Below are 56,102 nucleotides of genomic sequence, written 5' to 3' on the forward strand. Positions count from 1 at the left end.
TGGAACACGGCCAGCAGCACTATGGCGAAGCCATTACCCAGGCCGACCATGCCATCCAGGCCGCCACGCTGGCGCGCGACTGGGGCTGTGACGAAGAAATACAGCTGGCCGCCCTGCTGCACGATATCGGCCACCTGCTGGAACACGACGGTGCCGCCGCCATGGGCGAGTACGGCGTGCAGGCGCACGACCGGCTGGGGGCAGACTACCTGCTGGCACTGGGCTTCTCGGCGCGGGTGGCCCGGCTGGTGGGCATGCATGTGGCGGCCAAACGCTATCTGTGCGCCATCGATCCGGCCTATCTGCAACAGCTGTCCAGCGCCAGCACCGCCACCCTGGCTTATCAGGGCGGCCCGATGAGCGCCGCCGAGGTGGAGACCTTCGCCCGGCTGCCCGACCTGCAGGACATCCTGCTGCTGCGCCGGCTGGATGAAGCAGCCAAGGATGGCGGCTGGCAGCTGCAGCAAGTGGAATGGCTGTGGCCGGTGATGGCCGCACACCTGGCTGCGCAGCAGACCAGCAAGCGGCATTGACTGCAGCACATTAAAAAAACCGCTGCCCCGTAAGGGTTCAGCGGTTTTTTCTTTATGCGCAGCCAGGCTGGCGGGCGGGCAGCAGCGGCGCTTATTCAGCCAGCAGCTTTTGCACCACGTCGACATAGCCTTGCTTGGCGTCATCGCTGGACATGCCCTTGAGCTTGTCCCAGGCATCGTATTTGGCGCGGTTGATGAAGTCCATCATGCCCGGGCGCTCGCCGCTGACATCGCCTTCACTGGCCTGCTTGTACAGCGCATACAGCTGCAACAGGGTCTGGTTGTCCGGACGCTCGGACAGCGAGGTGACATCGGCCTGGGCCTGGGTAAACAGTGCATTCAGATCAGACATGCTTCTTCCTTCGTGATTGCTTCGTCATTGGGTAACAGGAGCGGTATGTTCCGCTGTACTGGCACGGGCGGCTGCCTGACGCTGCCGACCCGGCTCCCGGCTGTGCCGGGATGGCTGAATTTAGCACGAAACAGGCGCTGCTGCTTGCCCCGCGCGGGCGGCTTAGTTGCCCGGCAGCGCGCCATCACCGGGTGGACCGATGCGGATCAGCTTGAAACTCTTGACCGGATGACCTTGGCGGATGGCCGGATAAAAACGCGCCTGGCGGAACACTTCCAGCAGCGGCCCCTCGACCCCGGCCGGCCGCGCCGACACCAGCTGTACCGCATCCACCCCGCCTTGCTCGTTGATATATACCCGCAGGGTGACCTCGACCTCATCCATGCCCAGGCCATAGGGCTCGACCAGCTGGATAGGCAGCTGCTCCAGCGCCAGCACATCCAGCTGCCGTGCGGCATAGTAAAAATCCAGCCCCAGCTGCTGTGCGGTGGCCTCATCCTGCGCGGGCGCACTGGCCGGGCTGGCGGCCAGCGGCTGGCTGGCATCGGGCAACACTGGCGCGACTGCGGATGCCACCGGCTCTGGCAATACCGCCGGCGGCGGACTGGTCACGGCGGCCGCGCTGGCCGCCTGCGCCAGCCGCGTCTTGCTGGCAGGAGACAGCAGGAGCTTGGCCTGATGGTGTGGGAGAGACCTGGGCTGGACGGCCAGCCTGGCTGGCGTGGCAGGAGGGGCCGGCGGGCTGGCTTTTGCCGCTGGCGCAGCCTGGCGGGCGGGCGGCCCCAGCCGCACCGACATGGCTGATGGCTGGCCGTGCAGGCTGCCGTCCTGTGTCAGCCGCAGAAACAGCGGCAGGTGCAGCAGCAGCGACAGACTGAGCATCAGCAGCAGGCGGTCGCCTTCTGACAGAGCGGCCCAGCGCCACTGGGCCGGCATCCAGCGCAGGCCGGCGGGCAGCTTCATGAAACAGGCCACACTCCGCCAGCTGGTTTACTTGGCATCCAGCAGTTTTTCGATGTCGTCCTTGGCAATGGCACCCGGCACCAGGCGGCCATTGCCAAAGATCAGGCCAGGCGTACCGGTAATGCCCAGTTCGTCACCCATGGCTTCGATCTTGTCCAGTGCACTGGTATCGCACTTGTCGGTGCCGGTGAGTTCCTTGCCATCGCGCATGAAGGCGGTCCAGGTAGCCAGACGGTCCTTGGAACACCAGATCTGGCGGGCCTTGTGCGGCGCATCCGGATGCAGTTGGGCCAGCGGATAGAGGAAGGTGTAAATGGTGACATTGGTGATGTCGGGCAGGCTTTCACGCTCCAGCTGCTTGCAGTACGGGCAGTCCGGATCGGTGAACACCGCCAGCTTGCGCGCGCCGTTGCCACGTACTTCCTTGATGGCGTACTGGAAGGGCAGCTTGTTGAAGTTGACGCGATTCAGCTCGGCCATTTTCTTTTCGGTCAGGCTGGACTTGGCTTCGGTATCGATCAGATCACCGACAAACAGGTATTTGGCCTCGGCGTCGGTGTAGACAATCTGCTTGCCCTTCACCACCACCTCGTACACCCCCTTGACCGGGGTTTCGCTCACGCTCAGCACTTCACGGGTGGGGAAGCGGCTGGAAAAGGCCTTTTTCACCTGCTCGTTGCTGGAGGGGGTGGCATTGGCATTGCAGGCACTCAGGCTCAGCAGCATGGAGGCGGCCAGCGCCAGGGCTTTTACGGTGGTTTTCATTCAGATTCCTCGGGTTCAGAAGCCAATGGCATGACGGGCAAACTGCCGCTTGAGCGGTGTCAGCCGGTTGGTGAGTGTCAGGCCGGTATTGCGCAACCAGGACAATCCCGGCAGGTGCTCGGTGTGAAACAGCCGATACAGGCTGTCGCAGGTAAACTGCATGGTTTTCACTGCCTCGCGGCGCGAGCGCTCGTAGCGGCGCAGCAGCATCCAGTCGCCGGCATCGCTGGCGCTGGCCAGTAGCGCGGCCAGCTGGGCGGCATCCTGAAAGCCCAGGTTGACCCCCTGCCCCGCCAGCGGGTGCACGGTGTGGGCGGCATCCCCGACCAAAGCCAGGCGCTGGCTGACCACCGCTGCCGGCTGGATCAGCCGCAGCGGAAAGGCCGCGGCCGGTCCCAGCAGGCTCAGATGACCCAGCTGGTGATCTCCGGCAGCCGCCACACGGGCGCAGAGTTGCTCGGCAGACAATGCCAGCAGCGCATCCGCATCGGCAGTGGACCACACCATGGAAATGCGATTGCCCGCCATGGGCAGCCAGGCCAGAATGCTGTCGCCGGTAAACCACTGGCGTGCAATATCGCCATGCGGCTTTTCACAGGCAAAATTGGCCACTACCCCGCTCTGGCCATAGGGCTTGATGCTGGCGGCCAGGCCGGTTTGCTGGCGCACCCAGGAGTTGGCACCGTCCGCGCCCACCACCAGCCGGCTGCACAGCTCCCGGCCATCGTCCAGGCTCAGGCTGGCTGCCGTGGCCGTGGTCTCGAGTGCCAGCGGCCGCACGCCGGTAAAGCAGTCGACACTGCTGTGCCGCAGGCGCTGCCACAGGCTGGCCAGCAGCCAGCGGTTTTCCACGATCCAGGCCAGCGCACTGGCATCGGCATCGCTGGCGGCAAACTGGATGCGGCCACCGGCATCGCCACGCACATCCATGCTGGCAATGGTGCCGATGCGCGCCATGTCCGGCCAGGCTTGCAGCTGTTCCAGAAAACGGCGGTTGAGCGGGCTGACGGCATAGATGCGCGCATCCCAGCCCTGTTCCAGGTCGTCAAAGCGGGCGGCGGAACCTTCCAGCAGGGCAATTTTCTTGCCGCTGTCGGCCAGCGCCAGCGCCAGCGCCAGGCTGGCCCCCACCAGGCCACCACCCACGATGATCACGTCGTACTGTGTCATGTCTTGCTTTCCTAAAGCCCGAACACCAGATGGCGGGCAAAGGCGCGTCGCAGCGGCGGCACGCTGTCCAGCGCGCTCATGCCGGCGCCGCGCAGGGCGCTGACCAGCGCCGAATCACCATCGAACAACTTGATCAGCCCATGGGTAAAGCCGACCACGGCATGGCTGTCCAGCTTGCGGCTGGCGGCATACACCGCCAGTGCCGCGGCATCGCCCGGATCGCTGACTTCATTCAGGGCATCTGTCAGGCCAATGGCATCGCGCAGGCCCAGATTGAGGCCCTGCGCCGCCACCGGGTGCATGGTCTGCGCGGCATTGCCGATCAGCACCACCCGGCCGCTGCTGACGCGGTTGACCTGGCGCAGTGCCAGCGGAAAACTGCTACGCGGGCCGATGGCCAGCACCTTGCCCTGGCGCTCGCCAAACGCCTGCTGCAGTTCGGCCATCACCTGTTCGTCAGCGGCCTCCTGCAAGGCTTTGGCATCGGCCGGGGTGCGTGTCCACACCAGCATGTAGTGGTCGCCATGCGGCAGCAAGGCAAACGGCCCTTGCCTGGAGAAGCGTTCGTAGGCAATGCCGGCCGGCGGCTGTTCGGTGGTCACCTCGGCCAGTACCGCGCATTGCTGATAATCATGCACCAGCCGCTTGATGCCGGGCAGGCTGTCGGCCAGCGCGCCGCCCTCGGCCAGCACCACCAGCCGCGCCGTCAGGCTGATGTCGCCATGCACGCCGCTGGTTTTCACCGAGGCATAGCAGCCCAGGCTGTTTACCGCTTCGACACGGGTCTGCCACCAGACCTGCACCCCCGCCTGCTCCAGCTGGGCATTGATGGCCAGCGTCAGCGCCGGGTAATCCACCACCACGCCCAGGTGCGGCAGTTTCAGGTCGGCACAGTCCAGCCGGGTGCGGCCAAATGCCCCCTGCTGCGAGACATGGACGGTGTCGATGACGCTGGCCGGCAAATCATCCGGCCAGGCTGCAGCGGCAGCCAGTGCCGTGCGGCTGTGCCAGGACAGCGCCAGCGCACGGGCGTCGGTCAGCGGTGCATTCTTGGCTCTGGCCTCGACCAGCAGTACGCGGCGCCCCGCGGCGGCAAAGCGCAGTGCCGCCAGCGCGCCGACCGGCCCGCCACCCACGATGATGATGTCGGCATGTTCGCCGCCATCGTGACCGCCACCACAGCCAGCTGTGCGGCCGGTTTGCTTGTCTGTCGTTTTCATGTTCAGACGCCCTGCATCAGGATTTCAATTTCGTCGATTTCTTTGGGTACATCAGCGGTGTACACCTCGTGGCCGTCTTCGGTCACCAGCACATCGTCCTCGATGCGGATGCCGATATTGTGCAAGGCCAGCGGGACATTCGCGGCCGGACGGATATACAGTCCGGGCTCGATGGTGGTGCACATGCCGGGCTGGTAGCTGCGCCACTGGCCGCCAAGCTTGCGCTGGCCGACATCATGCACATCCAGACCGATCATGTGGCCGATGCCATGCATGTAGAACTGGCGGAAGGCGCCCGATTCGATCACGCCATCCACGCTGCCGCTCAGCAGCTTGAGGTCCAGCATGCCTTGCACCAGTATCCGCAGCGCCGCATCGCCCGGGGCATTCCACGGCGCATCAGGCTTGACCGCAGCGATGCCGGCCAGTTCCGCCGCCAGCACGATTTCATACACATCGCGCTGGGCAGCGCTGAACTTGCCATTCACCGGAATGGTACGGGTAATGTCGCCGGCGTAGCCGTTCAGCTCGCAACCGGCGTCGATCAGCAGCAAATCGCCATCGTTCAGACGGGCATTGTTGGCGGCGTAATGCAGGGTGCAGGCATTGGCACCGCCAGCCACGATGCTTTCATAGGCCGGATAGCGTGCCCCGTGGCGGATGAAGGTGTGCAGGATTTCCGCTTCCACCTGGTATTCCATCATGCCCGGTCGCGTGGTGCGCATGGCCTGCAGATGGCCCTCTGCGGATATCTGGCCGGCACGGCGCAGCATGGCGCGTTCACCGGCATCCTTGAGCATGCGCATCTCATCCAGCGGCCAGCGCAGGTCGTGATAGACCGCCGGCGGCTGCTCGCCGCTGCGGTAGCGCTGGCGCACGCTCTCCAGCCAGCCATTGACGCGCACGTCAAATGCCGCGTCCCGGCCGACATTCCACCACAAGGCTTTCTGACCGCTGAGCAAGTCGGGCAGGCGCAGGTCCAGCTCGGCCAGCGGATAGGCTTCGTCAAAGCCAAAGGCTTCGCGTGCGCCATCCGGCCCGAAACGGAAACCTTCCCACACTTCCCGCTCCATGTTTTTTTCACGGCAGAACAAGATGGACTTGCCCAGGGCGGCATCCAGCACCAGCACGGCTTCCGGCTCGGCAAAACCGGTCAGGTAGAGGAAATGGCTGTCAGCGCGATAGGGATAATGGTTGTCGGCATTGCGCACCACTTCGGGCGCGGTCGGCAGAATGGCAATGCCCTCCCCCATCTGCAGCATCAGGCGGCGGCGGCGCTCGGCATGGCTCTGGTACATGACTGATTCTTTCGCAGGATGGTGAGCCGGTGCACAAGGCCGGCATGGCTGAAGTTTACACTGTGGCGGCCCGGCTGCCGATGCCGATGCGCGGCAAACGGCAGGCATGAAAAAGGCTTGCCGGCAGGCAAGCCTTGCAGTACGGCCGACAGCCTGTCAGTCCAGCAGTGTGGCCGAGGTGTACACATCCTGTACGTCGTCCAGGTCTTCCAGCGCATCCAGCAGCTTTTGCATGCGCATGGCGTCTTCGCCGGCCAGTTCGGTTTCGTTCTGCGGCTTCATGGTGACTTCGCCCATTTCCGCCTTGAAGCCCTTGTCTTCCAGCGCCTGCTTCACATCGCTGAATTCGTAGGGGCCGGTAATGACTTCAATCGAGCCGTCTTCATTGGTCAGCACGTCTTCGGCACCGCACTCCAGCGCGGCTTCCATCAGCGCGTCTTCATCCACGCCCGGAGCAAACACCAGGAAACCGCAATGGCTGAACTGGAAGGCCACGCAGCCGTCGGTACCCATATTGCCGCCGTACTTGGAGAAGGCATGGCGCACATCGGCCACGGTACGGGTCTTGTTGTCGGTCAGGCAGTCCACCATCACCGCGGCGCCACCGATGCCATAGCCTTCGTAACGGCATTCGACATAGTCCACGCCTTCCAGCTGGCCGGTGCCACGCTTGATGGCGTTATCGATATTGTCCTTGGGCATGGATTCGGCCTTGGCCTTGTCCACTGCCAGCCGCAGACGCGGGTTCATGTTGACATCGCCGCCACCCATCTTGGCCGCAACGGTGATTTCCTTGATCAGACGGGTGAAGATCTTGCCGCGCTTGGCATCCTGACGACCCTTGCGGTGCTGGATGTTCGCCCATTTGCTATGACCTGCCATAATTGCCTCAATCTCGTATGGCCCCACCGGGCCGGTTTAATGCCAGAAAAGTTGGCGGCTATTCTAGCAGAAAGCTATTTCGCCTTCAGCATGGCCAGCATGAAGGTGAAGGCCTGGCCATAAATCTGTTCGATGGCGGGCACCATCAAGGGCAGCGTGAGATAGATGGTGATGAAACCGATCATCAGCGTCAGCGGGAAGCCGAAGGTGAAAATATTGAATTGCGGGGCCGCCCGCGTCATCACGCCGATGGCCAGGTTGGTCACCAGCAAGGCAGCAATCACCGGCATCGACAGCCACACGCCCCAGGAAATGATATGCCCTCCCCACAGCACCAGTGCCTTCATGCCCTGCGCCGGCATGCTCATGCCGATGGGCAGCACCTGGAAGCTCTCCACCAGGGTGGACAACACCACCTGGTGGCCATCGAAGGTGAGGAACAGCAGAAACACGAACATCGACAGCAGCTGTGACACCACCGGCACCTGGGCGGCATGCATGGGGTCGAAGAACATGGCAAAACCCAGGCCGGTCTGCGCCCCCATGATGAAGCCGGCCATTTCCACGGCAGTCATGGTCAGGCGCATGACAAAACCCATGGCCAGGCCGATGAGCAATTGCTGGAACAGGATGGCAATGCCGGCAGCGGAAATCACCGGCACCGCAGGGGTGGGCGGCAGCAGCGGCAGCACCAGCATGGTCAGCATCAGGGCAAAGCCGGCCTTGAAACGGCGCGGCACGCCACGGTAGGCATACAAGGGCTCGACCAGGAACAGGCCGATGATGCGGGCGAAGGGCCAGGCGAACATGGCGACCAGCGCATTGATCTGCGCATCAGAAATGCTGAACATGGCGCGCCGGTTCAGCCGATGACGGTGGGAATGCTCTGAAACAGCCGGGTGGTGTATTCCACCAGGGTGTTGAGCATCCACGGCCCGGCCAGCACCAGCACCAGGAACATGGCCAGCAGCTTGGGAATGAAGGTCAGCGTCATTTCATTGATCTGGGTGGCCGCCTGCAGCACGCTGACCAAGAGGCCCACCACCAGCGACACCAGCAGCACCGGGGCCGAGACGATGATCAGGATGTACAAGGCATTCTGTACGATATTGATGACGAGTTCCGGACTCATGTATCACTCCTTGCCGCGGCAGGCTCTTGCCAGCCGCCCTTGGCCATCAGCCAGTTTTCCAGCGGGATGCCGTCGCGCACGACACGATTGGGCCTGAGCATCACGTAGCCGGCCGCTTCCAGCACCGGCCTTGCCGCATGACTGGCCCAGGCATGCAGGGCTGTCACACCAGCCGCCGCCGCGGCACCCTCAAGCTGCTGAATCATTTGCCGGGCCAGCCCGCGCCCTTGCGCCCAGGGGGCGACATAGAGCATGTCCAGCTCACCGGCCTGCGTCAGCCAGGCAAAAGCCAGCAACTGGTCACCATCGCGCAGGCCCACGCTCCAGGCACCGGCCAACCGGGCTTCCCAGTTAACCCGGCCGTCTTCATCCCAGATGCCGGCCCAGGCCAGCCGCGCCGCCAGGGAATAAGCGTCATCCGGCAGGTTGGCCACGCAGTCTGCCAGCAGGGCATGGCAGTCGGGCAGATGTTCGGGCTGCAGGGTAAAGTTTTCCATGTCGGCTAGCCGGTATAAAAGCTTTGCACCAGCGAACCCATCAGCAGGGTCCAGCCGTCCACCAGCACAAACAGCATCAGCTTGAATGGCAGGGAAATGGTGACTGGCGATACCATCATCATCCCCATCGCCATCAGGATGCTGGCCACCACCAGGTCGATGATCATGAAGGGAATGAACACCATGAAGCCGATCTGGAAGGCGGTTTTCAACTCGCTGATGACATAGGCCGGGATCAGGGTTTTCATGGAGACATCCGCCTTGCTGGCCGGTTTTTCCGAACGGGAAATCTCGATGAAGAAGGCCAGATCCTTTTCGCGGGTCTGGCTGAGCATGAAAGCCTTCATCGGCTTGCTGGCTTCTTCCACCGCCTGGTTAAAGGTGATCTTGTCATCGGAAAACGGCGCCCAGGCCTTGCTGTATACCTGATCAAAGGTCGGCCCCATCACAAACAGGGTCAGAAACAACGACAGCCCCAGAATGACCTGATTGGGCGGCGACTGGGTCACCCCCATGGCCTGGCGCAGCAGCGACAGCACGATGACGATGCGGGTAAAGGCGGTGGTCATGAGCAGCATGGCCGGGATGAAGCCCAGCGCCGTCATGAACAGCAGCATCTGCAGCGACAGCGAATAATTCTGGCCGCCGCCGGCACCCGGAGTACTGGTCATCAAGGGCAGGCCACTGGCCTGGCTGCACAATGGCAGGACCAGCCACATCAGTGGCAATAGTCGGAAGAAAGGTTTCATTATTTGTTTACGACTTCGGATTGCTGACGCCCCTTGTCCATGGCGGCCTTCAGCCAGCGGGCAAAGGGTTCGCCCGGCGGCACCACATCGGCAGCGGCATCAGGCGGGCGGTCCAGCTTGGTCAGCAGATTGACGCTGTGACTGGTGACACCCAGTACCAGCCATTCCCCCTCCAGCTCGACGATGACCACTTTCTCGCGCTGGCCGACCAGCACGCCGCTGACCACGCGCAGGCGATTGGATCCCCCCAGCATGCCGCCGGACATGCGGCGGAACAGCCAGGCCAGGCCGACAATCGCCCCCAGCACCACGGCCAGCCCCAGAATTACCTGCAGCAGGCTGGAAAAGGGTGTCGGAGTGGCCGCCAGCACGACCGGGGCCGATGCGGCAGCGGCAGCCGGGCCAGCGGCCGGCAGCAGGCTGAGCGCCGCCAGCCAGCCTGACAGGCGGCAGGAGCGGCGCATTATTTCTGCAGGCGGCGGATGCGTTCCGCCGGGGTGATGATGTCGGTCAGACGGATACCGAACTTGTCGTTCACCACCACCACCTCGCCCTGGGCGATCAGGCAGCCGTTGACCAGCACATCCATCGGCTCGCCGGCCAGACCGTCCAGTTCCACCACCGAGCCCTGTGCCAGTTGCAGCAGGTTGCGGATGGCGATCTTGGTGCGGCCCAGTTCCACCGTCAGTTGCACCGGGATATCGAGAATCATGTCCAGATTGCTGGGCACATTCAGCGAGGACTCGCTGCCCGTACCCAGTTCCTGGAACAGATTGGTGGCCGGCTGCACATTGTCAGCCTGTGCGGCATCGGTGGTTTCCTGCTCCGCCATGGCGGCGGCCCAGTCATCCATGGATACTTCTTCGTCGGCCGCGCCCGCGCCCTGGCCTTCTTCTAGCTGCTCAGTCATTGCTTGTTGTCTCCTGCGGGCTCGGCGAACTCACCGGCCCCGGCCAATACCTTGTCTACCTTGAGGGCGTAGCGCCCCTGCACGGTGCCGTAATGGCACTCCAGTACCGGGATGCCGGACACGTCGACCACCACAGCCTCCGGCACATCCAGCATCACCACGTCACCGTTTTTCAAATTGAGAATCTGCCCCAGCGTGACCTTGGTTTCCGCCAGGGTGGCCACCAGTTCCACCTCCGCCGCCTGCACCTGGTGCGTCATCAGGCTGACCCAGCGGTTATCCACTTCGGTACGGTCGGCCTGCATGGTGCTGGACAGCACATCGCGAATCGGCTCGACCATGGAGTATGGCAGACAGATGTGAAAATCGCCGCCTCCGGCCCCCAGCTCGATGTGAAAGGTCATGGCCACCACCACTTCGGTGGGGGTGGCGATGTTGGCGAACTGGGTATTCATTTCCGAGCGCAGGTAAACGAATTCGATGGGGTGTACCGGCTCCCAGGCTTTCTGGCATTCGGTAAACACCACTTCGAGCAGGCGGCGGATGATGCGCTGCTCGGTCGGGGTGAAATCACGCCCTTCTACGCGCACATGGTAGCGCCCGTCGCTGCCGAACAGATTATCGACGATCAGGAAAACCAGATCCGGGTCGAAAATCAGCAGACCGGTACCGCGCAGCGGTTTGACATGTACCAGGTTGAGGTTGGTGGGAACCACCAGATTGCGAATGAATTCGCTGTACTTCTGCACCCGTACCGGGCCTACGGAAATTTCCGCATTGCGCCGGATGAAGTTGAACAGACCTATACGCAGGTTGCGGGCAAAACGTTCGTTGATGATTTCCAGCGTCGGCATGCGGCCGCGCACAATGCGCTCCTGCCGCCCGATATCATAGCCGCGGACACCTTGCGAGTCCTGCGCGCTGTCATCATCTTCGTCCTCGCCGGTGACGCCCCTGAGCAGGGCGTCCACCTCTTCCTGGGACAGGATATCGTCGCCCATCGCTTACTGCTTCTGAATGATGAAGGAAGTAAAGAGTACGCTTTGCACCAGCTCTTCTTCGCCGGAATCCATGGACTCGTTGATGATCTGCTTCACCTGCGCCTTCAGCTTGACCTTGCCATCCGGCGTGGCCAGCTCGGCAGCCGACTTGGACGACAGCAGCAGGATCAGCGCACTGCGGATCTTGGGCATGTAATCGGTGAATTTCTTCTTGGCTTCTTCATCGCCCAGCTCGGCCTGCATGTCCACTTGCAGCAAGCTGCCATCACCACCCGCCAGGTTGACGACAAAAGTATCCAGCTTATCAAAGATGGGTGGGCCTTCTTTTTTCTTCTTGGGTTTTTCCTTGGTCTGCTCGGTTTGGGCTGCACCCTGCGGCTTGTTCATATTGCTGAACATCACATAGGCCAAACCACCCATGCCTGCCAGCACCAATACCAGCAGGATAACCACCACCAGCATCAGCTTGTTGCCCCCGCCCGCTTTTTTCTCGCCCTTCTCCGCTTTTTCCGCTTTTTTGTCTTCTGCCATGGGTCATCAGTCCGTACGTTAGGTTTATAGGGAAAGCTTAAGCCATTTCCCTATTATATTTTCCAGATTTCCGCACGAACTGAATAGAGCCCCCTTTTGAGCAAAATCAGGCGAAGATACTGAGTATCCCGCGTGCGGACTGGATGGCTGCCAGCGTGTCGTCTTCATCGTTGCCAGCGGCATTCTGGCGGCGGCCATTCTGGTTCTGGTTGAATTGCTGTTGCCGATTTCCGGATTGTCCGCTGGAAACCTGTGCATCGGCAAGAGCTATACCACTGGAAGCCATCATGGAAACCAGTTTCGGCATGTTGTTTTCGATTATTTCACGGGTTGCCGGCACCGCCGAAGTAAAAATCACCTGCGCCTGGTCATTGCCATTCATTTTCAGTGTGACTTCCACCGGTCCCAATTGCGGAGGATTGACCTGAATGGTGGCCTTGTCCATTTTCATGCTGACCATGGACAGGACCTGGTCGCCCAGCGCCTTTGACCAATTCGGGTCGGTCATCGGCTGCGAGATGGTCAGTGTCTTGTTCTGGCTGGCCTGGGCCGCCTGTGCGGCCTGATTGGCACTCTGGCTGGCCGATGCCAGCTGATCGGCATTGGGCGGCAAGAATTGCTGCGCGCTGCCGTCATTGGCCGGCAATTCTTGCGCCGACCGCTTCAGCGCGGCGGCGCCCTGCAGCAGTGGATCGATACCCGCGTTCTTGATGCCGGCAGTCAAGGCGTCGCCGGTATTGGCCGCGACGACAGGCTTGTCCTGCACCGGCAGCACCGGCAGGGCGGCCTGCAGCATGGGCAAGGCCGCCAGCAGCATATTGGGGGAGGCATCGGCCGCCGCGGCATCGTCAGACGCTGCAGAATCCTTGCTCTGCTTGCCTTTGCCGTCGTCGCCACTGTCGGTCCCCTGCCCGGACAAGGCGTTGTTCAGGTTGCCGATCTGCGCCCCCAGCAAGCTGGCAAACAGGCCGCCACCATCTTGCGGACTGGCATCCGCCTGCCCCTGCGGCATGGCTGTTTTGGCGCTGGTCGCCGGAATTACGGTAATCGTCATGGCCGAAACCCCTTGGAAAGATGCAGGCATTGCAGCAATTTACATGCCAGCTTCTGACCGGCAGCCCAAGCTCCCGCATCAGCGGCAATTAATTTTATTAATGCGAATCATTATCTTTTGCATTACAATAAACCCATTCCCGTACCGCTGCCGGCGAAGCATCCCACACGCCCGCCGGCCCGGCCATTACTGTCAGTTTTCAGCAAGGAGCACCGTCCAGATGTCCAGCCCTTCCACCCGCTTTGCCAAAATCAGCCTGCTGCTCGCCACCCTGTTTGCCGGCAGCGCCCATGCCGCCCCCAGCGCCGAAGGCATCGTGGTGTACAACGCCCAGCATGAAAGCCTGACCAAATCCTGGGTGGAAGGCTTTACCAAGGAAACCGGCATCAAGGTGACGGTACGCAATGGCAGCGACAGCGAGATGGGCAACCAGATCGTGCAGGAAGGTGCCTCCTCGCCGGCCGATGTCTTTCTGACCGAAAACTCCCCGGCCATGGTGCTGGTGGACAATGCCAAGCTGCTGGCCCCGCTGTCCCCTGCCACGCTGGCCCAGGTTGACCCGGCCTACCGTCCGGCCCAGGGCAAATGGGTGGGCATTGCCGCCCGCTCCACCGTTTTTGTTTACAACAAGAACCGCCTGACGCCACAGGAGCTGCCCAAGTCACTGCTGGACCTGGCCAAGCCGGAATGGAAAGGCCGCTGGGGCGCCGCACCGGCCGGGGCGGACTTCCAGGCGATTGTGAGCGCCCTGCTGGAACAAAAGGGTGAAGCCGCCACGCTGGCCTGGCTGAAAGCCATGAAAACCAATGCCCTGCCCTACAAGGGCAACAGCGTGGTGATGAAGGCGGTGAATGCCAGCCAGATCGATGGCGGCGTGATCTATCACTATTACTATTTCGGCGACCAGAGCAAGACCGGCGAAAACAGCAAGAACACCGCGCTGCACTACTTCAAGCACCAGGATCCGGGTGCCTTTGTCAGCCTGTCCGGTGGCGGCGTGCTGGCTTCGAGCAAGCACAAGGAAGAAGCCCAGGCCTTTCTGAAATGGGTGACCGGCAAGGGTGGCCAGGACATTCTGCGTACCGAGAATTCTTTCGAGTACGCCGTGGGCCTGGGCGCGCAGTCCAACCCCAAGCTGGTGCCGCTGAAGAATCTGGATGCGCCCAAGATCGACGCATCCCGTCTGAACAGCCGCAAGACGGTTGAGCTGATGACCCAGGCCGGCCTGCTGTAACACCATGCCCAGCACGTCATCCAGCACATCGGCTGCCGCCGCGGCGGCCGATACTCTCCATCCCACTACCACCCCGGAGCTGCGGCTGCCGGGGCGGCGGCTGCCACTGTGGCTCAGCGGCAGCTCGCTGCTGGTATCGCTATTGGCCCTGCTACCGCTGGCCTTCATCATTGCCATTTCCATCCAGACCGGCTGGGAGACGGTGGTGCGGCTGGTCTTTCGACCGCGCGTGGGCGAATTGCTGTTCAATACCAGCCTGCTGGTCGTGCTGACGCTGCCACTGTGCGTGGCGCTGGGCATTGCCATGGCCTGGCTGACCGAACGCAGCAATCTGCCAGCGCGGCGCATCTGGTCGGCCCTGGCCATTGCGCCACTGGCCGTACCCGCTTTTGTACACAGTTATGCCTGGATCAGCCTGCTGCCGGCCTTTAACGGCCTGGCGGCGGCGGTGCTGCTGTCGGTCATCGCCTATTTCCCCTTCATTTATCTGCCGGCCGCCGCTGCGCTGCGGCGCATGGACCCGGCGCTGGAGGACAGTGCCGCGGCGCTGGGGCTGGCACCGTGGGCAGTATTCCGCCGCGTCACCCTGCCGCAACTGCGGCTGGCGATCTGGGGCGGCGGCCTGCTGGTCAGCCTGCACCTGCTGGCCGAATATGGCTTGTATGCCATGATCCGCTTCGACACCTTCACCACCGCGATTTTTGACCAGTTCCAGTCCAGCTTTAACGGCCCGGCAGCCAATATGCTGGCCGGCGTGCTGGCCCTGTGCTGTCTGCTGCTGCTCAGCGCCGAAGCTGCCAGCCGCGGTACCGCCCGCTACGCCCGTGTAGGCGCGGGTTCGGCACGCCAGGCTGTACCGGCGCGGCTGGGCTGGCGCTGGGGACTGCCGTCCCTGCTGCTGTGCCTGGCTACGGCGGCACTGACCCTGGGCGTGCCGCTGCTGACCCTGGGCCACTGGCTGTGGGAGGGTGGAAGCGAAGCATGGCACAACGCTGCGCTGTGGCCGGCATTGCGGCAGACCTTGCTGTTTGGCGCTGCCGGGGCGGTGCTGACGGTACTGGCAGCCGTGCCGCTGGCCTGGCTGTCGGTACGCGCGCCCAGCCGCCTGCAACGGCTGCAGGAGGGCTGCAATTACATTACCAGCGCCCTGCCCGGCATCGTCACCGCCCTGGCGCTGGTCACCATCACCATCAACTTTGCCCGGCCGCTATACCAGACGGTGCTCACCATTCTGCTGGCCTATTTGCTGATGTTCCTGCCACGTGCGCTGATCAGCCTGCGCGCCGGCATCGCCCAGGCACCGGCCGAGCTGGAAAATGCCGCCCGCAGCCTGGGCTGCACGCCCGGCAGGGCCTTGTGGCGGGTGACCCTGCGGCTGGCCGCGCCGGGTGCCGCTGCCGGGATGGCCATGGTCTTTCTGGCCATCAGCAACGAGCTGACCGCCACCCTGCTGCTGGCCCCCAATGGCACCCGCACCCTGGCCACCGGCTTCTGGGCCATGACCAGCGAAATCGACTACATCGCCGCGGCGCCCTATGCGCTGCTGATGGTGGTGCTGTCGCTGCCGCTGACCTGGCTGCTCCATTACCATTCCAAACGGACTGCTGGACGATGAGCTCCCTGCATCTGCACCAACTGTGCAAACACTATGGCAGCGTCAAGGCTGTCGATCATGTTTCCCTGCATGCCACCGCCGGCAGCCGGCTGGCCATTGTCGGTCCTTCCGGCTCCGGCAAGACCACCTTGCTGCGCATGATCGCCGGCTTCGAGTTTCCCGATAGCGGCAGCATCAGCCTGAATGGCCAGACCCTGGCCGCCGACGGCCGGGCCCTGCCCGCCCATCTGCGGCGCATCGGTTATGTGGCGCAGGATGGCGCGCTGTTTCCACACCTGACGGTGGCCGACAATATCGGCTTCGGCCTGACTGACAAGGGCCACGCCCGCCAGCAGCGCATTGCCGAGCTGGTAGAGATGGTGGCGCTGGATCAGCACATGCTGCAGCGCTGGCCGCATGAACTGTCCGGCGGCCAGCAGCAGCGCGTGGCGCTGGCGCGGGCGCTGGCCCAGCAGCCGCAGCTGATGTTGCTGGATGAACCCTTCTCGGCACTGGATACCGGCTTGCGCGCCGCCATGCGCCAGATGGTGGCGCAGCTGCTGGGCGAGGCCGGCATCAGCGCCATCCTGGTCACCCACGACCAGGCCGAGGCGCTGTCCTTTGCCGACCAGCTGGCGGTGATGCGTCAGGGAAGGCTGATTCAGTCCGGCACGCCACAGCAGCTATACAGCCAGCCGGCCGACGAGACCACCGCGCTGTTTCTGGGCGAGGCGCTTATCCTGCCGGCGCAGGTCAAGGCCGGCCAGGCACGGTGTGCCCTGGGGGAGATTGCCGTCAATGATGGACAGTTCTGCGGCGCGGGCCGCATCATGCTGCGCCCGGAACAACTGACGCTACAGGCCGAGGCTGGCGCTGCGTCAGCGGTGATGGCGCAAGTGGTGGAGTGTGATTTTGGCGGCCATTCCAGCCTGCTCAGCCTGCGCCTGCCCGAGCTGGCCAGCCCGCTGCAATTGCGCAGTGCCAGCTGGCCGCTGCCAGCGCGTGGCAGCATGGTGGCACTGACGGTGCAAGGCCGCGCCCATTTGCTGCCGGCCTGACCTTGCAGACCGGCGCGGCTCAGTCCTCGCCGTGGGTCTGGTCCCAGAAGCGACGGGTGGCAAACTCATCCGTCGCTTTTTGTTCGCGCCGCGCCTGTAGCAGCTGCTCGCGCTCGCGTTCACGCTCCAGCAGCTTTTCATAGGCCTTGAGCTTTTTATGCTCGTTGCGCCAGGCCTGGCGCTCCATGATGAAACGCTGCTTGGCGAATTCGGTATCGCCCTGCTGGATGCGCACGGCTTCGTCGAGCCGGCCAAGGAATTTCTGAAAGTCCTGCCACTGGGCGATGCTCATGCCCTTCATGCCGCCGGTGGTCAGCCGCTCGCGGTATTCATTGCGGAAATTTTCCAGCTGCTCCTGCCGGCTCATCGCCTCCAGCACCTTGGCCTGTGCCTGACGCATGCGTTCGGCGGCAGCGGCCTGCTTGTCCTCGGCCAGCTTGATCAGGAAGGTGTACTTGCTTTGCGCCATGGCTTAGCCGCTCACGCCAGCACACTGTCCAGCTGCAACTGACTGCTGGTGTAGTCCTGTGACTCATGCATGGGCTGGGTCAGAAAACTGGTCATTTGCAGCTGGCGGCGCATGGCTTCGTCCAGCACCGGGTCAGACCCCGGCACATAGGCACCGACGCTGATCAGGTCGCGGTTGCGCTGATAACGCGAATACAGCTGCTTGAAATAGCGCGCCTGATCCATCTGCTTGGGTGGCACCACGTCCACCATCACCCGGCTGATGGACTGTTCGATGTCGATGGCCGGATAGTGGCCGGCTTCGGCCAGTTCGCGCGACAACACGAAGTGACCGTCCAGAATCGCTCGCGCCGAGTCGGCAATCGGGTCTTGCTGGTCATCGCCTTCGGACAGCACGGTATAGAAGCCGGTAATGGAGCCACCACCGTTGGCGGCATTGCCGGCCCGCTCGATCAGCTGCGGCAGACGGGCAAACACCGAAGGCGGGTAGCCCTTGGTCACCGGCGGCTCGCCAATGGCCAGGGCGATTTCGCGCTGGGCCATGGCGTAACGGGTGACCGAATCCATCAGCAACAGCACATCCTTGCCCTGGGCACGGAAATATTCGGCCAGTGCCGTGGCATACGCGGCACCGTGCAGGCGCATCAGCGGCGGCATGTCGGCCGGGGCGGCCACCACAACGGCGCGGGCGATACCCTCCTCGCCCAGGATGTTTTCGATGAAGTCCTTGACCTCACGCCCCCGCTCACCGATCAGCCCCACCACCACCACATCGGCACGGGTAAAGCGCGCCATCATGCCCAGCAGTACCGATTTGCCGACACCGGAGCCGGCAAACAGGCCCAGCCGCTGGCCGCGCCCCACGGTCAGCAGACCGTTGATGGCGCGCACGCCCACATCCAGCACCTGCTTGACCGGCGAGCGGTCCAGCGGGTTCATCGGCTGGCTGTGCAGGGGGAAATAGGCTTCGGGATGGATGGGCCCCTTGCCGTCCAGCGGCCGGCCCAGCGAATCGAGAATGCGTCCCAGCAGGCCTTCCCCCACCGGCACCTGACGGCCGGCCGGGCCGTTGACGCGAGCCGACACCACATTCTGCCCATAGCAGGGCGGGTGCGATGGCACCAGCGGACGCACCGGGGTGCCGGGCAACAGGCCATGTACATTGGCCAGCGGCATCAGGTAGACGCGGTCGCCGGAGAAACCCACCACTTCGGCTTCCACCACATGCCGGTCGGCCAGTTCCACCTGACAGGCGCTGCCCACTGGCAGCTTGATACCGGTGGCCTCCATCACCATGCCGGTGACGCGCAACAGCCGGCCGCAGGGTTGCCATAGCGCGGCGTCCTGCGCGGCGCGGCCGCAATCGCTCAGAAAGGCGCGTTGTCGATCAATCAGCGAGGTCATCTTGTGCGGCATCCAGCCCCAGTGCACTGCTTAGCGCGGCCAGCCGTGATGCCAGCCGCAGATCCAGCTGCAGCGAGGAGGTATCGATGATGCAGCCACCGCGCTGGATGTGGGCATCTTCTATCCATTGCCATTGGGTTTCCGGTGTTTCCTGTTGCAGGAATTCACGGGCGGCGGCCAGATCGGCCGGATTGACCCGCAGCCGTGCCTGACTCAGGTTGGCAGGCAATTCGCCCAGCACCTGGCGCAGCTGGGCGACGATGGCAGTGTCGCTGTGGGCAATGTGTTCACCGGCCAGCCGCTCGGCCAATTGCAGGGCCAGTTGCAGCAGTGCGCCGGAAAGCTCTTCTTCCACCCTGGCCAGTTCGCGGGCGAAATTGCCGGACAGCTCCTGCAGCGGCGCCCACAGCTGGGCGAACTGTTCGCTGGCCTGATCGTGGCCTTGCTGCATGCCGCGCGCCAGTCCTTCGGCATGGCCGGCCTGCACGCCTTCGTCGTAGCCGGTTTGCCAGGCTTCCTGATGAATGGCTTCCAGTTCGGAGGCGGTGGGATAGCCGACCGCCTCTTCCTGCGCAGCAGCTTCTGCGGCGGCAGCAGCGGCCGCCTCGGCCTGCTCTTCGGCCATTTCAGCGGCAGCCGCCGTGGGAGCCTGCTCCAGATGACGGCGCAAGGCATCCAGCCCGGCCAGCTGGCTGGGGCTGAATTCGCCATCGTCCTGGCTCAGCTCGGCCGGCATCCAGCTGCTCCAGCCTTGCAGCTGCTCGCCCGGAATAATCGGATTATTCGACAAGGCCTTCGTCACCACCCTTGCTGCCTAGCACGATCTGGCCATCGTCGGCCAGCTTGCGTACGACTTTGAGGATTTCCTTCTGTTCGGCCTCGACTTCGGACAGCTTGACCGGTCCCTTGGATTCCAGGTCGTCACGCAGCATTTCGGCAGCACGTTGCGACATATTGCGGAAGATCTTGTCCTTGAGCTCGGCACTGGTGCCCTTGAGCGCCACCACCAGTGAATCGGACTGCACTTCGCGCAGAATGGTCTGGATGGAACGGTCGTCGATGTCGAGGATGTTTTCGAACACAAACATCTTGTCCTGGATGCGCTGTGCCAGTTCCGGGTCGTATTCGCGGATGTAGTTGAGCGCCGAGCCTTCCACATTGGAACCCATGAAGTTGAGGATTTCCGCGGTAAGGCTGATGCCGCCGGAAGCACTCTTCTTGATGCGGTCCGAACCGGACAAGAGCTGGGTGAGCACGTCGTTGAGCTCGCGCAGCGCCTGCGGCTGTACCCCTTCCAGGGTGGCGGTACGGATCAGCACCTCGTTGCGCAAGCGCTCGGGGAAGAAGGCCAGGATGGAGCTGGACAGGTCCGGCTCCAGGTGTACCAGGATGGTGGCGATGATCTGCGGGTGTTCGTGGCGGATCAGGTCGGCCGCCGAGGACGGGTCCATCCACTTCAGGCTTTCGATGCCGCTGTGGTCGTTGCCCTGCATGATCTTGTCCAGCAGGTTGGCCGCCTTGTCCGGCCCCAGCGCCTCGATCAGCACATTGCGCAGGTATTCGTCCGAGGCACCAATGCTGGCGCGGGCCGCACATTCTTCGCGGAATTTGCCGACGATGTCGTCGATCTGGTCGTAGCTCAGATTATTGATGGCCGCCATGGCCAGCGAAATCTTCTGCACTTCCTTGGGACCAAGATACTTGAATACCTCTACCGCCTCGGCCTGACCCAGGCTGAACAGCAGTACGGCACTGCGATGCACACCGTTATCACTCATCGGAGCTGATCCATTCCTTGATGATCTGGGCGGCCATGCGCGGATCAGACTTCACCAGCTCGCGCGCGGCTTCCAGATTAAGGTTGTACTGACGCATCTGGGCATCCTTGGGATTTTCCGGTGTGCCATCGGCATTGGTGCCGGCCGCGGCCTTGCCACCCGCAGCGGCCGCCGCACCGCCTTCATCATCCCCCGCCACCGCCAGCAATCGACCACCGGCATCGGTAAGCGGACGGCCATCGGCGCCCTTCTTGCCGGGCTCCACCGGTTTGACCAGATCCTTGACAATGGGCCGCACCACGCCAAACAGCAAATACAGCACGGCAATGGTGAGCAAGGCGTATTTGATCAGGCTGGAAGCGTTGTTGCTCAGGTAATCGGTCACCTTTTCCTGCATGGTGACCGGCACGGCAGCATCGGCAAAGGCCGCATTCACCACATTCAGCGTATCGCCGCGCTGGCTGTTATAGCCCATGGTCTCCTTGACCAGATTGTTGATCTGCTGGATTTCCTGGGCAGTCAGCGGCGTCGGTTTCACTTCGCCGTTCTTGTCCGGCATCTTGCGATAGTTGACCACCACGGCAGCGGACAGGCGCTTCACCACGCCTTGCGGCATCTTGGTGTGCTGGATGGTCTTGTCCACTTCGTAATTGGTGGTGATGTCGCGTTCCAGCGCGCCGGATTGGCCCATGGCCTGACCGGACAGGGTGGCGGTGCCCGGCGCAGCACCCGGCGGCAGGGTGATCGGTGCGGAAGCACCAGATGGTGGTTGATTGGACAGTGCACCGGGAACCCCGCCGGCATTGGCAGCACCACTACCCAGCCGCTCGACGATCTGCTGGCTGCGGGTGGCGGAGGGATTCGGCGTCGAATTGGGACGGTAGCTTTCCGAAGTCTGCTCTACCTCGGAGAAATCCACATTGGCCGTGACCTGGGCGTGGATATTGCCCTGGCCGAAAATGGGCTCAAGAATGCTTTCGATGCGCTTGACGTAGCCATCTTCCACCTGGCGCACATAGCCCAGCTGGGTCTGGTCCATGCCGGCAGTGTCCTTGTCGGACAGCTTGGACAGCATATTGCCGTCCTGATCCACCACGGTGACATTCTTCACCGGCAGATTGGGCACGGCACTGGACACCAGATGCACGATGCCGGCCACCTGCCCCTGGTCCATGGTGCGACCGCGGAACAGATTGAGCATGACCGATGCGGTGGGCTGCTGCTGGTCGCGCACAAAAACGCTTTGCTTGGGAATGGCAATATGGATGCGGGCAGACTCCACCGAGCCGATGGCTTCGATGGTGCGGGCCAGCTCACCCTCGATGGCACGCTGGTAATTGACCTGTTCGGCAAACTGGCTGATGCCGAATTTCTGGTTGTCCATCAGCTCGAAACCGACACCACCGGCCTTGGGCAGCCCCTGGGCGGCCAGCCGCAGCCGGGCATCGTAGACCTTGTCGGCCGGCACGGACACCGTACCGCCATCCCCCAATTGATAGGGAATGTTCATCTGCTGCAAGGCAGCCGTGACCTGACCGCCATCGCGGTCGGCAATATTGGAAAACAGGATTTTGTAGCTGGGCTGACGATTGAGCACCGCCGCGCCGACAATGACAGAGAAAAGGGCGGCCAAGGCCACCAGGAAGAGGATTTTTTTATTGTTGGGAAGCGACTTGAAACGATCAGACGCATCGTTAAGCCGGGTTCGCCAAACAGGAGTCGCGTTTTGTTCTGCCAGATCAGCCATACAGTGGTTTTAGTTTCAAGTGCAGCCACTGCCGGCAACATGGATATGTATGCGGCCAGGCTACACCTGGGTATTCATGATTTCCTGATAGGCGGACACCAGCTTGTTGCGCGCCTGGACCATGGTCTGGAACGACAGGCTGGCTTTCTGCAAGGAGACCATCACGTCCTGCAGGTTAACCCCCTCATCTCCCAACTCGAACTGCTTCTGCATTTCCTGCGAAGTTTGTTGAGCAGAATTCACCTGCTCAATCGTGGATTTGAGAACATCGGCAAAGTCAACTTGCGACGTGTCCTGCGACTGCGCAGCCGGCTTGCCGCCGGCCAGGGCCGACGCGGCCCGCAGCTCGCTCAACATCTGGTCTACATTATTAATCGACATGGCTACTCCGTACTGCGTACGTCCAGGTCATCCGGATCATCTTCCTGGCCATCTTCCTCGCGGTAGCGCTGCAATTTGTAGCGCAAGGTGCGTTCGCTGATGCCCAGTTTTTCGGCGGCGAGTTTCTTGACCCCTCCAACTGCTGCCAGTGTATCCAGAATATGACGTTTTTCCAGCGTTTTCATGTCGGACTCTGCAGACATGATAGGCGGAACGGTGGTTTCTGTCCGGGTAAGCGGTGTCGAACCGGAAACATCATCCAGCAACAGGTCGGCGGCAATTATTGCCGGTCCGGCGGCAAGAATCACCGCTCGCTGCATGACGTTTTCCAATTCGCGGATGTTACCTTCCCAACTATAGGCCGTCAAATGACGTTCGGCCTCCTCGGAGAGGCTTAATCCGGCACGCCCGGCGGCTTCAGCATATTTCTTAAGCACAAGCCGTGCCAGCGGCAGGATGTCCTCGCGCCGCTCGGCCAGTGCCGGGATGCGCAGCGGGAAAACATTCAGGCGGAAATACAGGTCTTCGCGAAAGCGCCCGGCCTCCACCTCGCCGGCCACATCGCGGTTGGAGGTGGCCAGCACGCGGATATCCAGCTTGATGGTGCGGGTGCTGCCCACCCGCTCCACTTCGCGCTCCTGCAGTACCCGCAGCAGCTTGGCCTGCAGCGACAGCGGCATTTCGGTGACTTCATCCAGCAGGATGGTGCCGCCCTGCGCCTGCTCGAATTTGCCGGGCAAGGCCTGGGCGGCGCCGGTAAACGCGCCCTTTTCGTGACCGAACAGGGTGGATTCCAGCAGATTGTCCGGAATGGCCGCGCAATTTACCGCCACAAAAGGGCCGTCGTGCCGTCTGGAATGCCGGTGGATGTAACGCGCCAACACTTCCTTGCCGGCGCCGCTGGGGCCGGTGATCATCACGCTGGCATCGCTGCCGGCCACGCGGCTGGCCAGTGCCAGCAGCTGGCGCATTTGCGGTGATTCCGCCACGGCTTCGTCGCGTTCGCTGTCCGGCAGCTTGAGAATGTGCTTTTCCACTTCGGCAATCAGGCTGGCCGGCTCGAAGGGCTTGAGCAGGTAGTGGGTGGCGCCGGCCCGCAGCAATTCGATGGCGCGCTCGATGATGCCGTAGGCAGTCATCAGGATGAAGGGCACGCCGGGATAACGTGTTTTTACTTCTTCAAACAGGCTATAACCATCCATCGGCGCCATTTGCGCATCGGAAATGATCAGCCCCACCGGGGTTTTCTTCAGCTGCTGCAGGGCGGCGCTGCCATCTCCGGCTTCCAGCGTGGGATAACCGGCCAGGCTGAGGGTATCGACAATGGCTTCACGCAGGTCGGCGTCGTCTTCGACTACAAGAATGGGCAACTTCATCGCGGATTTCTATACGGTAGGCTGGCGTTGGGCAACCAGCGTGACAAGACGGCTGGCAATGGCGGTGAGCGGCAGGATCTCGTGCTGGCTCTTGAGCGCGATGGCTTCCTTGGGCATGCCGAACACCACGCAACTGGCTTCGTCCTGGGCAATATTGTAGGCACCGGCTTCTTTCAGTTCCAGCATGCCTTGTGCACCATCCCGCCCCATGCCGGTGAGAATGACGCCGATACAGTTTTTGCCAGCCAGATTGGCCGCCGAGCGGAACAGGACATCGACCGAGGGCCGGTGACGATTGACCGGCGGACCTTGATGCAGCGCGGTGGCATAGCCGATGGTGGCGGCAGACTTGAGCAGCAGGTGGGAGTGGCCAGGGGCGATATACACCGTGCCGGCTTGCAGGCGCTCGCCATCCTCGGCTTCCTTTACCTGCAGCTGGCACAGCGAATCCAGCCTGGCGGCAAAGGATTTGGTAAACAGCTCGGGCATGTGCTGGGTGACCAGAATGGGCGGCATGGTGGCTGGCAGCGCGCTGAGCAGCACGCGCAAGGCTTCGGTGCCGCCGGTGGACGAACCGATCACGATGACGGTCTGGCGTGCCAGCGGGGTGCGTCCGGTCTGGCGTGGCAGGATGACATCTGCGTTATGGCTGGGTACCACTTCCATTGGTACAAATGGTTCCCGGGAGAACTGTCCCATTTATTTCCTTGCAAACATGCCGGTCATGCCGGCTTTATCCAGGTGTCTAGCTTAAAGCCCCACCCGTCTTATGCCAAGATAATCAGTCGGCCGCCGCACGCAGCGTTTGCCGCAGCTGATCCACCCACAGCGCACTCGCCTGTTCGATCAGGTCCAGCACCCGGTCAAAACCGCCGGGGCCGCCATAGTAGGGATCGGGGACTTCCAGGGTCGGCTGCTGCGCCAGTGGCGCCAGCATGAAATCCAGCCGGGCCTTGCTGCCGGGCGGACACAGTGCGCGCAAGGCGGCCATATTGGCGCGGTCGGCCGCCAGGATCAGATCAAAGCGTTGAAAATCGGCCGCTGTCACCTGCCGGGCACGCTGCGCCGACAGATCGTAACCACGTTGCAAGGCCGCCTTGCAGCTGCGCGGGTCTGGTGCTTCACCGATATGGTAGGCATGGGTGCCGGCCGAATCCACCGTCACCAGCCCGTCCAGCCCGGCCTGCTGCACATGGGCGCGCAGCACGCCTTCGGCGGTGGGTGAGCGGCAGATATTGCCCATGCAAACCATCAGGACTGCGTAGTGTTGTTTCATGTCGGGCTCTACTCCATGCGGGCTGCGTTGCCGCCACCTGCTTTCACCATAAACCAATCAGCGCTTGCCGGCTGCCGAAGTCTGGTCCGCCACGGGCCAGTAACGGGCCGCCCAGGCCTGCTGCCCGGCGGCATCCCAGAAGCTCCAGGCCAGCAGCCGGCTGCGTTTCTGCCCCTGTGCCATGTCCAGCACCCGGCTTTGCTTGACGCCGGCCTCACGCAGGACGTGGCGCAAGGCCGGCAGGCTGTCGGCGCTGGACAGCAGGCTGGTGAACCAGCAGCAGCGCCGGGCAAAGCGCACACTTTCGCCTATCATGCTGGCCACAAAAGCCTGTTCGCCACCGGGATAACATAATTCGTTTTCCTGCCCGCCAAAGTTCAGTAGCGGCTGGCGGCCCTCCGCTTGCCCGCCCTTGCCCAGATTGCGCCATTTGCGCTGGCTGCCGGCAGCGGCTGCCGCCCGCGAGGCATGAAAAGGCGGATTGCACATGGTGACATCGAAATGCTCGCCACTGGCGATGATGTGGCTGAACATGCGGTCAGCATGCGGCTGGTGACGCAATTCGATATGCGCGGCAAAGGCCGGATTGGCCGCCAGAATGGCCTGGCAATTGGCCAGCGCCACCTTGTCGATATCCGCACCCACGCAGCTCCAGCCATATTCGGCATGGGCCAGCAGGGGGTAGATGGCATTGGCGCCCACGCCGATGTCCAGCAGCCGGATGGCATGGCCTTGCGGCAGGCGGCCTTGCTGGCATTCGGCCAGCAGGTCGGCCAGGCAATGCACATAGTCGGCCCGCCCCGGAATGGGCGGGCACAGATAGGCGGCCGGGATGTCCCAGTCGTCAATGCCATACCAGTCGGCCAGCAGCGCGCGGTTGAGCAGCCTGACCGACTGCGGGTTGGCAAAGTCTATGCTGGGCAAGCCATGGGCATTGGGCCGCACATGGCTTTTGAGTGCGGGGCAGGCCTCAAGCAGCCGGGCAAAATCATATTGACCCCGGTGGCGGTTGCGCGGGTGCAGGCGCGGTGCTGGCGACCGCGCCTGGGCATGCGGTTTGGCTGGCATGCAGACTCCTTGATACGGCAATACGGCGAAAAGCCGGCATTGTGCCAGCAATCGGCAGCGGCGTCCGATCCGCGCCCGCCACGCTGTGGTTCAGGGCAGCTTGGGCGCCGGCTGCGTGTCGTAGCGGGCTTCGATCTCGCGATAGGCGCCGCTCTGGCGCAGCAGGGCCAGACCACGGTCGAAGTTGTCGCGCTGCCATGGGTAACGAAAAGCCATCTGGTAGGGAGTGGGGCCAAACAGCGGATAGGCGGTGACCGGTGGCAGCCGCCCCTGTTCGGCGCTGATCTCCTGGGTGAAATGGCTGATGATGCGCCAGTCCCCCACGATGACATCGACGCGGCCGGCATACAGCAGGCGGTTGCGGATGATCTGATCGCCCTCTTCGCGGTAGCGGGTATTGGCACTGGCCATGGCTTCGAATGCAGGGCCCAGCAGTTGGCGCGCACGCTGGAAGCTGCTGATGGAATAGCGCTGCAGATCATTGATGTCGCGAATCGTCAGCTGGCGCTGGGCCAGGGCCACCGCCACATTGTGGTATTCCAGGTAGGGCTGGGAAAAATAGGCATGCAGCCCGCTGTAGGGATTGGTGGTGGCGATGCCGTCCAGCCGCCCTTGCTGCAACATGCTTTGCAGGCGCTCCATGGGTGCAAAGAATGGTTTCACTTCCATGCCGGCGCGCCGGGCGGCCTCCACCACGATGTCCAGCTCCAGCCCACGACGCTCGGCCTCGAAGACATAGGGTGGCTTGTTGCTGCCAAAGCCGATCTGCAACACCACGCCATTGGCCGGCAAGGCCAGCACCGGCATGCCAAACACCATCCAGCAACATCCCAGCAATACTCTGCCCAGTCTTGTCATCAGCTGCACTGCCTTGCTCTGCGCCGGTCGCCGTCATCGTCAGATGACCGGTCCGTCGCCCAGTTGTCGCCACAGTCCCTGCAGTTGCCACTGCCGGCACCATCCTTCCAGTTCTGCTGCCGGCATGGGCCGGGCAATGCCATAGCCCTGCACCAGGCGGCAGCCCATCTGCAGCAGCACCGCGCCATGCGCCATGGTTTCCACGCCTTCGGCAATCACCTGCCGCTGGAACACATCCGCCAGCTGGATGACACTGGCGACGATGCCCAGATCGTCGACATCTTCCAGCATGCCGGATACAAAGCTCTGATCAATCTTCAGCGTATCCAGTGGCAGCTTGCGCAAGTATGTCAGCGAGGAATAGCCGGTGCCGAAGTCGTCCAGGGCGAAGTGCACGCCCAGTGCGCGGCATTGCTGCAGCACGGCCAGGGCCTGGTCCATGTCGGCCAGGGCCGCCGATTCCAGCACTTCCAGTTCCAGCCGTGCCGGTGGCAGCTGCGGGTAACGTTGCAATGCCTGCTGCAGATGCGGGTAAAAATCGGCATGCAACAAGTAATTGGCACTGACATTGATGCTGATTGCCATGTCCAGACCCTGCGCCTGCCAGCGGGCGGCTTGCGCCACGCCTTCATCCAGCACCCAGCGGCCAAAGGCGGTTTCCAGCTCGCTGCCCTGCAAGGTGGGCAGGAAGGCGGCCGGGGCCAGCAAGCCGCGCTCGGGATGCTGCCAGCGGATCAGCGCTTCCACCCCGATGATGCGGCCGCTGCCCAGGTCGACCTTGGGCTGGTAATACAGCAGGAATTGTTGCTGTTGCAGGGCCAGTTCCAGCGATTCCAGCGTGCGGCGGTGCAGCTGGGCCTTGCGGTCGCTTTCCGGGTCAAACAGCTGGTAGCGGTTCTTGCCGGAGGTCTTGGCCTGGTACATGGCCTGATCGGCGTGGCGCAGCAGGGTGTCGGCATCGGCATCATCCAGTGGGTAGAGGGTAACGCCGACGCTGGCACTGGTGCTGATGCTTGCCGCCGCCAGGCTGACTTCCTGGCGCACTGCGCTGAGTACGCGATCAAGCACCGGGATGCATTCATCATTACCTTCCAGCCCGCACAGCAGCAGGACAAATTCGTCACCACCCAGTCGCGCCAGCGTATCATCGGCGCGCAGCACCGATTTGAGCCGCTCGGTCACCGCAATCAGCAGCTGGTCGCCGGCTTCGTGGCCGTGCAGGTCGTTGACGGCCTTGAAGCCATCCAGATCCAGAAAACACACCGCGCAGGGCTTGCCGCTGCGCCGGCTGCGGATCAGCGCCTGCTCCAGCCGGTCGGACAGCAGGCGGCGATTGGGCACTCCGGTCAGCGGGTCAAAATTGGCGATGCGATTGAGCTCTGCTTCGTGCGCCTTCAACTGGGTGATATCGGAAAATATGCCGATATAGTGCTGGATCTGGCCAAACTGGTCGCGCACGACCGAGATCGACAGCAGCTCGGCGTACAGATCGCCACTCTTGCGCCGGTTCCAGATTTCACCACGCCAGAAATCATGCTGCCGCACCATGGACCACAATTCCTGATAGAAGGCCGGCCCGTGCTGGCCGGAGGACAGGATGGCCGGCGAGCGGCCGATGGCTTCCTCTTCGCTGTAGCCGGTGATGCGGGTAAACGCCGCATTGACCTTGGTCATCAGTCCGCTCGGCGACACCACCATGATGCCTTCGTAGCTGCTGTCGAACACGATGGCCGCTTCTTTCTGCGCCAGCGCGTAAATCTTGTGTTCGGTGATGTCGGTATGCGTGCCGGACATCATCAGCGGCCGGCCCTGGCCATCGAGCTCCACCACCCTGCCCCGCGACAGTATCCAGCGCCAGCCACCGGCCTGACTGCGGCAGCGCATTTCCATTTCATAAGCCGGGGTCTGCCCTGCCAGATGACGCTGCAAGGCCGCTTCCACCTGCGGATAATCTTCCGGATGGATAAGGCCCAGCCAGACCTGGCGGGTAATGTCACCGCTGTCCGGCGGATAGCCCAGCATTTCCTTCCAGCGCTGGCTGACCTGGAAATCGTCGGTCTGGATATTCCAGTCCCAGTACCCCTGGTCGGAGCCTTCCAGCACCCGCGCCAGCTGCTGCTCACGCCGCAGCAGCGTCTGCTCGGCCTGCTTGTTGTGGCTGATGTCGCGCGAAATGCCGAACAGGCCCACCACCTGCCCATCGGCATCGAATACCGGCCCCTTGCTCACCTGGAACACCAGCTCGGAGCCGTCCTGCAGCCGCAGGAACTCTTCGTGTGTGTGCAGCTTGCCGTCGCGCATGATGGCATCATCCAGCGTCATCAGCTCGGCGGCGGAGGCGGCATCAAACAATGCGCGGTCATCCTCGCCGATAATGGCGCTCACCGTACGCCCCACCATGCGGGCGGCAGCGGCATTCACCATCAGGTAGCGCCCCTGCCGGTCCTTGACGAAAATCGCGTCCGGGGTACCGGCCACCACCGCTTCCAGCAGATTGCGATGGGTTTCATTGCGCCTGGCCAGCTGGCGCAGCATGCCGCTGAACAAACTGACGGCCGCGCCGCACAAGGCGAGAAAACCCCATTGCAAGGTCGTGAACGGCTCGGCGGCGCTGCTGTGAAAATGCGGCCTGGCCAGCCAGTCCACCCCGGCCACCGTCAGCGCGGTCGCCAGCAGCCCCGGCCCCATGCCACCCAGCAAGGCACTGAGGATGATGGGGAACATGAACATGATGAGCATGGGCCGCTGGTACACGCTGATTGGCAGCTGCTGGCGCAGGCCCAGCACCGCCAGCGCCAGCAGCATGGCAAACAGATAGCCCAGCCAGGGGGCGATGCGGACATGGCCCACGCGCTCGGCCCAGTTTTCCAGCAAGCCCGCCGCTGGCGACGGTTCTGCCGCCGGCACGGCGCGCAGGGAAAAATACAGCATGACGGTGGTGATCAGGACGAACACGCCACCTTTGTAGGTGGACAGCAGACGCATGGTGTCCGCATCGGCCAGCAGGCTGAGCAGGCTGTCCGACAGCAGGATCCACAGCATGGCCAGCACGCCATAGGCGATGACAACCAGGCGGATATAACGATTACGCACAGACGCGACCATGCCAGCCATGACCTTGAACGGTGAAGGGACTGCCTCGAAAAGGCCGGCCCGACCCTGACGGCCTTGCAGTCAACAGGCGGGCGGACCATGCGGAAAATGCATGCCAGAAACCGCTGATTATTTATGTATTTTCATCAAAAAATCCATCTTTTGATAGAAAATCATTAAACCCGCTGGTTTTCCTGCTGATTTGCCGCAGTCAGCACCGCGTCAACGCAGCCGGAAGCGGGCCACGATGGCATGAATATGCTCGACCTGGCTGTCCAGCGCGCTCAGCGCCTGGTTGGTGGCATCCACCTCGCTGCGGGTTTCCGAGGCATTGCCGGCGATGCCGCTGACATCATTGGCCACCTCGGCGCAGCTTTGCTGCTGCACTGCCACTTTCTGGCTGACGCTGCCAACCAGCTGCACCACCTGATCCGATTGCAGGCTGATGCTTCTCACCGCCTCACCAGCCTGGCTGATATTGTCCACACTGGTACTGACACTGGCTTCGACCGCTTGCATGTCACGCACCGCCACCTGCACCTGGCTGCCGATGGATTTGACGATGATGTCGATTTCGCCGGTAGAACGGCTGGTGGAGTCCGCCAGCTTGCGCACCTCGTCTGCCACCACGGCAAAACCACGGCCCGATTCGCCAGCCCGCGCAGCTTCGATGGCCGCATTCAGCGCCAGCAGGTTGGTCTGGTCGGCCAGCGACTCGATCACCCCGACGATCTTGGTAATGGCGGCACTGGAGTCCTGCAACTGATGCAGGCAGGCTGCCGTCTGCCCCACGGCGGCTGATACCGAACGGATATCACCCAAGGCGGTCTGGATGGCTTCGTTGTTCTGTCTTGCCTGCACGGCGGACTCCGAACACAGCGCCGCTGCCTGGCCGGTCTTTTGCAGGATGTCCAGCATGCCGCCATTGAGCTGCTGCAACTCCTGGTCGATATGCTGCGAAGCACGCTCCCCGGCCTCGGCCACCGCACTCAGATGCTGCGAAGTACTGCCCATATTGCGATTGGCCGTCACCACCTGCTGCAAGCGCTGCTCCACTTCCAGCATGCTGTCCTGCAAGGCTTGCAGCAGATTGTTCAGCGCCTTGCCGGCCCGTTCGGCCTGCTTGCTGCACAAGCCTTCCACCCGGCAGGTCAGGTCGAAATTGTCAGCGACTGCAATCATGGTTTTCTCAATGCGCCGCAAATCGTAAATCTGCTTGAAAGTCAGATATTGCCGATAGACCACGAACAGACCGAATAACAGCAGCAAACCCAGAACCAGCGTCACGTTCAGCATGGTATTGCGCTGGCTGGCCTGCAACGGTGCCAGCTTTTGCGCCAGCTGCGCCGGCGTCAGATGGTAGTAAACCAGCCAGGGCTTGTCGCTGTGTATCTGCAAGGGCAGGCTGAGCAAGGCCCCGCCCTGGGCCTCGGCCTGGCTCTTGCCGGACAGCAGATCCGCCAGCACGGTGTTGCGCCGGTCGAAGATACGGATGCCGCGCTCGGCATTCACCAGCGCAAAGCTGGCCGCCTCGGCCGGCATTTTCAGCCCGGCCTTGGCCGCTTCTACCCGGTCTTTGTCGGTCAGCACCAGATAAGGCATGTCCAGCAGCGCGGCCTCGAAAACATTGGCACGGACAATGGCAGAGATCACCCCGATAAACGCGTGCTCGTTGCTGTAAACCGGCACCGAATACAGGAAACCGGAAGCGTCATACACATTGCACTTGGATTTGGAGTAGTACTGGGTATTGTCACAGGTGCGCATCAGCGGCGAGGTGGCTGCAGGAATATCATTCAGCACCTTGAAGTTGAAACGCGGATAGGCTGCTTTCAGCTCGGCCAGCTGGCGCGGGAAATAGCTGTACTCCTCGTCTTCCATCTCTTCGGGCTTGTCCGGGTCCTTGCTCTTGGCTTCGTCTTCTTCTTTCTTGCCGGCCTCCGGCTCCAGCCGCACGGTGTCAAACATGAAAAACGGCACCTGGCCTTTTTTGTAGTCCAGTCCATCCATCACCGCATACACCTCGGATACCCGGGTACGGCTGACCATATTGTTGAAAATCTGCTGGACCGTATTGAAAGCATCGGCAGTAAAGCGATGGCCGGCCACCACATCTTCTTTTTCGTCGCCACGGTTGCCGCCATGAATCTGCCGCACACTGGGCAACAGGCTGATGGTGCGACTGTTTTCATAGATGGTATTGAACATGTCCTGCAGCTGGCGGCGCTTGCCTTCCAGTTGCGGCATGGCCTCCTGCTGGATCACCTGCTGCCGGGCTTCCGCCAGTCGCTCGGCATACAGATGGCGCAACCACCACTGACTGGCGACAAACAAGATGGCAAACAGCAGCAGCAGCCAGAACAGCCGGTTGTAAAGGAATGCTCTCCAGGGAGACAAACGTGTTTTTGCCATGTCGACGCGTTTTCCGATGAAATATGACAAACAGAAAAATGCCATTACCTCTGTTATAGAAAATTTTTAGCCGACATCAGCCTGTTTTCACCTTAATCGCTGCCGCTACCCATTCCACCCTCACTATTTAGTGACTAAAAACAGCAAATGACATCGCATCCTGTTTAAAAACTACGGCCACGTCAGCGCCAGCCACGCTGGCGTTGACATCCGCACAGGCCACAGCAAACCGTCTTGGCAAACCTGCCTTGCGCTGGCGCAACATTTAAATGACATTCAAATATAAAATCAGCAGTGGTGCCAACATGCTATAGAGTAAGGGCGGGGTCGCCGCGCGGTCGGCTTGCCGGCAGGTCAGCCGGGCAGAGCCGGACGGGGCAAACAGGCGGCATGCCGCGCTCGGCAGCAAACACATGACAGGTCTGAAAGGGGAATAAATGAGCATCGCCAGAAAAATGCTGTTACTCAGTGCGATAACGATTCTGGGCTTTATCGCCATCGGCGTGGCAGTGTTCATCAGCCTTGGCAATCTGCAAAGCAACCAGAATGACCTGACCCGCCGCACGGAACATATCCAGCGCCTCTTGGAGGTGAAAGCCAGCGCCCTTTCCACCATCCAGCTGGACCCCACCACCGTGGAAACCGCCAAGATATTTTCCGATGCCGAAAAAAACATCGAGCTGCAACTGGGCCAGCTGGAAAAGCTGGCCCGCCGACCGGCCATCCAGGAGCAGGCCAGGCAGATCAGGGCGCAATGGCAACGCTATGACCAGGACTCGCATGCGCTGATGAACCAGGCCAGGACAGATGCCAAGGCAGCCAATGATCAGTTGATCCCCTTGTACAACAAGGAATTCCTGCCGCTGCAACACACCGTGGAAGCGGCCATCAGCAGCATGAGCAAGGATTGTGACAGCTCCAAGGCCAAGGTGGCCGAGCTGCTGGCCCTGCAGTTCTGGCTGGTGCTGACACCGCTGCTGGTACTGGCCTGCTGCTTGCTGCTGTTTGTCAGCAGCATTTCGCGCAGCCTGAAAACCAGCCTGCAACAGATGCTGCAGGCCTTGCAACAACTGAGTACCGGACAACTGGCAACCCGGCTGCCGGCTACCGGCAAGGACGAGCTGGCGGACATCGCCCGCGCGGTCAACCAGTTCATCGAACACACCCATGCCATGGTGCAGCAGTTCCAGCAGGGTTCGCAGCAGCTGTCCTCCTCTGCCGTGGTGCTGTATGGCACCGCCAAGGAAATTGTCAGCAGCGTGAACAGCCAGAACGAAGCGGCGGCCTCGATGGCCGCGGCTGTGGAGCAGATGTCGGTCAGCGTCAACCATGTGGCCAACAATGCCGGCACCGCGCTGCAGCTGTCACACAACGCGGGCGAGATTTCCCGTCAGGGCGGGCAGATCATTCACGACGCCGCCGCCGAGATGAGCCACATCGTCAATGCAGTGCACAACGCCAGCGATACGGTACAGGAGCTGAACCAGCACTCGCGCAATATTTCCGCCGTGGTGCAGGTGATCAAGGAAATCGCCGACCAGACCAATCTGCTGGCCTTGAACGCGTCCATCGAGGCGGCGCGCGCTGGCGAACAGGGGCGCGGCTTTGCCGTGGTGGCGGACGAAGTACGCTCGCTGGCGGAACGCACCAGCAGCTCGACCCAGGAAATCGGCAAGATGATCAGCCAGATCCAGGGCAGTACCGACACCGCCGCCCGGGAAATGGAGCAAGTGGTGCTGCGGGTAGGCAGTGGCGAACAGCTGGCCAAGCAGGCCGGCCAGCGCATGGGCGAAATCCAGAGCGGTACCGAACAAGTGATCAGTGCCATCAATGCCATCTCCACCGCCCTGCAGCAGCAAAGCGCCACCAGCCACGAGATTGCCGCCCAGGTGGAAAAAGTGGCCAGGATGACCGAGGACAATCATGGTGCGGCGCGGCACACCTCGGATTCGGCCGGCGAACTGGAGCAGCTGGCAAGCCAGATGCAGGGCGTGGTCAGCCGCTTTCGCACCTGAACGCCTCGGCAGCGGCCAGCGCCGGCAAGCCATGCCGCTGTCTGGCCTTGCGGCATTGCGCATCCCCCGCCCGTACTTCGCGACAGGGCGAGGGGCGCTGGGCATACAGGCTGCAGGACACGGACTGCCCCACTTCACCCTGCAAAGCATGGCAGCGCGGCGCCGGCTGGTTGGTGCCGCGCAAACAGGCATGCCAGGGGCTGGCTTGTTCCAGTGCGGTATCGGGCAGACCAAGGCTGACCGCCTCGGCCCAATAGAAGGAAACACGAAAACTGGCGCAACAGGCGCCACAATCCAGGCATGGATTGAAAGTGACAGTGGCAGGAGCGTTCATCATTCAGCGTGTCAGACAAAGTGATGGACCATCCGCTGGCCGCTAACAGCCGCAGCAGAGTAGCTGCACCGCGGCCACCTGTGGGTGGTTTCGCACACGGATACAGCCGGGCAGCACTATACCTGCCTGTCATCACTCGGAAAAGTCTGACTTATTTTGCAATGCAGCAAGACGTCAACGCACTGATATGCACATGCTCAAGCTGTCATGAAAAGCATCAAGCTGGCATGGGCAAAGCCATGTTCTGCCGAATCACTTTTCACCAGGGCAGGTCTGCGCCTGATTGTTCAAACCCTGCTTTTCCACCCGGAAGCGGGCGACGGTGCGGCCGTCCTGCTGCTGCAGAGTGACGACATACAGGCTGTCGAAATCGCTGTAATGCCAGGCAGGCACCTGGGCCGGGTCTGCCCCGTAGCGGCCAAGCAGTTGCGCCGCCATCTTTGCCACCAGCCGGTGCTCCCATGATACGAACACGGTGGCATCGCGGTAGGCCGGGCTGGTGATGGCGGCCTCCAGCGCGTCCAGTTCATCCAGGCCAAAGTCGGTATTCACCGGCAGGCCCAGGCGGATGGCAGTCGGTTCGATGGTGGCCAGCGGACGGATGTAGTTGTACTCCACCCCGCCGTCTTTCTTGCGGATGCCGGGATTGGGGGCAAACAAGGCTGCCGGACGGTCAAACTTGCGCTGCAGCACTGCCGGCAATGCCAGCGCCCGGTTCAGCCCCTGGCAGCTCAGCTGCCCCAGACCGGCCTCCGGTTTTTCGGCATGGCGAAACAGCACGATGGTTTCATCCGCCAGGCAGATGCCGGACAGCAACAGGCCGGCGCAGAAGGTCAGGGAGGTCAGTGGTTTTTTCATCAGGATGATCCGGAAAAGTCTGCTGGCAGAAAATGCTGGCAGGCTAGCAGAAAACTGGCAGTGCTGACCAATCTGCTCGGCAGGGGCTCAGGCCAGCACCCCGCCCACATGCTGGCTGGCCAGCGCCTGCAATTGCGGCCCCAACTGCAAGGCCAGCTGCCACAGGCGTTCGGCCACCGGTGACAAGGAGCGCTGGCGGCGGCGGATCAGCATGATGCTGCGGCGCTGTTCCGGCAACAGCGGGCGCACGGTCAGGCTGGCACCGGCAGGCAGCGGCAGCGCCAGACCGGGCGACACGCTGATGCCAATGCCGGCCTGCACCATCTGGAAAACCGAGCTGGAGTGCCCCAGTTGCTGGGCTACCGGGCAGTGCACGCCCTGGCTGGCCAGAATGCGGTCTATCACCGGCCGGCTGCCGGAACTGTAATCCAGCAACACCAGCGGCAGCCCGTCCAGTGCCTGCCACGGCACGGCGCTCAGGGCTGCCAGCGGATGGTCGTCGCGGCAGATCAGCCAGAAACCGTCATCCAGCAAGGGCTGGCATTCCAGATCGTCTACCACGCCCGGCTCCACCACGATGCCGAAATCCACCTCGCCGCTGCGCACGCTGTCCACATTCAGCCGCTGCACCTGGTCGTGCAATACCGGGCGGATATGCGGAAACTGGCGCGCACATTGCGCCAGCAAGCTAGGCAGCAAGCTGGCGGACAAGGTGGGGCTGCTGGCGATATGCACCGTGCCATGTGCCTGCTCGCCTTCCTTGCGCGCCTCTTCCAGCAAGAGCTGCAATTCATCCAGCAAGCGGCTCAGCTGGCCGGCAAAGCGCAGGCCGGCGGCGGTCAGCTCTACCTCGCGCGTGGTGCGGTCCAGCAAGCGCATGCCCAGCTCGGCTTCCAGCTCGCGCACGCAGCGGCTGACTGCGGGCTGGGTAAGGCCGATTTCGTCCCCGGCCCGGCTGAAACTGCGCAGGCGGGCTACCGCCCGGAACACCTGTAACTGGCGCAAACTGACATTCATGACTTTTTCTTATCTATTGATCTGATAAATCAATTTGTAGTCTGAATGTTTTCACGGTTCAATAGCAAGCTGATTTCCCGCTGCAATAGGGCATGCTCATGCTGAAAATGATTGATTCCTTCACCCTGGCGCTGATTGCCACGGTTACCCTGGCCAGCCTGCTGCCCTGTCAGGGTGAAATGGCACAGGCCATGAACCTGATCACCACCCTGGCCATCGGCCTGCTGTTTTTCCTGCATGGGGCCAAGCTGTCGCGCGAAGCCGTGATTGCCGGTGCCACCCACTGGAAGCTGCACCTGACGGTAATGGCCTGCACCTTTGTACTGTTTCCCGTGCTGGGGCTGGCGCTCAAGCCGCTGCTGGGCCCGCTGGTCACGCCGGAGCTGTACCTGGGCGTGCTCTACCTGTGCATGCTGCCATCCACCGTGCAATCGTCGATTGCCTTTACCTCGATGGCACAGGGCAATATCCCGGCGGCCATTTGCAGTGCCACCGCATCGAATATCTTCGGCATTTTCATCACGCCCTTGCTGGTGGGCATGCTGGTGATCAGCCATCACGGCAGCGATCAGGGCATGGGTTCCATCACCGACATCGTGTTGCAGCTGCTGCTGCCCTTTATTGCCGGCCAGATTGCCCGCCGCTGGATTGGCGGCTGGGTAGACAAGCACAAGCCGCTGCTGCGCTATGTCGACCAGGGTTCCATCCTGCTGGTGGTGTACACCGCGTTCAGTGCGGCGGTGATTACCGGCCTCTGGCAGCAAACCCCGCCGCAATCCTTGCTAGGTCTGCTGGTGGTATGCGGCCTGCTGCTGGCCATCCTGCTGGGGTTGACTGCTTACTCCAGCCGCAAGCTGGGCTTTGACCGTGCCGACCAGATCACCATTGTGTTTTGCGGCTCGAAAAAGAGCCTGGCCAGCGGGGTGCCCATGGCCAAGGTGCTGTTTGCCGGCCACCCCATCGGCTCCATCGTGCTGCCCTTGATGCTGTTTCACCAGATCCAGCTGATGACCTGCGCGGTGCTGGCCCAGCGCTATCGCAAGCAGCAACTGGCGGCCCAGACGGCCAGCCAGATAGCCTGACGCACACGAACTCCCAATAACAAAGCCCCACCAGCGTCCTGCTGGCGGGGCTTTCCGTTTGCATGCGTACTGCACTTACAAGTCGCTGATGAACATTTTTTCCTTCAGCGCCTTCAGCTCGTCGCGTACATGGGCGGCTTTTTCGAATTCCAGATTGCGCGCCGCTTCCATCATTTCCTTTTCCAGGCGCTTGATTTCCTTGGCCAGGGTCTTTTCGTCCATCATCGCCACCTTGGCCTCGTCCACCAGGCGCTTGCGCTGGTCTTCCACGCTGTACACGCCATCGATGATGTCCTTGATCTTCTTGTTGATGCCCTGCGGCACAATGCCATGCTCGGCATTGAAAGCCAGCTGCTTGGCGCGACGCCGTTCGGTTTCGTCCATGGCGCGGCGCATGGAGTCGGTGATGCGGTCGGCGTACAGCAGTGCCTTGCCGTTGAGGTTACGCGCGGCGCGGCCTATGGTCTGGATCAGCGAGCGGTCCGAGCGCAGGAAGCCTTCCTTGTCCGCATCCAGAATCGCCACCAGGCTGACCTCCGGAATATCCAGCCCCTCGCGCAGCAGGTTGATGCCGATCAGCACGTCGAACATGCCCAGGCGCAGGTCACGGATGATTTCCACCCGCTCCACGGTGTCGATGTCGCTGTGCAGATAGCGCACCTTGATGCCGTGTTCGGTGTAGTAATCGGCCAGTTGTTCGGCCATGCGCTTGGTCAGCGTGGTCACCAGCACCCGTTCGCCCAGCTCCATGCGCAGGCGGATTTCCGACAGCAAGTCATCCACCTGGGTCGCGACCGGGCGGATTTCAATCACCGGGTCGACCAGGCCGGTAGGACGCACCACCTGCTCCACCACCTGGCCGGCATGTTCTTTCTCATACGCTGCCGGGGTGGCCGAGACAAAGATGGTCTGCGGCATCAGCCGTTCGAATTCGTGGAACTTCAGCGGCCGGTTGTCCACGGCCGAAGGCAGGCGGAAGGCGTATTCCACCAGATTGCTCTTGCGCGCAGCATCACCCTTGTACATCGCCCCCACCTGCGGCACGGTGACGTGGGACTCGTCAATGAACATCAGCGCGTTCTTGGGCAGGTAGTCGATCAGCGTCGGTGGTGCATCGCCGGGCGCGCGGCCGGAAAAATGCCGCGAGTAGTTTTCGATGCCCTTGCAAAAGCCCATCTCATACAGCATTTCCAGGTCAAAGCGCGTGCGCTGTTCGATGCGCTGCGCCTCCACCAGCTTGCCTTCCTTCAGATACCACGCCACGCGCTCGGCCAGCTCCAGCTTGATCTTCTCGCAGGCCTTGAGCACGGTGTCGCGCGGCGTCACATAGTGGCTGGACGGAAACACGGTATAGCGGCCCACCCGCTGTTTGGTGACGCCTGTCAACGGATCGAACAGGGTCAGCGTTTCAACCTCATCGTCGAACAGGCTGACACGCAAGGCGGTATCGCTGCTTTCCGCCGGGAAGATGTCGATCACATCGCCACGCACGCGGAAGGTGCCACGGCCGAAGTCTACGTCATTGCGGTCGTACTGCATGGTGGTGAGACGGCTGATGATGCTGCGCTGGGGTGTGCTTTCGCCCTCTTTCAGATGCAGGATCATCTGGTGGTAGTCGGACGGGTCACCGATACCGTAAATGGCCGATACCGTGGCCACGATGATGCAGTCCGGCCGCTCCAGAATGGATTTGGTGGCGGACAGGCGCATCTGTTCGATGTGTTCGTTGATGCTGGAGTCTTTTTCAATGAACAGGTCGCGGCTGGGGACGTAGGCTTCCGGCTGGTAGTAGTCGTAGTAGGAAACGAAATACTCGACCGCGTTTTCCGGGAAAAACTCGCGCATCTCGCTGTACAGCTGCGCCGCCAGCGTCTTGTTGTGCGCCATGATGATGGCGGGCCGGCCGGTGCGGGCAATGACATTGGCCATGGTGAAGGTCTTGCCTGAGCCGGTCACCCCTAGCAGGGTCTGGTAAGACAGGCCATCATTCAGCCCTTCCACCAGCTGGGCGATAGCGGTGGGCTGGTCACCAGCCGGGGCAAAGGGCTGGTGCAGGCGAAACGGACTATCCGGAAATGTAAGCAGCATGGCTTTTCTGAGCGGGTTCAAGTCGGTCGATTTTACGCCGATAATGTTTTTAACTCACTCCTGCTGTGTAATTGATTTTTATCTGCAAAATTGCCTGCCAGAGAGGCAAAACATTGTTTAAAATGCAAGCAGCCCGATCACGAGGCGAGATGAAGAATCCTTGCGCATCAACATGATGCAAGCATGATTTCTGACAGGCTGTATCTCCAACGACAAGACACGGGAGTGTATCTCTTATGCTGAGAAAATTTGCCGCCCTGCTGGTTTCCGCCGCCCTGGCGATGCCGGCAGTGGCCGCGCCGCCACCGGGCGTCATGGTTGCCAGCCAGATGGCCGACCATGCCGTACCGCGCCTGAGTTCGCACTCGGTGCTGGTGCTCAATGGCGCCACTGGCGAGCCGCTGTATGAAAAGAACATCCATCAACGCATGCCGATTGCCTCCATCACCAAGCTGATGACGGCCATGGTGCTGCTGGACTCGGGGGTGTCGCTTGATCAGGAAGTCACGGTTTCCGATGCCGAAATCGACCGCCTGAAAAACACCACCTCGCGCCTGGCCGTGGGTACCACCCTGCCGCGCAAGGAAATGCTGCTGCTGGCGCTGATGTCCTCGGAAAACCGCGCCGCGGCCACGCTGGCCCGCACCGCCCTGCCCGGTGGTACCGCCGCCTTTGTCGAGCGCATGAACAAGAAGGCGCGCAGCCTGGGCATGAACGAAACCGTGTTCTACGACCCGACCGGCCTTGATCTGCGCAACACCTCCACCGCCGGCGACCTGGCGCGCATGGTGAAGGCCGCCCACGGTTATCCGCTGATCCGTGCCTTTACCACCACGCCGGAACACCAGATCGTCTCGGTACGCAACCGCGTGCTGCAGTATCGCAACAGCAATGCACTGGTGCGCGAGGGTAACTGGGACATCAGCATCCAGAAAACCGGCTACATCCAGGAAGCCGGCCGCTGCATGGTGATGCAGGCCACGGTAGGTTCGCAGCCGCTGATCATCGTGCTGCTGGCTGCCGGTGGCAGCTCGGCCCGCGTCAACGATGCCCGCAGCATCAAGACCTGGCTGGAGGCCCACCCGGGCAACTGGCTGGCCGGCTGATCGCCGCCCATCCCCGGACACGCAGGGCCGGGCCAAGCGCCCCGCAGGCTGCGGACAAAGTAATCTGTGAGATTCCACTCACTGACCGAGTCCGCAGCCTTCTCGTCTACTCCCCTGCCCCCTTACCCTGCAAGGGTGCCGCGCTTGCTGCCAAGCGCGTGTGGGTTTGTCAATAAACCATGGACAGAGCAAACCAGCCCGCTCATGGCACTTGCCATATTGAGCAGGCGGGCTAGCCCGCGCCAACCAGGAGTTGCTTGTGAGCATAGAAATTCGTCCGGCCACCCGAGCGGATGCCGCGCTGATCCTGCATTACATCCGTGAGCTGGCCATCTATGAAAAAGCCGAACACGAAGTGGTGGCCAGCGTGGCCGATATCGAACAGTCGCTGTTTGGTGACGCGGCCAGCGCCGAAAGCCTGATCTGTCTGCAGCATGGCCAGCCCATCGGCTACGCGGTGTATTTTTTCAGCTATTCCACCTGGCTGGGCAAATCCGGCCTGTATCTGGAAGATCTGTACATCACCCCGGCGGCACGCGGCAGCGGCGCCGGCAAGCGGCTGCTGCGCCATCTGGCGCAACTGGCGGTGGCCCGTGGCTGCGGGCGCTTCGAATGGAGCGTGCTGGACTGGAACCAGCCGGCCATCGATTTTTACGAATCCTTTGGCGCCGCTGCCCAGTCGGAATGGATACGCTACCGCCTGGCCGGCGATGCCCTGCTGCAATTTGCCGAACAGGCCTGAACCTGCACCAGCCAAAAGCCCCGCACTTGCGGGGCTTTTTTGTCAGGTCAACGCCGAGTCATGAAGCGCACGTAATCCCCCTCTTCCACCTTGAGCCGGGCACTTTGCACCTGGGCGATGGAGAAATTGGGCTGCACCTGGGTCAGGGTGATGGTGCCGGACAAATCCTCCGGCACACCCAGCTCGCGCACACCGCCACCGCTGCGCAGTATCTGATCCGAGCGCGGCTTGTACAGCAGCATCTGGTCGCCCACCTTCATGCCATCCAGTCCGCCCACATTGATGAACAGCTGCCGGCCATCCTCTACCTTCACCACCTTGGCCGACAAGGGAATGCAGCTGAGCAGATCAACCAGCTGGCGGCTAGCCTGATCAAGCAGGCCATCCACCACCTTGCCATAGTCGCCCTGCCAGAAAGCAGCGCTGGCAAAGGCGGCCGGCAATTGCTCCACCACCTTGCCCTGGGCGACCCGGCTGAAGCGCTGGTCGGCCAGCACCGCGCCGGTCAGCGCGTCATACACCCACAGTTCCATGTCGAACTGCCGTGCCGATGGCGCGTACTTGAGCGCACCGCCAAACAAGCCGGCCAGCGGTCCGGTGTAATACGCCCCCTGCTGGCTGGTATTGTTGGATTCATACATGGTGTGGCGCAGGGTCTTGCCCACCACCCCGGTAGACAGTACCCGCCCGGCGATGACGAACTGCACATCCTCGCGCCGCCCCAGCTCGCGCACGGTATCCCACCCGGCCACCGGCTCGTCGGCCGCCATATTGCTCAGCACGGTCAGGTGGCTGGCATTGCGCACGTCAAACGGTCCCTGCTGGCGCAGGCGGCGTGCCATCTCTCCTGGCAGGGCGGTGGCCAGATCCTGCAGGTCATTGGCCTCGGCCGGGTTGACCACATAAAAATAGGTGGTCAGCAGCTTGCGCCGCAGCACCCGCCCCGCCGGCATGCCGCAATTGGCATTCTGCGCCGGCTTGGGCGCACTGCCCACCGGGCCGGCGGCACTGGCTTGCGGGTCTATGCTCAGCCGCACGTGATACACGCCGTCACTGCTGTACTCCTGCAGTATCCTGACCTTGCCCTGCAGCGATGGCGCAGACAGCACGCTGCTTTCGCTGACATTGCCCGACTCCATCAGCTGCAGCGATTGCAGCTCGGCACCATTGCTGATGGCCGCCTGCTGCAAGGCATCACGAATCGCCATTTCACGCGCAGCCGGACTGCCGGCATCCATGGCGGCCATGCCTTCGGCGACAATCGGCGCGGCCCACACCGGGGCACACAAAGCAAAAGCCGCCACAAGGGCGGCAACTTGGCGGGTAAGCAAACGTATCGTCATCAGTGAGCTACGTAAAAATTGCTTTCGTAACGTGAGGCTCCGCAGTTGCCTTCGGCGCACTCGACCCCGGCAACACCGTTCTGCTGGGCTGCCTTCATCACACTACCAGTTTTTTCCAGCGCATTCTTGTATTGCTTGTAGAAATCCTGATCCAGGGTGATTTCGGCCACGGCCTCACTGGTGCCATCCGGCAGCATGCTGGTGGACACCATGCGCACGCCGCGCAGATAGGCATCGACATAGGTGCGGAAACCATCGCTGGTGGCCACCATATTGGCCACCGAGCTGTTACCCACCAGTTTCATGCCCTGCACCTGTTCGGCAATGGAGCGGAAAGCATCCAGCCGCGCGGCGCGCATCGACAGCAGCTTGCGCTGCGACGGGGTCAGCGCCGAGGTATAAGGTGCGGCACCATTGCCGGTGGCGCGGATGGTGACCGGGGCATAGGGATTCACTTCCTTCACCACCACTTTGGGGGCTTCCGGTTCGATACCGGCGCCGGCATAGCCCACACCGGTGTAACTGCCGCTGCTGGCAGGCGGCTCGGCCAGCGGGCGCATGGCTGACTCGGCAGTGGGCTGGCTGGCGGAGGCGCAGGCAGTCAGGCCCAGCAACAGGGATACGGCGGCCATACGGCGAGTGCAGGTGTTCATGGCGATTACCATTTCTACTTGTTCTGGATGCGGATTGCGGACGGTCCATGCCGCAGCGTCAGCATTATATCGGCTGACGGCGGGTAAACTTGAGTTAATTTTTGTCAGAGCGCCTGAGCCGACTGCACGGCGCGCTGCCACTGCCGGGCCGAGGAAAAACCCGCCGCCAGCGCCGCCTTTTCCTTGGACAGGCCGGCGGCACGCCATTGCCCGGCCAGCGCGGCGCGCAGTGCCAGATGATAATCGTGCACCGACACCCCGGCATGTTCGCGGAACAGCCGCGACAGATGGCGTGGACTGACATGCACCTGGCTGGCCAGGGCCGGCAGGCTCCAGTCATCCTGCGGCCTGGCGGCAATCAGGTCCTGCACCTTGTGCACCGCCGGATGCAGGTGATTGCGATGGGCCAGCCAGGGCGAAAGCTGGGCATCCTGCCCGGCGCGGCGGAAGTACACCACCATTTCCCGCGCCACATCGCGGGCAATGGCCGGCGACGCCAGCTGGCTGATCAGATACAGCGCCAGATCGATGCCGGCGGTGATGCCGGCACTGGTCCACAGCCGGCCATCCTGCACGAACACCCGGTTCTCCTGCACCCGGGCGCTGGCATCGCTGGCTTGCAGGCGCGCAATCAGGCTGTGATGGGTGGTGCACTGCCGCCCCGCCAGCAGGCCGGCCGAGCCAGCCAGCAAGGCCGCAGAGCAGATGGTGGCCAGCAGATGACGCTGCGGATCGACACAGGCAGCCAGCCAGCGCACGATCTGCCGCGCCTCGGGCATGACATATGCCTCGGCCGAGCAATCGGCACCGGGGACGATGATCAGGCTGTCATCCGGCAGTTGCTGTGGCAGTGCGGCCATGCCGCCCAGTGGCAAACCCAGCGAGCAGCGCACCTGCGGCTCCACCGCGGCGTAATGCAGATGGAAATCCGCGCCAAACTCGCTGGCAATGCGCATGGCCTCGGCTGGGCCGGCAAAGTCCAGCAGCATGAAACGCGGCGGCAGGACAAACCAGACCTCACGCGCCATGGGCCACCGTCCCGCGCCGCCAGCGCGCCAGCACCATGCCGCCAAACACGTTCACCACCAGCCCGGCCAGCAACATCACGCTGCCCGCCGCCTGCAACAGACTGAGCCGCTCGCCCAGCAATAGCGCGGAGGTGAGTACGCCCACCACCGGCACCAGCAGGGAGAACGGAGCCACCTTGTTGGCCGGATGGCGGCTGAGCAGGCGGCTCCACATGCCATAGCCCAGCAAGGTGGCCATGAAGGCGAGATAAGCCACCGCCAGGAAAGAACCGAGCGAAAAATGACGCAGCGCCAGCTCCATGCGCGCCGGCCCTTCCAGCCACCACGACATGGCCAGATAAGGCAGCGGCGGCACCAGGCTGGACCACACCACCAGGTTGAGCGGCTGCACCGTGTGCCCCGCCTTGCCCATCAGCCGCACGATGATGTTGGACGAGGCCCAGCAGACAGCCGCCGCCAGTGTCAGACCAAAACCGATGGCGGTCATGCTGCCGCCCTTGGCCAGGCCAATCAGCGCGAGGCCAGCACAGGCACACAACAGGCCCAGGATTTGCGCCGCCTGCCAGCGCTCATGCAGCAGCAGCCCGGCCAGAAGCAGGGTAAAGAAGGCTTGCGACTGCAACACCACCGAGGCAAGGCCGGCCGGCATGCCCAGCTTGATGGCAGAAAACAGGAAGGCAAACTGGCCAAAGCCCACGCACAAGCCATAGGCCACCACCCAGCCCCAGGGCAGGCTGGGCCGGCGCACCAGCAGCACGGCGGGAAAGGCTGCCAGCATGAAACGCAGCGCACCCAGCAGCAAGGGCGGCACATCGGCCACACCATACTTGATCACCACGAAATTGACGCCCCAGATCAGCACGATAGCCAGCGCCTGCAAAACATCCTTCAAGGGCATGAAACTTGCTCCGTAACGGCCGCCGGCCACCGTGGCCTGCCTGCCGGATAAATGGGTCATTTACAGCCGTGCCAGCGCCTGCTCCACCGTGACGATGTCGGCAAAGCGGCCGGCCAGCACCAGCTCGGTCTTTTCGCGGATTTCATCGGCACTGAACAGCCGGCCGCTCAGCGGGTGACGCATGGCAAAGGTGAGCGTGGCCTCGCTGACAAAATCAACGGCAAAGCCCAGATCGGATGCCACCCGCGTGGTGGTTTCGCAGCACTGCTCGGTACGGATGCCCGACACCAGCAACTTGCCGATGCCATGCTCGGCCAGCCAGGGCTGCAGGCCGGAATCCAGCAGGGCATTGTGCACGTGTTTGATGAAGATGGCATCCGGATTGGCCGGCAGCCAGTCCATGGGCCGCACAAAACCACTTGCCGCGGCAAACGGGCCGTCGCCATCTTCATGCAAGACATACAGCACCGGCACCCCGGCCGCCCGCGCGCCGGCAATCAAGGCCAACAGCCGGGCGCGAAATGGCGGCAAGGCTGCCTCGTCCCAGTAATCGCGCTGTAAAAACGAATCCTGTACATCGATGACCAGCAGGGCTGCCTGATGCATGATAGAAGTCCTCGGGAGAAATGTGGACACAGTCTATCGGCTGCCTGCTGCTGGCAGCAGGCCAGTCACGGACAAGACATGGTCAAATCCGGACAAGCTGGCAGGCGGTATCAGAGCGGCATGGCATGGCGCAGCTCGTCCAGCAGCAGATACAAGGCGGTAGCGGCCATCAGCAGCCCCATGCTCAGATTGAACAGCAACAGGCCGCGCGCCGCTGACAGCAGGTGGCGCAAGCGCTCACCCAGCCAGGCCCACAGGCTGATACATGGCAGGTTCACCACGGCAAAAATCACGGCCAGCAGCAAGGCCGCACCCAGCCGCTGGCTGCCATCGGCCGGCATGAACAGGATGGCGGCATTCAGCACCATCACCCAGGCCTTGGGATTCACCCACTGGAACAGCGCTGCCGCAATAAAGCTCATCGGCCGGCCTTCGGCCACGCCTTGCGGCGAACCGGAGCGGGCAATCTTCCACGACAGCCACAATAGATAGATACAGCCGGCCACCGCCAGTGGCAGTCGCGCCGCCTGCAGCCATTGCAAGGCCCAGGCCAGCAGGCTGGCGGTGATGAACACCTGCGCCGCACAGCCCAGGCTGATGCCCAGCATGTGCGGCAGGGTACGGCGAAAACCGTAATTGACGCCGGAACTGGCCAGCATCAGATTATTGGGACCGGGCGTGATCGACATCACGCCCACATAGGACAGCAAGGCGACTTCCAGCATGTCAGGGCTCCGGTGTGCAGGCGCCGGCCATGGTGCGGCGCTTCCCCATCATGCTAAGGCGGGTCTGCCCTATGGTGACAGCCGCAATAATCCACTATTGTCATGGTGACAGTGTCGGGTTTATCGTAACTGTCACCACAGACTATGCCGGGCACTGTCACTGTTGCGGCGACAGCGGCTGCGGCATTGTCTGCCTGTTACCTGTCTTGCCCGGATGCTTGCCATGCCCAGTTCCCCCCAGCCCCGCACCAGCGGCACCAGCGCCACGCTTTACCAGCAACTGGCCGAAGACCTGTCACTGGCGATTGCCCGTGGCACGCTGCCGCCTGGCTCGCGCCTGCCTTCGGTGCGGCGCACCTCGCAAAGCCGGCAACTGAGCCTGAATACCGTGGTGGCCGCCTACCGGGTGCTGGAAGACCGCGGGCTGATCGAGGCCAGGCCGCAGTCCGGCTATTATGTGCGCGCCCGCCTGCCCTCGCCGGCACGCCCGGCCATGATGCAAAGCAGTGCCGCCAAGCCGACCGAGAGCAAGGTGCTGGACCTGATCGGCGCGGTACTGGATGCCCAGCAAACTCCCGGCTTCATCGACCTGGCGCTGGCCTGCCCGCGTGGCAGCGACTTCTACCCCGGCAACAAGCTGGCCCGGCTGATGGGGCAGATACTGCGGCGCCAGCCCGGCATGGTCAGCACCTATGCCCTGCCCCCCGGCTCGGAGCGGCTGCGGGTACAGATTGCCCGGCGCAGCATGGAACTGGGCATGGCCTTGCAGGCGGAAAACATCATTCTCACCAATGGCTGCATGGAAGCGCTGCAGCTGGCGCTGCGCGCCGTCACCAAGCCGGGCGATGCCGTGGGGCTGGAGTCGCCCACCTATTTCAATCTGCTGCCACTGTTTGCCAGCCTGGGCCTGAAGGCGGTGGAGATCCCCACCGACCCGCAGCACGGGCTGTCGGTAGATGCAGTGGAGCTGTTGTTGTCGGAGGGCCGCATCAGCGCACTGGTGGCCATGCCCAACATTCACAATCCGCTGGGCTGCAGCATGCCGCTGGAGGCCAAGAAGCGGCTGGCGCGGCTGGTGAATCACTACCAGGTGCCGCTGATCGAGGATGGCCTGTATGCCGAGCTGCAGTTCAGCGACACCCAGGCACCGGCGGCCAAGGCCTTTGATGAAGACGGCTGGATCATCTTCTGCACCAGCTACACCAAAACGCTGGCCCCGGATTTCCGCATCGGCTGGATGGAGGGCGGCCGCTTTGGCGCGGCCTTGCGCAAGCTGAAATTTGCGTCTTCTGTCGCCCAGCCCATGGTGCTGTCCGAAACCCTGGGCGCGTTTCTGGAATCGGGCGGTTACGACCACCACCTGCGCGCGCTCAAGCGCCATTACGCCCAGCATGTGGAAAAGGTGCGCGGCCTGATTGCCCGCCACTTCCCGGCCGGCACCCGCGCCACCGACCCGGCCGGTGGATTTCTGATCTGGCTGGAACTGCCGGAAGCCTGCGACAGCGTGGCGCTGTTTCACGCCGCCATCGCCGAAAACATCAGCATCATGCCCGGCCCGCTGTATTCGCCGGGCGGCCGTTACCGCAATGCCATGCGCCTGTCCTGCTGCTATCCGCTGGACGAGCGCTATGTCGCCGCCCTCACCCGCGTCGGCATGCTGGCACAGCAGCAACTGGCCTGACAGGGCGAGCTGGCACCCGCTCAGCGCGGTGGTCGCTGCCGGGTCTGGCTGGGCGTTTCGCCAAACAGCCGGCGGTAGTCGTAGCTGAAATAGCTGGGCGTGGCAAAGCCCCAGTCCTCGGCCAGTTGCTGGATGCTGTCGGCCGCCCCCTGCGGTGAGCGCAGCAGGCGGCGCACCTGATTGAGCCTGAGCGCCCGCAAGAAAGGCAGCGGGCTCATGGCGGTGACTTCCTGAAAACCGTTTTGCAGCGTACGCCGGGTCACGTGCAGTTCGCGGCACAGATCTTCCACCGTCAGCGGCCGCGCCGCCGGCTGCAGCGCACGCTGCCTGGCCTGCTCCACCCATTGCCAGTGTCGCTGACTGCTGCTGTCGCGCCCGGCCACCGCCGCCGGCAAGGCTTGCGCCATGGCCAGCAGCAAGGCATCGGCCGAACAATCCAGCAACAGCTGCCGGCTTATGCGGTCTGGTGTCTGCCGTGCCAGCGCCAGCAGCTCGCCCAGTTGCCGGCACAGGGCCAGATGGCTGGCCTGCGGCAGCTGTACGGCGGCGGTTTGCAGCCAGCACGCCGGCATGTCCCGGCCAAACAATTGCAGATGACGCTGCTGCAGCACCGTCTGCTCCAGAACCACGCCATAGATGGTGAAGTCATCCGGGGTGCGCAAGGTGAAATCGCTGCCCCCCATGGCCACCAGCACGGCGGAGGGCGGCACGCTGCGGCCATGAAAGCGCAGGCGCTCGCCACTGCCCGGCGCCGGAATGCCGAACCAGATCGCCCCCGGCCATGGCTGGCACAGCTGAAAGGTTTCGCGGGCCGCGTATTCGCGAAACACCTGCAAACGCCCCAGGCACAGCTCATCCAGCCGGCCGGCAAAACGCCCGCAGGAGATCTGCGCGTAATCCTGCTGCCAGCCACTGATAAAGGCGGCCTGATCGGCGGCGTCTTCTGCCAGTCTGGTGACGAACTGCAGCGCTATTCCATGTCCCAGCGGCTCCATTGCCTGCTCCTGCATTACTGTTGCAGACAGGCGATGCAAGAAGCGCACCAGGCCATTCCCGGCCAGCAGCCGCTGATGGCTATCGTAAATCGGCAATTTCCCTGCTGCGGTGCAAACGCCAGCTCCGCATGCCTCATCCCGGTGCCAGAACCCAGCCGCAGCGCCCATTGCGTGCACCACGGCAAGACCAGCGGCAGGCACGGCTTTTGCACCAACTGTGGCGCTACCCGCCACGCCAGCCATCCGCCACAAATTGTTTTCCGATTTTCGATAACGCCGGCACCAGGGCAGTCCCTAGCATGCACAGCAGGAACCAGTTGCCGCGGCACTGGACAGGGAGCAGTGACAAAACAAGGGGAAATCTGATGAGCAGCAGCAATCATGGCCTGGCGCGCAAGCTGGGCGGCTGGCAACTATGGGGGATCGCCGTCGGGCTGGTGATCTCGGGCGAATATTTCGGCTGGAGCTATGGCTGGGCCCAGGCCGGCACACTGGGCTTTCTGCTCAGTTCCATCTTCGTCGCCATCATGTACACGGCCTTCATTTTCAGCTTTACCGAACTGACCACCGCCATCCCGCATGCCGGCGGACCGTTTGCCTATGCCCGCCGCGCCTATGGCCCGGTCGGCGGCTTTGTCGCCGGTTTTGCCACCTTGTGCGAATTCGTGTTTGCGCCGCCGGCCATCGCCCTGGCCATTGGTGCTTATCTAAACGTGCAGTTTCCCGAGCTGAGTGCCAAGTGGATTGCCTGTGGCGCCTACATCGTGTTCATGGCGCTGAATATCGTCGGCGTCAGCGTGGCGGCGGCCTTCGAGCTGGTGGTCACCCTGCTGGCCATTTTCGAGCTGCTACTGTTCATGGGCGTGGTGTCGCCGGGCTTTAGCTGGGACAACTTCACCCACCACGGCTGGGCCGGCAGCGACAGCTTCAGCCTGAGCGCCGTCGGTGGCATGTTTGCCGCCATTCCCTTTGCCATCTGGTTCTTCCTGGCCATCGAGGGCGCAGCCATGGCCGCCGAAGAAGCCAAGGACCCCAGCCGCACCATTCCGCGCGCCTATGTGGCCGGCATCCTCACCCTGGTGGCACTGGCCATGGGCGTGATGATCATGGCGGGTGGTGCCGGCGACTGGAGCAAGCTGGCCAATATCAACGACCCGCTGCCGCAGGCGATGAAGCTGATCGTCGGCAGCAACAGCGGCTGGCTGCACATGCTGGTATGGCTGGGCCTGCTGGGGCTGATTGCCAGCTTCCACGGCATCATCATGGGCTATTCGCGGCAGATTTTCGCGCTGGCCCGTGCCGGCTACCTGCCGCCGATGCTGGCGGTGATCCACCCGCGCTTCAAGACGCCGCATCGCGCCATCATCGTCGGCGGGATAATCGGCATCGCCGCCATCTTCAGTGACGACCTGATCCAGATCGCCGGCCAGCCGCTGACCGCCAACATCGTCACCCTGTCGGTATTCGGTGCCATCGTGATGTACATCGTGTCCATGCTGGCGCTGTTCAAACTGCGCCGTAGCGAACCCACCCTGGCCCGTCCGTTCAGCGCTCCGGCCTATCCGCTGCTGCCGGGCCTGGCCCTGGCCTGCGCCGTGATCTGCCTGATTGCCATGGTCTGGTACAACCAGCTGCTGGCGCTGATTTTTGCCGGCAGCCTGGCCGTGGCCTATGCCTACTACCTGCTGACCCACCGCCAGCGCGCTGCCGCCGCCAGCGATGTGCTGCTGGAAGGCAATGATGCCGCACGTCTGCAAGCGGCGGTCGCCCGCAGCAAATAATGAAAGGCGGGGTGTGTCCGGCACACCCCGGTAAACCATGAGCTACGCCATCACCATCGGTCCGCGCCGTTACCGCTTTGACGACCTGAAAACCCTGCTGGCCCGCGCCACGCCCTTGCGTTCCGGCGACCAGCTGGCCGGCATTGCTGCCAGCAGCGCCGAAGAACGGGTGGCGGCACAGATGTGCCTGGCCGATGTGCCGCTGCTGACCTTTCTCAACGAGCTGCTGATTCCCTACGAAGAGGACGAGGTCAGCCGCCTGATCATCGACAGCCACGACGCCCACGCCTTTGCTCCCATCCGTCACCTGACGGTGGGCGGCCTGCGCGACTGGCTGCTGTCCGATGCCGCCAGCAGCCACACGCTGGCAGCGGTGGCCCCCGGCCTGACCCCGGAAATGGTATCCGCCGTCAGCAAGCTGATGCGCAACCAGGACCTGGTGTGGGTGGCCAGCAAATGCCGGGTGATCACCCGTTTTCGCAATACCCAGGGCCTGCCCGGCCACATGGGCGTGCGCCTGCAGCCCAACCATCCCACCGATGACGCGCGCGGCATTGCCGCCGCCATGCTGGACGGCCTGTTGTATGGCGCTGGCGATGCCGTGATCGGCATCAACCCGGCCAGCGACAGCCCGGAAACCATCCATACCATGCTGGCGATGATGGACGAGGTGCGCCAGCGCTATGCCATTCCCACCCAAAGCTGCGTGCTGACCCACGTCACCAGCACGCTGGAGCTGATCCAGCGGGGTGCGCCGGTAGACCTGGTGTTCCAGTCGATTGCCGGTACCGAAAAAGCCAACAGCGGCTTCGGCATCAATCTGGCGGTGCTGGGCGAGGCGCAGCAGGCGGCGCAGCAACTCGGGCGCGGCACGGTGGGCGACAATGTGATGTATTTCGAAACCGGCCAGGGCAGCGCGCTATCGGCCAATGCCCACTGGGGGGTGGACCAGCAGACCTGCGAAGTACGCGCCTATGCGGTGGCGCGGCATTTTTCACCCTTGCTGGTGAATACCGTGGTGGGCTTTATCGGCCCGGAATACCTGTACAACGGCAAGCAGATCATCCGCGCCGGGCTGGAAGACCACTTTTGCGGCAAGCTGCTGGGCCTGCCCATGGGCTGCGACATCTGCTACACCAATCATGCCGAGGCCGACCAGGACGATATGGACAGCCTGCTCACCCTGCTGGGCACGGCCGGCATCCATTTCATCATCGGCGTACCGGGTGCCGACGACATCATGCTGGGCTACCAGAGCACCTCTTTTCACGATGCGCTCTACCTGCGCCAACTGCTGGGGCTGAAACGGGCACCCGAGTTTGAAGACTGGCTGGAAAGCATGGCCATCACCCGCGCCGGCAAGCTACAGGCGCAAGACCGCCAGCAAGCCCTGCTGCAATTGATGGAGACCTTCCGATGAATGCCCCCCTCCCGCACAGCGGCATCAGCCCGATTACCGAAGACAGCTGGCAGGAATTGGCCAGCCATACCGTGGCGCGTATTGCGCTGGGACGGGTGGGCTCCAGCCTGCCCACCCGCGAAACCTTGCGCTTTGCCCTGGCCCATGCCCAGGCACGCGATGCCGTGCACACCCCGCTGGACTTGTCTGCGCTGAGCGCAGCCCTGCAAGACCTGCAATTGCCCAGCCTGCAAGTGCGTAGCGCCGCCGCCAGCCGCGCGGCCTATCTGCAACGGCCGGACCAAGGCCGCCGCCTGCACCCGGACAGCCGCGCCAACCTGTTGGCTGCCGGGGTGGAGCCCTGTGATGTGCTGTTCGTGGTGGGAGATGGCTTGTCGGCCCGCGCCGTGGCCAGCCATGCCCTGCCACTGCTTGCCGCCACCCTGCCGCTATTGCAGCAGCAAGGTTTGCGCGTGGGGCCGGTGGTACTGGCGGCGGAAGCCAGGGTAGCGCTGGCCGATGAGGTGGGCGAATGCCTGCAGGCGGCCATGGTGGTGATGCTGATTGGCGAGCGCCCCGGCCTGAGCTCGCCGGACAGCCTGGGGGTGTATCTCACCAGCGCACCACGGGTCGGCTGCATGGATTCACAGCGCAATTGCATTTCCAATGTGCGCCCGCAAGGCCTGCCCTACCCGCTGGCCGCCTACAAGCTGGCCTGGCTGATCCGCGCCGGCCGCAGCAGCGGCACCGGGGTGGCACTCAAGGATGGCAGCGCGGCAGAACAAGGCTGGCTGGACCTGCAGAACCGGCTTGCGGCTGCAACCGCACAAGCGGGATGAGTCCATCCTGCACCCGCCAGCGCAGGCCATTTGGCTGGTCGAACATTCCGCTTGGGCGCTGATTTGCGGTAGTATGCACAATGCATCAGCCAGACTGCTGCCACCAGACCGTAAACCAGCCTGCCCTTGCGCAGCATTGCCACACCCCGGAGCACCATGCGGGCCATCTTCCTCCTCAGCAGCGTTGTTTGCCTCAGCGCCTGCAGCAATCTGCTGCAAAGCGGCCAGGATTTGCTGCAATCCCTGAACAAACCTGCCAGCGTCGCCCAGCACAATGATAGGGACTGCCTCATCCGCAAATACCTGATCGGCTGGGGTAAAGAATACAAAGAGGGTAATAGCAGCCCCTTTGTCAGCAGCTACGGCATCATGACCGACCAGGGCAAGTTGCATGTGGATGACGGTGCGGTGTTCCGCGACATCATGAGCCGGCAAGGACAGGAAGTGGCGCTGCTGATGTCCAGCGCAGCAGGAGACTGGATCGTCGATCTGCCAAACAACGACAAGCGCATGCGCCTGCGCGCCAGCGTCATGTGTCATCCGGGCTATCCGCAAGCCTTGTCGCCGGGGGAAAACAGGCCGTGAATGCAGCGCGGTGATGGCCAGGCCAGCGCGTGATTAATTGCAGGAAATGCGGTGCCAAGGCATGGATATGCCTCTCACTCTGGCCAGTAACAGCCATTTACCCGCTATTGCATCAGACAAAACCTTGCAGCGCTTGGCTGTTTTCAACAACAGTAGCTATAGTGTGGTTTATTAAGCGCGGCTCTGAGGCGCATAAAAGTTTAAAAACCATGCAATAAACTGCAAGCAGCCTGCCAGTGCTGTGGCCCTGTCCTTTGCGAGCCATCAGCCGCCACTGCGCCAGCAGAAGTGGCACATCCGCCAGAACCGGCGCTTGCGCTGCACCATTCCAAACATCACCTAGGATGCCTTAGTGTCAGACCTTCTTAAAAAAATCGATGCCAGAACAAAACTGGCGGGGACCAACAAGCTGGAAATCCTGCTGTTCTCCCTGGGTCACGACCAGCGTACGGGGAGAAAGGAAATTTTCGGTATCAACGTGTTCAAGGTGCGCGAAGTCATGCGTACCCCTGAAATCACCTCTGCCCCGGAAATGCCATCATCAGTAGAAGGCATGGTCAGCCTGCGCGGCTCGCTGGTGCCGGTGATCGATCTGGCCAAATACGCCGGCATCGTCACCAGCAACAAGCCGGAAATCATGATCGTCACCGAATACAACGGCAAGACGCAGGGCTTTCTGGTCGAGGCGGTGGACACCATCCTGCGCCTGGACTGGTCCGCCATGCGCGTGCCACCGGACATGATCACCAACCGCATGGCCGGCCTGGTGACCGCCGTCACCGAGCTGGAACAGGGCACGCTGGCCATGATGATGGACGTGGAAAAAGTGCTGGCCGAAACCTCGCTGGTGGACGACGCCCATCACTTCATCAATATCGAACCCATCGAAGAAGAACGCATGATCTTCTTCACCGACGACTCCGCCGTCGCCCGCAAGCAGGTACAGCAAACCCTGGATGCCATGCAGGTCAAGTACTCCTTCGCCATCAACGGCATGCGTGCCTGGGAAGAACTGCAAAAAATGGCCATGCAGGCCGAGCTGTCCGGCAAGCGCCTGTGCGAAAGCCTGCACCTGGTGCTGACCGACGTGGAAATGCCGGAAATGGACGGCTATATGCTGACCAAGCTGATCAAGAGCGACCCGCGCTTTGCCGGCATCCCGGTACTGATGCATTCCTCGCTGTCCGGCACCTCCAACCAGAAGCTGGGCCAGTCGGTTGGTGTCGATGCCTATGTATCCAAGTTCGAAGCCCAGAAGCTGTCGATGAAACTGCGCGAAATGCTCAGCCTGGCAAAAAACTAAACCAGACCGGCTCACCACCCGGGAGAGGGACCAACCATGTCAGCCACAGATGCATCCTTGCTTGCCAGTGTCGATGCCCGTACCAAACTGGCAGGCTCCAACAAGATGGAAATCCTGCTGTTTTCGCTGGGTACCCGCGAAACCTTCGGCATCAATGTATTCAAGGTGCGCGAGGTATCGCAGACGCCGGCCATCACCAAAACCCCCAACATGCCCTTTG

The 56,102-nt window shown here is 62.6% G+C and carries 55 protein-coding genes (1 of these 55 cut by a window edge); 15 read left to right on the forward strand and 40 right to left on the reverse strand.

The features are described 5' to 3' along the window. Positions 1-533 carry the 3' portion of a phosphonate degradation HD-domain oxygenase gene (locus JHD64_RS07330; RefSeq protein WP_199052795.1) on the forward strand. Its footprint begins 37 nt before the window's first position, so only the last 533 of its 570 coding nucleotides appear in the window; the start codon falls outside the window, past its left edge; it ends in the stop codon at positions 531-533. A 91-nt stretch (positions 534-624) separates the two neighbouring features. Here the strand turns inward: JHD64_RS07330 and JHD64_RS07335 are convergent, their stop codons facing one another. From JHD64_RS07335 to JHD64_RS07410, 16 genes are all read right to left on the reverse strand, one after another. Continuing rightward, on the reverse strand, positions 625-885 hold the full coding sequence (locus JHD64_RS07335; protein WP_059287656.1) for an acyl-CoA-binding protein: 261 nt from the start codon (positions 883-885) through the stop codon (positions 625-627). Between the two features lie 162 nt (positions 886-1,047). Next, complete coding sequence (locus tag JHD64_RS07340) at positions 1,048-1,848, reverse strand: hypothetical protein (protein ID WP_199052796.1); 801 nt, start codon at positions 1,846-1,848, stop codon at positions 1,048-1,050. 27 nt (positions 1,849-1,875) lie between these two features. Beyond that, positions 1,876-2,613 carry a DsbC family protein gene (locus JHD64_RS07345; RefSeq protein WP_110312992.1) on the reverse strand — a complete coding sequence of 246 codons (738 nt, stop codon included), beginning with the start codon at positions 2,611-2,613 and terminating at the stop codon, positions 1,876-1,878. Between the two features lie 15 nt (positions 2,614-2,628). Then, the gene (locus JHD64_RS07350; protein WP_199052797.1) at positions 2,629-3,783 is read right to left on the reverse strand and encodes a UbiH/UbiF family hydroxylase; all 1,155 of its coding nucleotides are present in this window, start codon (positions 3,781-3,783) and stop codon (positions 2,629-2,631) included. Positions 3,784-3,794: 11 nt separating this feature from the next. Further along, positions 3,795-5,003, reverse strand: a complete 1,209-nt coding sequence (locus JHD64_RS07355; RefSeq protein ID WP_110312994.1) for an FAD-dependent monooxygenase — start codon at positions 5,001-5,003, stop codon at positions 3,795-3,797. 2 nt (positions 5,004-5,005) lie between these two features. Next, positions 5,006-6,301: an aminopeptidase P N-terminal domain-containing protein gene (locus JHD64_RS07360; protein WP_059287399.1), complete on the reverse strand. Its 1,296-nt coding sequence runs from the start codon at positions 6,299-6,301 to the stop codon at positions 5,006-5,008. Between the two features lie 156 nt (positions 6,302-6,457). Further along, positions 6,458-7,183, reverse strand: a complete 726-nt coding sequence (locus tag JHD64_RS07365) for a YebC/PmpR family DNA-binding transcriptional regulator (protein WP_059287400.1) — start codon at positions 7,181-7,183, stop codon at positions 6,458-6,460. 74 nt (positions 7,184-7,257) lie between these two features. Beyond that, on the reverse strand, positions 7,258-8,034 hold the full coding sequence (fliR, locus tag JHD64_RS07370) for a flagellar biosynthetic protein FliR (protein ID WP_059287401.1): 777 nt from the start codon (positions 8,032-8,034) through the stop codon (positions 7,258-7,260). Between the two features lie 11 nt (positions 8,035-8,045). Further along, on the reverse strand, positions 8,046-8,315 hold the full coding sequence (gene fliQ, locus JHD64_RS07375; RefSeq protein ID WP_059287402.1) for a flagellar biosynthesis protein FliQ: 270 nt from the start codon (positions 8,313-8,315) through the stop codon (positions 8,046-8,048). Then, positions 8,312-8,812, reverse strand: coding sequence for a GNAT family N-acetyltransferase (locus JHD64_RS07380; protein WP_199052798.1), 501 nt, complete (start codon positions 8,810-8,812; stop codon positions 8,312-8,314). Before JHD64_RS07380 ends, fliQ begins: the two co-directional genes overlap by 4 nt. A 5-nt stretch (positions 8,813-8,817) precedes the next feature. Further along, positions 8,818-9,561 (reverse strand): flagellar type III secretion system pore protein FliP, encoded by a 744-nt coding sequence (fliP, locus tag JHD64_RS07385; protein ID WP_059287404.1) that lies wholly within the window; start codon positions 9,559-9,561, stop codon positions 8,818-8,820. After that, positions 9,561-10,025 (reverse strand): flagellar biosynthetic protein FliO, encoded by a 465-nt coding sequence (fliO, locus tag JHD64_RS07390; protein WP_110312995.1) that lies wholly within the window; start codon positions 10,023-10,025, stop codon positions 9,561-9,563. Before fliO ends, fliP begins: the two co-directional genes overlap by 1 nt. Continuing rightward, entirely contained in the window at positions 10,025-10,471 is a 447-nt protein-coding gene (gene fliN / locus JHD64_RS07395; protein ID WP_110312996.1) for a flagellar motor switch protein FliN, read from the reverse strand. Before fliN ends, fliO begins: the two co-directional genes overlap by 1 nt. After that, on the reverse strand, positions 10,468-11,472 hold the full coding sequence (gene fliM, locus JHD64_RS07400; protein ID WP_059287390.1) for a flagellar motor switch protein FliM: 1,005 nt from the start codon (positions 11,470-11,472) through the stop codon (positions 10,468-10,470). Before fliM ends, fliN begins: the two co-directional genes overlap by 4 nt. Before the next feature lie 3 nt (positions 11,473-11,475). Beyond that, the gene (locus tag JHD64_RS07405; protein WP_199052799.1) at positions 11,476-12,003 is read right to left on the reverse strand and encodes a flagellar basal body-associated FliL family protein; all 528 of its coding nucleotides are present in this window, start codon (positions 12,001-12,003) and stop codon (positions 11,476-11,478) included. Positions 12,004-12,109: 106 nt separating this feature from the next. Next, positions 12,110-13,057: a flagellar hook-length control protein FliK gene (locus tag JHD64_RS07410; RefSeq protein ID WP_199052800.1), complete on the reverse strand. Its 948-nt coding sequence runs from the start codon at positions 13,055-13,057 to the stop codon at positions 12,110-12,112. Between the two features lie 220 nt (positions 13,058-13,277). On the opposite strand from JHD64_RS07410, the gene JHD64_RS07415 reads away from it, so the two are divergent. The 3 genes from JHD64_RS07415 to JHD64_RS07425 are packed head-to-tail and all read left to right on the forward strand — an operon-like array spanning position 13,278 to position 16,943. Then, a complete protein-coding gene (locus JHD64_RS07415) occupies positions 13,278-14,291 on the forward strand; it encodes an iron ABC transporter substrate-binding protein (RefSeq protein ID WP_110312997.1) in 1,014 nt (337 codons plus the stop codon). Positions 14,292-14,295: 4 nt separating this feature from the next. Continuing rightward, complete coding sequence (locus tag JHD64_RS07420) at positions 14,296-15,906, forward strand: iron ABC transporter permease (protein WP_199052801.1); 1,611 nt, start codon at positions 14,296-14,298, stop codon at positions 15,904-15,906. Then, positions 15,903-16,943, forward strand: coding sequence for an ABC transporter ATP-binding protein (locus JHD64_RS07425; RefSeq protein ID WP_199052802.1), 1,041 nt, complete (start codon positions 15,903-15,905; stop codon positions 16,941-16,943). The genes JHD64_RS07420 and JHD64_RS07425 overlap by 4 nt, the downstream gene beginning before the upstream one ends. Before the next feature lie 19 nt (positions 16,944-16,962). On the opposite strand, the gene fliJ is transcribed toward JHD64_RS07425, so the two are convergent. The 13 genes from fliJ to JHD64_RS07490 form a co-directional block, all read right to left on the reverse strand. Continuing rightward, on the reverse strand, positions 16,963-17,412 hold the full coding sequence (gene fliJ, locus JHD64_RS07430) for a flagellar export protein FliJ (RefSeq protein ID WP_199052803.1): 450 nt from the start codon (positions 17,410-17,412) through the stop codon (positions 16,963-16,965). Positions 17,413-17,423: 11 nt separating this feature from the next. Further along, the gene (gene fliI, locus JHD64_RS07435) at positions 17,424-18,815 is read right to left on the reverse strand and encodes a flagellar protein export ATPase FliI (protein ID WP_199052804.1); all 1,392 of its coding nucleotides are present in this window, start codon (positions 18,813-18,815) and stop codon (positions 17,424-17,426) included. Beyond that, a complete protein-coding gene (locus tag JHD64_RS07440; protein ID WP_239688681.1) occupies positions 18,799-19,617 on the reverse strand; it encodes a FliH/SctL family protein in 819 nt (272 codons plus the stop codon). The genes fliI and JHD64_RS07440 overlap by 17 nt, the downstream gene beginning before the upstream one ends. Next, positions 19,595-20,593 (reverse strand): flagellar motor switch protein FliG, encoded by a 999-nt coding sequence (fliG, locus tag JHD64_RS07445; protein ID WP_059286226.1) that lies wholly within the window; start codon positions 20,591-20,593, stop codon positions 19,595-19,597. The genes JHD64_RS07440 and fliG overlap by 23 nt, the downstream gene beginning before the upstream one ends. Continuing rightward, on the reverse strand, positions 20,586-22,340 hold the full coding sequence (gene fliF, locus JHD64_RS07450) for a flagellar basal-body MS-ring/collar protein FliF (protein ID WP_059286227.1): 1,755 nt from the start codon (positions 22,338-22,340) through the stop codon (positions 20,586-20,588). The genes fliG and fliF overlap by 8 nt, the downstream gene beginning before the upstream one ends. A gap of 60 nt (positions 22,341-22,400) precedes the next feature. Beyond that, on the reverse strand, positions 22,401-22,721 hold the full coding sequence (fliE, locus tag JHD64_RS07455) for a flagellar hook-basal body complex protein FliE (RefSeq protein ID WP_059286228.1): 321 nt from the start codon (positions 22,719-22,721) through the stop codon (positions 22,401-22,403). A gap of 2 nt (positions 22,722-22,723) precedes the next feature. Then, positions 22,724-24,097: a sigma-54 dependent transcriptional regulator gene (locus JHD64_RS07460; protein ID WP_199052805.1), complete on the reverse strand. Its 1,374-nt coding sequence runs from the start codon at positions 24,095-24,097 to the stop codon at positions 22,724-22,726. 9 nt (positions 24,098-24,106) lie between these two features. Next, positions 24,107-24,796, reverse strand: coding sequence for a chemotaxis protein CheB (locus JHD64_RS07465; protein ID WP_199052806.1), 690 nt, complete (start codon positions 24,794-24,796; stop codon positions 24,107-24,109). Positions 24,797-24,878: 82 nt separating this feature from the next. Then, on the reverse strand, positions 24,879-25,373 hold the full coding sequence (locus tag JHD64_RS07470; protein ID WP_233170387.1) for a low molecular weight protein-tyrosine-phosphatase: 495 nt from the start codon (positions 25,371-25,373) through the stop codon (positions 24,879-24,881). A 57-nt stretch (positions 25,374-25,430) separates the two neighbouring features. Further along, the gene (gene rlmF, locus JHD64_RS07475) at positions 25,431-26,441 is read right to left on the reverse strand and encodes a 23S rRNA (adenine(1618)-N(6))-methyltransferase RlmF (protein WP_199052807.1); all 1,011 of its coding nucleotides are present in this window, start codon (positions 26,439-26,441) and stop codon (positions 25,431-25,433) included. Positions 26,442-26,531: 90 nt separating this feature from the next. Beyond that, positions 26,532-27,260, reverse strand: a complete 729-nt coding sequence (locus JHD64_RS07480) for an ABC transporter substrate-binding protein (RefSeq protein WP_199052808.1) — start codon at positions 27,258-27,260, stop codon at positions 26,532-26,534. 78 nt (positions 27,261-27,338) lie between these two features. Further along, positions 27,339-30,404, reverse strand: coding sequence for a bifunctional diguanylate cyclase/phosphodiesterase (locus JHD64_RS07485; protein ID WP_199052809.1), 3,066 nt, complete (start codon positions 30,402-30,404; stop codon positions 27,339-27,341). A gap of 210 nt (positions 30,405-30,614) precedes the next feature. Next, on the reverse strand, positions 30,615-32,804 hold the full coding sequence (locus JHD64_RS07490; RefSeq protein WP_199052810.1) for a methyl-accepting chemotaxis protein: 2,190 nt from the start codon (positions 32,802-32,804) through the stop codon (positions 30,615-30,617). A 437-nt stretch (positions 32,805-33,241) separates the two neighbouring features. On the opposite strand from JHD64_RS07490, the gene JHD64_RS07495 reads away from it, so the two are divergent. Further along, complete coding sequence (locus tag JHD64_RS07495; RefSeq protein ID WP_199052811.1) at positions 33,242-34,819, forward strand: methyl-accepting chemotaxis protein; 1,578 nt, start codon at positions 33,242-33,244, stop codon at positions 34,817-34,819. Here JHD64_RS07495 and JHD64_RS07500 read toward each other — a convergent pair. The 3 genes from JHD64_RS07500 to JHD64_RS07510 form a co-directional block, all read right to left on the reverse strand. Continuing rightward, on the reverse strand, positions 34,800-35,156 hold the full coding sequence (locus JHD64_RS07500; protein ID WP_233170388.1) for a YkgJ family cysteine cluster protein: 357 nt from the start codon (positions 35,154-35,156) through the stop codon (positions 34,800-34,802). The genes JHD64_RS07495 and JHD64_RS07500 overlap by 20 nt on opposite strands. Positions 35,157-35,405: 249 nt before the next feature. Beyond that, positions 35,406-36,011, reverse strand: coding sequence for a hypothetical protein (locus JHD64_RS07505; protein WP_233170389.1), 606 nt, complete (start codon positions 36,009-36,011; stop codon positions 35,406-35,408). 87 nt (positions 36,012-36,098) lie between these two features. Continuing rightward, the gene (locus JHD64_RS07510) at positions 36,099-37,028 is read right to left on the reverse strand and encodes a LysR family transcriptional regulator (protein WP_199052812.1); all 930 of its coding nucleotides are present in this window, start codon (positions 37,026-37,028) and stop codon (positions 36,099-36,101) included. Positions 37,029-37,126: 98 nt separating this feature from the next. Here JHD64_RS07510 and JHD64_RS07515 point away from each other — a divergent pair, with 98 nt between their 5' ends. Further along, positions 37,127-38,110, forward strand: coding sequence for a bile acid:sodium symporter family protein (locus JHD64_RS07515; RefSeq protein WP_233170390.1), 984 nt, complete (start codon positions 37,127-37,129; stop codon positions 38,108-38,110). A gap of 75 nt (positions 38,111-38,185) precedes the next feature. Here JHD64_RS07515 and uvrB read toward each other — a convergent pair whose 3' ends face one another. Next, on the reverse strand, positions 38,186-40,198 hold the full coding sequence (gene uvrB / locus JHD64_RS07520; protein ID WP_199052814.1) for an excinuclease ABC subunit UvrB: 2,013 nt from the start codon (positions 40,196-40,198) through the stop codon (positions 38,186-38,188). A 236-nt stretch (positions 40,199-40,434) separates the two neighbouring features. Here uvrB and JHD64_RS07525 point away from each other — a divergent pair, with 236 nt between their 5' ends. Both JHD64_RS07525 and JHD64_RS07530 read left to right on the forward strand, forming a co-directional pair. After that, positions 40,435-41,304 carry a serine hydrolase gene (locus tag JHD64_RS07525; RefSeq protein WP_110313004.1) on the forward strand — a complete coding sequence of 290 codons (870 nt, stop codon included), beginning with the start codon at positions 40,435-40,437 and terminating at the stop codon, positions 41,302-41,304. Positions 41,305-41,563: 259 nt separating this feature from the next. Then, entirely contained in the window at positions 41,564-42,046 is a 483-nt protein-coding gene (locus JHD64_RS07530; protein ID WP_199052815.1) for a GNAT family N-acetyltransferase, read from the forward strand. Between the two features lie 47 nt (positions 42,047-42,093). Here JHD64_RS07530 and JHD64_RS07535 read toward each other — a convergent pair whose 3' ends face one another. The 6 genes from JHD64_RS07535 to JHD64_RS07560 form a co-directional block, all read right to left on the reverse strand. Next, positions 42,094-43,389, reverse strand: coding sequence for a flagellar assembly protein T N-terminal domain-containing protein (locus JHD64_RS07535; protein WP_199052816.1), 1,296 nt, complete (start codon positions 43,387-43,389; stop codon positions 42,094-42,096). Beyond that, positions 43,389-44,042, reverse strand: coding sequence for an LPP20 family lipoprotein (locus tag JHD64_RS07540; protein ID WP_110313021.1), 654 nt, complete (start codon positions 44,040-44,042; stop codon positions 43,389-43,391). The genes JHD64_RS07535 and JHD64_RS07540 overlap by 1 nt, the downstream gene beginning before the upstream one ends. Positions 44,043-44,146: 104 nt before the next feature. Further along, positions 44,147-45,070, reverse strand: coding sequence for a GlxA family transcriptional regulator (locus tag JHD64_RS07545; RefSeq protein WP_110313005.1), 924 nt, complete (start codon positions 45,068-45,070; stop codon positions 44,147-44,149). Continuing rightward, the gene (locus tag JHD64_RS07550) at positions 45,060-46,028 is read right to left on the reverse strand and encodes an EamA family transporter (protein ID WP_233170391.1); all 969 of its coding nucleotides are present in this window, start codon (positions 46,026-46,028) and stop codon (positions 45,060-45,062) included. Before JHD64_RS07550 ends, JHD64_RS07545 begins: the two co-directional genes overlap by 11 nt. Continuing rightward, positions 46,029-46,574 (reverse strand): isochorismatase family protein, encoded by a 546-nt coding sequence (locus tag JHD64_RS07555; protein WP_199052818.1) that lies wholly within the window; start codon positions 46,572-46,574, stop codon positions 46,029-46,031. A 110-nt stretch (positions 46,575-46,684) separates the two neighbouring features. Then, complete coding sequence (locus JHD64_RS07560) at positions 46,685-47,299, reverse strand: LysE family translocator (protein ID WP_059286905.1); 615 nt, start codon at positions 47,297-47,299, stop codon at positions 46,685-46,687. Positions 47,300-47,522: 223 nt separating this feature from the next. On the opposite strand from JHD64_RS07560, the gene JHD64_RS07565 reads away from it, so the two are divergent. Then, positions 47,523-48,980 (forward strand): PLP-dependent aminotransferase family protein, encoded by a 1,458-nt coding sequence (locus JHD64_RS07565; RefSeq protein WP_059286912.1) that lies wholly within the window; start codon positions 47,523-47,525, stop codon positions 48,978-48,980. Between the two features lie 20 nt (positions 48,981-49,000). On the opposite strand, the gene JHD64_RS07570 is transcribed toward JHD64_RS07565, so the two are convergent. After that, entirely contained in the window at positions 49,001-49,975 is a 975-nt protein-coding gene (locus JHD64_RS07570) for a helix-turn-helix domain-containing protein (protein WP_199052819.1), read from the reverse strand. A gap of 365 nt (positions 49,976-50,340) precedes the next feature. On the opposite strand from JHD64_RS07570, the gene eat reads away from it, so the two are divergent. The 6 genes from eat to JHD64_RS07600 all read left to right on the forward strand — a co-directional run. Then, positions 50,341-51,756 (forward strand): ethanolamine permease, encoded by a 1,416-nt coding sequence (eat, locus tag JHD64_RS07575; RefSeq protein ID WP_199052820.1) that lies wholly within the window; start codon positions 50,341-50,343, stop codon positions 51,754-51,756. A 37-nt stretch (positions 51,757-51,793) separates the two neighbouring features. Next, entirely contained in the window at positions 51,794-53,176 is a 1,383-nt protein-coding gene (locus JHD64_RS07580) for an ethanolamine ammonia-lyase subunit EutB (protein WP_199052821.1), read from the forward strand. Then, complete coding sequence (gene eutC, locus JHD64_RS07585) at positions 53,173-53,994, forward strand: ethanolamine ammonia-lyase subunit EutC (RefSeq protein WP_199052822.1); 822 nt, start codon at positions 53,173-53,175, stop codon at positions 53,992-53,994. Before JHD64_RS07580 ends, eutC begins: the two co-directional genes overlap by 4 nt. 156 nt (positions 53,995-54,150) lie before the next feature. Next, positions 54,151-54,579 (forward strand): hypothetical protein, encoded by a 429-nt coding sequence (locus tag JHD64_RS07590; protein ID WP_199052823.1) that lies wholly within the window; start codon positions 54,151-54,153, stop codon positions 54,577-54,579. A gap of 352 nt (positions 54,580-54,931) precedes the next feature. Then, a complete protein-coding gene (locus JHD64_RS07595) occupies positions 54,932-55,882 on the forward strand; it encodes a chemotaxis protein (RefSeq protein WP_199052824.1) in 951 nt (316 codons plus the stop codon). 36 nt (positions 55,883-55,918) lie between these two features. After that, on the forward strand, positions 55,919-56,102 hold a 184-nt coding region (locus JHD64_RS07600; RefSeq protein ID WP_199052825.1), incomplete at its 3' end, for a chemotaxis protein CheW.

It is taken from the genome of Aquitalea sp. ASV15, from assembly GCF_016429115.1.
Taxonomy (GTDB): Bacteria; Pseudomonadota; Gammaproteobacteria; order Burkholderiales; family Chromobacteriaceae; genus Aquitalea; species Aquitalea magnusonii.

What these genes read in the sequence shown, in the direction of transcription:
- fliF (WP_059286227.1), bottom strand. Translation starts at nt 22,340, where the DNA reads ATGGCTGATCTGGCAGAACAAAACGCGACTCCTGTTTGGCGAACCCGG.
- JHD64_RS07470 (WP_233170387.1), bottom strand. Translation starts at nt 25,373, where the DNA reads ATGAAACAACACTACGCAGTCCTGATGGTTTGCATGGGCAATATCTGC.
- JHD64_RS07495 (WP_199052811.1), top strand. Translation starts at nt 33,242, where the DNA reads ATGAGCATCGCCAGAAAAATGCTGTTACTCAGTGCGATAACGATTCTG.
- fliN (WP_110312996.1), bottom strand. Translation starts at nt 10,471, where the DNA reads ATGACTGAGCAGCTAGAAGAAGGCCAGGGCGCGGGCGCGGCCGACGAA.
- JHD64_RS07460 (WP_199052805.1), bottom strand. Translation starts at nt 24,097, where the DNA reads ATGAAGTTGCCCATTCTTGTAGTCGAAGACGACGCCGACCTGCGTGAA.
- JHD64_RS07345 (WP_110312992.1), bottom strand. Translation starts at nt 2,613, where the DNA reads ATGAAAACCACCGTAAAAGCCCTGGCGCTGGCCGCCTCCATGCTGCTG.
- JHD64_RS07350 (WP_199052797.1), bottom strand. Translation starts at nt 3,783, where the DNA reads ATGACACAGTACGACGTGATCATCGTGGGTGGTGGCCTGGTGGGGGCC.
- JHD64_RS07550 (WP_233170391.1), bottom strand. Translation starts at nt 46,028, where the DNA reads ATGACCCATTTATCCGGCAGGCAGGCCACGGTGGCCGGCGGCCGTTAC.
- JHD64_RS07365 (WP_059287400.1), bottom strand. Translation starts at nt 7,183, where the DNA reads ATGGCAGGTCATAGCAAATGGGCGAACATCCAGCACCGCAAGGGTCGT.
- eat (WP_199052820.1), top strand. Translation starts at nt 50,341, where the DNA reads ATGAGCAGCAGCAATCATGGCCTGGCGCGCAAGCTGGGCGGCTGGCAA.
- fliJ (WP_199052803.1), bottom strand. Translation starts at nt 17,412, where the DNA reads ATGGCGCAAAGCAAGTACACCTTCCTGATCAAGCTGGCCGAGGACAAG.
- eutC (WP_199052822.1), top strand. Translation starts at nt 53,173, where the DNA reads ATGAATGCCCCCCTCCCGCACAGCGGCATCAGCCCGATTACCGAAGAC.
- JHD64_RS07535 (WP_199052816.1), bottom strand. Translation starts at nt 43,389, where the DNA reads ATGACGATACGTTTGCTTACCCGCCAAGTTGCCGCCCTTGTGGCGGCT.
- JHD64_RS07405 (WP_199052799.1), bottom strand. Translation starts at nt 12,003, where the DNA reads ATGGCAGAAGACAAAAAAGCGGAAAAAGCGGAGAAGGGCGAGAAAAAA.
- JHD64_RS07340 (WP_199052796.1), bottom strand. Translation starts at nt 1,848, where the DNA reads ATGAAGCTGCCCGCCGGCCTGCGCTGGATGCCGGCCCAGTGGCGCTGG.
- JHD64_RS07485 (WP_199052809.1), bottom strand. Translation starts at nt 30,404, where the DNA reads ATGGTCGCGTCTGTGCGTAATCGTTATATCCGCCTGGTTGTCATCGCC.
- JHD64_RS07540 (WP_110313021.1), bottom strand. Translation starts at nt 44,042, where the DNA reads ATGAACACCTGCACTCGCCGTATGGCCGCCGTATCCCTGTTGCTGGGC.
- JHD64_RS07545 (WP_110313005.1), bottom strand. Translation starts at nt 45,070, where the DNA reads ATGGCGCGTGAGGTCTGGTTTGTCCTGCCGCCGCGTTTCATGCTGCTG.
- fliI (WP_199052804.1), bottom strand. Translation starts at nt 18,815, where the DNA reads ATGACCTCGCTGATTGATCGACAACGCGCCTTTCTGAGCGATTGCGGC.
- fliE (WP_059286228.1), bottom strand. Translation starts at nt 22,721, where the DNA reads ATGTCGATTAATAATGTAGACCAGATGTTGAGCGAGCTGCGGGCCGCG.
- JHD64_RS07355 (WP_110312994.1), bottom strand. Translation starts at nt 5,003, where the DNA reads ATGAAAACGACAGACAAGCAAACCGGCCGCACAGCTGGCTGTGGTGGC.
- JHD64_RS07415 (WP_110312997.1), top strand. Translation starts at nt 13,278, where the DNA reads ATGTCCAGCCCTTCCACCCGCTTTGCCAAAATCAGCCTGCTGCTCGCC.
- JHD64_RS07380 (WP_199052798.1), bottom strand. Translation starts at nt 8,812, where the DNA reads ATGGAAAACTTTACCCTGCAGCCCGAACATCTGCCCGACTGCCATGCC.
- JHD64_RS07410 (WP_199052800.1), bottom strand. Translation starts at nt 13,057, where the DNA reads ATGACGATTACCGTAATTCCGGCGACCAGCGCCAAAACAGCCATGCCG.
- JHD64_RS07505 (WP_233170389.1), bottom strand. Translation starts at nt 36,011, where the DNA reads ATGAAAAAACCACTGACCTCCCTGACCTTCTGCGCCGGCCTGTTGCTG.
- fliO (WP_110312995.1), bottom strand. Translation starts at nt 10,025, where the DNA reads ATGCGCCGCTCCTGCCGCCTGTCAGGCTGGCTGGCGGCGCTCAGCCTG.
- JHD64_RS07515 (WP_233170390.1), top strand. Translation starts at nt 37,127, where the DNA reads ATGCTGAAAATGATTGATTCCTTCACCCTGGCGCTGATTGCCACGGTT.
- JHD64_RS07555 (WP_199052818.1), bottom strand. Translation starts at nt 46,574, where the DNA reads ATGCATCAGGCAGCCCTGCTGGTCATCGATGTACAGGATTCGTTTTTA.
- JHD64_RS07335 (WP_059287656.1), bottom strand. Translation starts at nt 885, where the DNA reads ATGTCTGATCTGAATGCACTGTTTACCCAGGCCCAGGCCGATGTCACC.
- rlmF (WP_199052807.1), bottom strand. Translation starts at nt 26,441, where the DNA reads ATGCCAGCCAAACCGCATGCCCAGGCGCGGTCGCCAGCACCGCGCCTG.
- JHD64_RS07425 (WP_199052802.1), top strand. Translation starts at nt 15,903, where the DNA reads ATGAGCTCCCTGCATCTGCACCAACTGTGCAAACACTATGGCAGCGTC.
- JHD64_RS07420 (WP_199052801.1), top strand. Translation starts at nt 14,296, where the DNA reads ATGCCCAGCACGTCATCCAGCACATCGGCTGCCGCCGCGGCGGCCGAT.
- fliP (WP_059287404.1), bottom strand. Translation starts at nt 9,561, where the DNA reads ATGAAACCTTTCTTCCGACTATTGCCACTGATGTGGCTGGTCCTGCCA.
- fliQ (WP_059287402.1), bottom strand. Translation starts at nt 8,315, where the DNA reads ATGAGTCCGGAACTCGTCATCAATATCGTACAGAATGCCTTGTACATC.
- JHD64_RS07580 (WP_199052821.1), top strand. Translation starts at nt 51,794, where the DNA reads ATGAGCTACGCCATCACCATCGGTCCGCGCCGTTACCGCTTTGACGAC.
- JHD64_RS07525 (WP_110313004.1), top strand. Translation starts at nt 40,435, where the DNA reads ATGCTGAGAAAATTTGCCGCCCTGCTGGTTTCCGCCGCCCTGGCGATG.
- JHD64_RS07510 (WP_199052812.1), bottom strand. Translation starts at nt 37,028, where the DNA reads ATGAATGTCAGTTTGCGCCAGTTACAGGTGTTCCGGGCGGTAGCCCGC.
- uvrB (WP_199052814.1), bottom strand. Translation starts at nt 40,198, where the DNA reads ATGCTGCTTACATTTCCGGATAGTCCGTTTCGCCTGCACCAGCCCTTT.
- JHD64_RS07590 (WP_199052823.1), top strand. Translation starts at nt 54,151, where the DNA reads ATGCGGGCCATCTTCCTCCTCAGCAGCGTTGTTTGCCTCAGCGCCTGC.
- JHD64_RS07465 (WP_199052806.1), bottom strand. Translation starts at nt 24,796, where the DNA reads ATGGGACAGTTCTCCCGGGAACCATTTGTACCAATGGAAGTGGTACCC.
- JHD64_RS07565 (WP_059286912.1), top strand. Translation starts at nt 47,523, where the DNA reads ATGCCCAGTTCCCCCCAGCCCCGCACCAGCGGCACCAGCGCCACGCTT.
- JHD64_RS07360 (WP_059287399.1), bottom strand. Translation starts at nt 6,301, where the DNA reads ATGTACCAGAGCCATGCCGAGCGCCGCCGCCGCCTGATGCTGCAGATG.
- fliR (WP_059287401.1), bottom strand. Translation starts at nt 8,034, where the DNA reads ATGTTCAGCATTTCTGATGCGCAGATCAATGCGCTGGTCGCCATGTTC.
- JHD64_RS07570 (WP_199052819.1), bottom strand. Translation starts at nt 49,975, where the DNA reads ATGGAGCCGCTGGGACATGGAATAGCGCTGCAGTTCGTCACCAGACTG.
- fliM (WP_059287390.1), bottom strand. Translation starts at nt 11,472, where the DNA reads ATGGGCGACGATATCCTGTCCCAGGAAGAGGTGGACGCCCTGCTCAGG.
- JHD64_RS07490 (WP_199052810.1), bottom strand. Translation starts at nt 32,804, where the DNA reads ATGGCAAAAACACGTTTGTCTCCCTGGAGAGCATTCCTTTACAACCGG.
- JHD64_RS07500 (WP_233170388.1), bottom strand. Translation starts at nt 35,156, where the DNA reads ATGATGAACGCTCCTGCCACTGTCACTTTCAATCCATGCCTGGATTGT.
- JHD64_RS07560 (WP_059286905.1), bottom strand. Translation starts at nt 47,299, where the DNA reads ATGCTGGAAGTCGCCTTGCTGTCCTATGTGGGCGTGATGTCGATCACG.
- fliG (WP_059286226.1), bottom strand. Translation starts at nt 20,593, where the DNA reads ATGAGTGATAACGGTGTGCATCGCAGTGCCGTACTGCTGTTCAGCCTG.
- JHD64_RS07480 (WP_199052808.1), bottom strand. Translation starts at nt 27,260, where the DNA reads ATGGTGTTTGGCATGCCGGTGCTGGCCTTGCCGGCCAATGGCGTGGTG.